This window comes from Parapedobacter defluvii (assembly GCF_014642075.1).
Lineage (GTDB): Bacteria > Bacteroidota > Bacteroidia > Sphingobacteriales > Sphingobacteriaceae > Parapedobacter > Parapedobacter defluvii.
The window spans coordinates 461371-519041 of sequence record NZ_BMIK01000002.1 but is presented as its reverse complement, the minus strand read 5'-3'; the positions used below and the strand labels follow the sequence as shown (position 1 = coordinate 519041).

48 protein-coding genes and 1 tRNA gene (1 of these 49 running past the window's edge) are annotated in these 57671 nt (G+C 49.5%); 22 read left to right on the top strand and 27 right to left on the bottom strand.

What is annotated here, in order from left to right; genetic code table 11:
- A protein-coding gene (locus IEX60_RS06040) for a PKD domain-containing protein (protein WP_188748480.1) crosses the window boundary here: on the top strand, positions 1-492 show its final stretch. Its footprint begins 537 nt before the window's first position; the window shows 492 of its 1029 coding nt (coding positions 538-1029); the start codon falls outside the window, past its left edge; its stop codon occupies positions 490-492.
- A 1-nt stretch (position 493) separates the two neighbouring features.
- Here the strand turns inward: IEX60_RS06040 and IEX60_RS06035 are convergent, their stop codons facing one another.
- On the bottom strand, positions 494-1876 hold the full coding sequence (locus tag IEX60_RS06035) for a DEAD/DEAH box helicase (protein WP_188748679.1): 1383 nt from the start codon (positions 1874-1876) through the stop codon (positions 494-496).
- 23 nt (positions 1877-1899) lie between these two features.
- Between IEX60_RS06035 and IEX60_RS06030 the strand changes: the two genes are divergently transcribed.
- From IEX60_RS06030 to IEX60_RS06010, 5 genes are all read left to right on the top strand, one after another.
- Positions 1900-2670 carry a TetR/AcrR family transcriptional regulator gene (locus IEX60_RS06030; protein ID WP_188748478.1) on the top strand — a complete coding sequence of 257 codons (771 nt, stop codon included), beginning with the start codon at positions 1900-1902 and terminating at the stop codon, positions 2668-2670.
- Positions 2643-3977, top strand: a complete 1335-nt coding sequence (locus tag IEX60_RS06025; protein WP_188748476.1) for a TolC family protein — start codon at positions 2643-2645, stop codon at positions 3975-3977. The genes IEX60_RS06030 and IEX60_RS06025 overlap by 28 nt, the downstream gene beginning before the upstream one ends.
- A gap of 7 nt (positions 3978-3984) precedes the next feature.
- Complete coding sequence (locus IEX60_RS06020) at positions 3985-5151, top strand: efflux RND transporter periplasmic adaptor subunit (RefSeq protein WP_229717443.1); 1167 nt, start codon at positions 3985-3987, stop codon at positions 5149-5151.
- Between the two features lie 40 nt (positions 5152-5191).
- Complete coding sequence (locus tag IEX60_RS06015; RefSeq protein ID WP_188748474.1) at positions 5192-8377, top strand: efflux RND transporter permease subunit; 3186 nt, start codon at positions 5192-5194, stop codon at positions 8375-8377.
- Between the two features lie 143 nt (positions 8378-8520).
- Positions 8521-8604 (top strand) — tRNA-Leu (locus tag IEX60_RS06010).
- 88 nt (positions 8605-8692) lie between these two features.
- Here IEX60_RS06010 and IEX60_RS06005 read toward each other — a convergent pair.
- Positions 8693-8989: a DUF202 domain-containing protein gene (locus IEX60_RS06005; protein ID WP_188748472.1), complete on the bottom strand. Its 297-nt coding sequence runs from the start codon at positions 8987-8989 to the stop codon at positions 8693-8695.
- Between the two features lie 95 nt (positions 8990-9084).
- Here IEX60_RS06005 and trxA point away from each other — a divergent pair, with 95 nt between their 5' ends.
- Positions 9085-9381, top strand: coding sequence for a thioredoxin (trxA, locus tag IEX60_RS06000; protein WP_188748470.1), 297 nt, complete (start codon positions 9085-9087; stop codon positions 9379-9381).
- A gap of 7 nt (positions 9382-9388) precedes the next feature.
- Here trxA and IEX60_RS05995 read toward each other — a convergent pair whose 3' ends face one another.
- The 5 genes from IEX60_RS05995 to IEX60_RS05975 form a co-directional block, all read right to left on the bottom strand.
- Positions 9389-10564, bottom strand: a complete 1176-nt coding sequence (locus tag IEX60_RS05995) for an RsmB/NOP family class I SAM-dependent RNA methyltransferase (protein WP_188748468.1) — start codon at positions 10562-10564, stop codon at positions 9389-9391.
- Positions 10565-10579: 15 nt separating this feature from the next.
- The gene (locus IEX60_RS05990) at positions 10580-11839 is read right to left on the bottom strand and encodes a type 1 periplasmic-binding domain-containing protein (RefSeq protein WP_188748466.1); all 1260 of its coding nucleotides are present in this window, start codon (positions 11837-11839) and stop codon (positions 10580-10582) included.
- Positions 11796-13346: a glutamine-hydrolyzing GMP synthase gene (gene guaA, locus IEX60_RS05985; RefSeq protein WP_188748464.1), complete on the bottom strand. Its 1551-nt coding sequence runs from the start codon at positions 13344-13346 to the stop codon at positions 11796-11798. Before guaA ends, IEX60_RS05990 begins: the two co-directional genes overlap by 44 nt.
- Positions 13347-13474: 128 nt before the next feature.
- Positions 13475-14554 (bottom strand): class II fructose-bisphosphate aldolase, encoded by a 1080-nt coding sequence (gene fbaA / locus IEX60_RS05980; RefSeq protein ID WP_188748462.1) that lies wholly within the window; start codon positions 14552-14554, stop codon positions 13475-13477.
- 42 nt (positions 14555-14596) lie between these two features.
- Positions 14597-16669 (bottom strand): TonB-dependent receptor, encoded by a 2073-nt coding sequence (locus IEX60_RS05975; RefSeq protein WP_229717442.1) that lies wholly within the window; start codon positions 16667-16669, stop codon positions 14597-14599.
- A 124-nt stretch (positions 16670-16793) separates the two neighbouring features.
- On the opposite strand from IEX60_RS05975, the gene IEX60_RS05970 reads away from it, so the two are divergent.
- Positions 16794-17438: a hypothetical protein gene (locus tag IEX60_RS05970; RefSeq protein ID WP_188748460.1), complete on the top strand. Its 645-nt coding sequence runs from the start codon at positions 16794-16796 to the stop codon at positions 17436-17438.
- Here IEX60_RS05970 and IEX60_RS05965 read toward each other — a convergent pair.
- Together IEX60_RS05965 and IEX60_RS05960 are read right to left on the bottom strand one after the other, a co-directional pair.
- Positions 17422-18357 (bottom strand): TIGR01777 family oxidoreductase, encoded by a 936-nt coding sequence (locus IEX60_RS05965; protein WP_188748458.1) that lies wholly within the window; start codon positions 18355-18357, stop codon positions 17422-17424. The two genes, IEX60_RS05970 and IEX60_RS05965, sit on opposite strands and share 17 nt — an antisense overlap.
- Before the next feature lie 11 nt (positions 18358-18368).
- On the bottom strand, positions 18369-19244 hold the full coding sequence (locus IEX60_RS05960) for a Rossmann-fold NAD(P)-binding domain-containing protein (protein ID WP_188748456.1): 876 nt from the start codon (positions 19242-19244) through the stop codon (positions 18369-18371).
- A gap of 251 nt (positions 19245-19495) precedes the next feature.
- Between IEX60_RS05960 and IEX60_RS05955 the strand changes: the two genes are divergently transcribed.
- The 6 genes from IEX60_RS05955 to IEX60_RS05930 all read left to right on the top strand — a co-directional run bounded on the left by IEX60_RS05955 (position 19496) and on the right by IEX60_RS05930 (position 28195).
- The gene (locus tag IEX60_RS05955) at positions 19496-20743 is read left to right on the top strand and encodes a DASH family cryptochrome (RefSeq protein WP_188748454.1); all 1248 of its coding nucleotides are present in this window, start codon (positions 19496-19498) and stop codon (positions 20741-20743) included.
- 90 nt (positions 20744-20833) lie between these two features.
- Complete coding sequence (locus IEX60_RS05950) at positions 20834-23635, top strand: 2-oxoglutarate dehydrogenase E1 component (RefSeq protein WP_188748452.1); 2802 nt, start codon at positions 20834-20836, stop codon at positions 23633-23635.
- Between the two features lie 24 nt (positions 23636-23659).
- Positions 23660-24907, top strand: a complete 1248-nt coding sequence (gene odhB / locus IEX60_RS05945) for a 2-oxoglutarate dehydrogenase complex dihydrolipoyllysine-residue succinyltransferase (protein ID WP_188748450.1) — start codon at positions 23660-23662, stop codon at positions 24905-24907.
- A 145-nt stretch (positions 24908-25052) separates the two neighbouring features.
- Positions 25053-25448 (top strand): GtrA family protein, encoded by a 396-nt coding sequence (locus tag IEX60_RS05940; RefSeq protein ID WP_188748448.1) that lies wholly within the window; start codon positions 25053-25055, stop codon positions 25446-25448.
- An 18-nt stretch (positions 25449-25466) separates the two neighbouring features.
- Complete coding sequence (locus IEX60_RS05935) at positions 25467-27173, top strand: ArnT family glycosyltransferase (RefSeq protein ID WP_188748446.1); 1707 nt, start codon at positions 25467-25469, stop codon at positions 27171-27173.
- 2 nt (positions 27174-27175) lie between these two features.
- On the top strand, positions 27176-28195 hold the full coding sequence (locus IEX60_RS05930) for a lipid A deacylase (protein WP_188748444.1): 1020 nt from the start codon (positions 27176-27178) through the stop codon (positions 28193-28195).
- On the opposite strand, the gene IEX60_RS05925 is transcribed toward IEX60_RS05930, so the two are convergent.
- Positions 28149-28943: a DeoR/GlpR family DNA-binding transcription regulator gene (locus IEX60_RS05925; RefSeq protein WP_188748442.1), complete on the bottom strand. Its 795-nt coding sequence runs from the start codon at positions 28941-28943 to the stop codon at positions 28149-28151. The two genes, IEX60_RS05930 and IEX60_RS05925, sit on opposite strands and share 47 nt — an antisense overlap.
- Before the next feature lie 143 nt (positions 28944-29086).
- Between IEX60_RS05925 and IEX60_RS05920 the strand changes: the two genes are divergently transcribed.
- The 4 genes from IEX60_RS05920 to IEX60_RS05905 all read left to right on the top strand — a co-directional run bounded on the left by IEX60_RS05920 (position 29087) and on the right by IEX60_RS05905 (position 35524).
- On the top strand, positions 29087-30694 hold the full coding sequence (locus IEX60_RS05920; protein WP_188748440.1) for a glycerol-3-phosphate dehydrogenase/oxidase: 1608 nt from the start codon (positions 29087-29089) through the stop codon (positions 30692-30694).
- 31 nt (positions 30695-30725) lie between these two features.
- Positions 30726-32210: a glycerol kinase GlpK gene (gene glpK, locus IEX60_RS05915; RefSeq protein ID WP_188748673.1), complete on the top strand. Its 1485-nt coding sequence runs from the start codon at positions 30726-30728 to the stop codon at positions 32208-32210.
- Positions 32211-32293: 83 nt separating this feature from the next.
- Positions 32294-33028, top strand: a complete 735-nt coding sequence (locus IEX60_RS05910; protein ID WP_188748437.1) for an MIP/aquaporin family protein — start codon at positions 32294-32296, stop codon at positions 33026-33028.
- A 6-nt stretch (positions 33029-33034) separates the two neighbouring features.
- Entirely contained in the window at positions 33035-35524 is a 2490-nt protein-coding gene (locus tag IEX60_RS05905) for a phosphocholine-specific phospholipase C (protein WP_308420736.1), read from the top strand.
- Between the two features lie 6 nt (positions 35525-35530).
- On the opposite strand, the gene IEX60_RS05900 is transcribed toward IEX60_RS05905, so the two are convergent.
- The 7 genes from IEX60_RS05900 to IEX60_RS05870 form a co-directional block, all read right to left on the bottom strand.
- Positions 35531-36484, bottom strand: a complete 954-nt coding sequence (locus IEX60_RS05900; protein ID WP_188748434.1) for an MBL fold metallo-hydrolase — start codon at positions 36482-36484, stop codon at positions 35531-35533.
- Positions 36481-37077 (bottom strand): dephospho-CoA kinase, encoded by a 597-nt coding sequence (gene coaE / locus IEX60_RS05895; protein WP_188748432.1) that lies wholly within the window; start codon positions 37075-37077, stop codon positions 36481-36483. Before coaE ends, IEX60_RS05900 begins: the two co-directional genes overlap by 4 nt.
- Positions 37078-37079: 2 nt before the next feature.
- Positions 37080-38027 (bottom strand): CdaR family protein, encoded by a 948-nt coding sequence (locus IEX60_RS05890; protein ID WP_188748430.1) that lies wholly within the window; start codon positions 38025-38027, stop codon positions 37080-37082.
- Positions 38028-38059: 32 nt separating this feature from the next.
- Positions 38060-38386 (bottom strand): preprotein translocase subunit YajC, encoded by a 327-nt coding sequence (gene yajC, locus IEX60_RS05885; RefSeq protein ID WP_229717452.1) that lies wholly within the window; start codon positions 38384-38386, stop codon positions 38060-38062.
- A gap of 91 nt (positions 38387-38477) precedes the next feature.
- Positions 38478-38942, bottom strand: a complete 465-nt coding sequence (locus IEX60_RS05880; RefSeq protein ID WP_188748425.1) for a DUF1573 domain-containing protein — start codon at positions 38940-38942, stop codon at positions 38478-38480.
- A 31-nt stretch (positions 38943-38973) separates the two neighbouring features.
- Positions 38974-39921, bottom strand: coding sequence for a transcription antitermination factor NusB (gene nusB, locus IEX60_RS05875; protein WP_188748423.1), 948 nt, complete (start codon positions 39919-39921; stop codon positions 38974-38976).
- A gap of 52 nt (positions 39922-39973) precedes the next feature.
- Positions 39974-41050 carry a Glu/Leu/Phe/Val family dehydrogenase gene (locus IEX60_RS05870; protein WP_188748421.1) on the bottom strand — a complete coding sequence of 359 codons (1077 nt, stop codon included), beginning with the start codon at positions 41048-41050 and terminating at the stop codon, positions 39974-39976.
- A gap of 113 nt (positions 41051-41163) precedes the next feature.
- On the opposite strand from IEX60_RS05870, the gene IEX60_RS05865 reads away from it, so the two are divergent.
- Positions 41164-42945, top strand: coding sequence for an ABC transporter ATP-binding protein (locus IEX60_RS05865; RefSeq protein WP_188748419.1), 1782 nt, complete (start codon positions 41164-41166; stop codon positions 42943-42945).
- A 135-nt stretch (positions 42946-43080) separates the two neighbouring features.
- On the opposite strand, the gene rpmA is transcribed toward IEX60_RS05865, so the two are convergent.
- A complete protein-coding gene (gene rpmA / locus IEX60_RS05860) occupies positions 43081-43734 on the bottom strand; it encodes a 50S ribosomal protein L27 (RefSeq protein ID WP_188748417.1) in 654 nt (217 codons plus the stop codon).
- 48 nt (positions 43735-43782) lie between these two features.
- On the bottom strand, positions 43783-44094 hold the full coding sequence (gene rplU, locus IEX60_RS05855) for a 50S ribosomal protein L21 (protein WP_188748414.1): 312 nt from the start codon (positions 44092-44094) through the stop codon (positions 43783-43785).
- 144 nt (positions 44095-44238) lie between these two features.
- Between rplU and rpsF the strand changes: the two genes are divergently transcribed.
- Genes rpsF through rplI form a run of 3 tightly spaced genes read left to right on the top strand, consistent with a single transcriptional unit; the run spans position 44239 to position 45331 of the window.
- Complete coding sequence (gene rpsF / locus IEX60_RS05850) at positions 44239-44610, top strand: 30S ribosomal protein S6 (protein WP_188748412.1); 372 nt, start codon at positions 44239-44241, stop codon at positions 44608-44610.
- Positions 44610-44873 (top strand): 30S ribosomal protein S18, encoded by a 264-nt coding sequence (gene rpsR, locus IEX60_RS05845; RefSeq protein ID WP_090623589.1) that lies wholly within the window; start codon positions 44610-44612, stop codon positions 44871-44873. The genes rpsF and rpsR overlap by 1 nt, the downstream gene beginning before the upstream one ends.
- 14 nt (positions 44874-44887) lie before the next feature.
- Complete coding sequence (gene rplI / locus IEX60_RS05840) at positions 44888-45331, top strand: 50S ribosomal protein L9 (protein WP_188748410.1); 444 nt, start codon at positions 44888-44890, stop codon at positions 45329-45331.
- Positions 45332-45414: 83 nt separating this feature from the next.
- Here the strand turns inward: rplI and IEX60_RS05835 are convergent, their stop codons facing one another.
- The 8 genes from IEX60_RS05835 to IEX60_RS05800 all read right to left on the bottom strand — a co-directional run bounded on the left by IEX60_RS05835 (position 45415) and on the right by IEX60_RS05800 (position 57560).
- The gene (locus IEX60_RS05835; RefSeq protein ID WP_188748408.1) at positions 45415-47022 is read right to left on the bottom strand and encodes a glycoside hydrolase family 31 protein; all 1608 of its coding nucleotides are present in this window, start codon (positions 47020-47022) and stop codon (positions 45415-45417) included.
- A gap of 21 nt (positions 47023-47043) precedes the next feature.
- On the bottom strand, positions 47044-48591 hold the full coding sequence (locus IEX60_RS05830) for a DUF4832 domain-containing protein (protein ID WP_229717441.1): 1548 nt from the start codon (positions 48589-48591) through the stop codon (positions 47044-47046).
- 19 nt (positions 48592-48610) lie between these two features.
- Positions 48611-49735, bottom strand: coding sequence for an acyltransferase family protein (locus IEX60_RS05825; protein WP_188748405.1), 1125 nt, complete (start codon positions 49733-49735; stop codon positions 48611-48613).
- Between the two features lie 10 nt (positions 49736-49745).
- Complete coding sequence (locus IEX60_RS05820; RefSeq protein WP_229717440.1) at positions 49746-50615, bottom strand: PKD domain-containing protein; 870 nt, start codon at positions 50613-50615, stop codon at positions 49746-49748.
- A 33-nt stretch (positions 50616-50648) separates the two neighbouring features.
- A complete protein-coding gene (locus IEX60_RS05815) occupies positions 50649-52115 on the bottom strand; it encodes a RagB/SusD family nutrient uptake outer membrane protein (protein WP_188748401.1) in 1467 nt (488 codons plus the stop codon).
- A 23-nt stretch (positions 52116-52138) separates the two neighbouring features.
- Positions 52139-55567 carry a TonB-dependent receptor gene (locus IEX60_RS05810; protein ID WP_229717439.1) on the bottom strand — a complete coding sequence of 1143 codons (3429 nt, stop codon included), beginning with the start codon at positions 55565-55567 and terminating at the stop codon, positions 52139-52141.
- A gap of 202 nt (positions 55568-55769) precedes the next feature.
- Positions 55770-56903: a FecR family protein gene (locus IEX60_RS05805; RefSeq protein WP_188748399.1), complete on the bottom strand. Its 1134-nt coding sequence runs from the start codon at positions 56901-56903 to the stop codon at positions 55770-55772.
- Between the two features lie 72 nt (positions 56904-56975).
- Positions 56976-57560 carry an RNA polymerase sigma factor gene (locus IEX60_RS05800; protein ID WP_188748398.1) on the bottom strand — a complete coding sequence of 195 codons (585 nt, stop codon included), beginning with the start codon at positions 57558-57560 and terminating at the stop codon, positions 56976-56978.
- Positions 57561-57671: the final 111 nt, after the last annotated feature.

Genomic DNA, 57671 nt, shown 5'->3' with positions numbered 1-57671 from the left:
ACCCCGAATGGCTCCATCGCGGAAATATCGCGGATGCTTACCGATCTGGGTGTAGTACGCGATGTAACCGAACGAGGGGTACTGAGCGTATCACGCGATAACGACGGCGGTAAATTTGCCGGTGAAGGTTCACTGAAGCTGACCGACAACGACATCCAGACAAAATTCCTGCAATTTAATTACGTTGGCGATCTTTGGTTCCAGCTAGACTTTTACGAGCCGGTGATTCTCGGCGCATACACGCTCACTTCCGCCAATGATGTTCCCGATCGCGATCCGAAGAATTGGAAGCTGGAAGGCTCGATGGACGAACACACGTGGACATTGCTGGATGAACGTACGGATGAGAATTTCGAAGAGCGTTTCCAAACCAAAACATACACGTTTGACAACCATGAGGCGTATCGGTTTTACCGTGTTTCGGTCACGTCTGTAAAAGCAGGTGGATTATTCCAGGTGGCTGAATGGCGGATGCTGCAATTACCGCAATAAGTCAAGAAGCCTGGCTGGCCGGTCCACCTGGCGCTTCGGAAGCATTCGATCCCTGATCTTTCGTATGTTTTTTGAAACGCCGTTTCTTCTTCTTTTTGGGTAATTTATCGGCCGCTGTATCCGATGATGTTGCTGAAGCACCTTCCTTTTGGAGCTGAGCCGTGCCGGCTGGTTTCCTACCGCCGGATTTACGGTTTTTCCTCGGGTGGCGATTACTGCGTTTCGGCCGTTCTTCGGCAGAAGCTCCTGCATCGCTTTCAATTCCTTCCGGCAAGGTGACCTCGTCTACTTTTCTATCCATCAGCCGTTCGATGGCCAGGAAGCGGCGTTGATCGCGGTGGTTGACAAAGGTAATTGCGGTACCTGTGCGCTCGGCACGGGCGGTACGGCCCACACGGTGTATATAATCTTCCGGATCGGGCGGCACATCGTAGTTAACCACGAGATCGATACCTTCCACGTCAATACCTCTTGACAGCACGTCGGTTCCGATCAATATCGGTAGCTGCTTGTTCTTAAAACGGAGAAGGATCTGTTCCCGCTCTTCCTGAGCCAGGTCGGAATGGAAGGGCTGTACGGTCAGTCCCAGCCGGGTCAATTCCCGGCTCAGGTTTTTCACCTTTTCCTTGGTGGAGGAAAAGACAATGACACTCCGGTATTCCCCGCTTTGCAGGATCTGTTTCAGCAACGGGGTTTTCTGCCCGTCTGCTACCCGGTATTGCTGCTGGAGGATACCTTCGGCAGGCTTGGAAATCGCGATATTTACCTGTTTGGGATCTTTCAGTAAGGTTTTGGCAAATGTCCGTATCTTGGGGGGCATGGTTGCCGAAAAGAGCATGGTCTGCCGTTCCGCAGGCAGTTGACGGACAATCCGGTTGATGTCATCTTTGAATCCCATGTCCAGCATGCGGTCGGCTTCATCGAGCACGAGGAATTTGACTTCGTCCAACCTGACAATGCCTGAACCAATGTGTGCAATGAGCCTGCCCGGAGTTGCAATAACGATATCCACCCCTTCGCGAAGCGCCCGGCGCTGCTGTTCATAGCCGATCCCGTCGCCCCCGCCGTAAATGGCAATGGAAGTGATACCCGTGAAATAGGCGAGCCCTTCAACCTGCTGATCGATCTGCATGGCCAGTTCGCGTGTGGGAGCCAATATCAGCGCGCTGATGGGCGGACGCGGATCGGTACGGCATATGGCATCCATAACCGGAAGCAGGTAAGAGGCCGTCTTACCGGTACCGGTCTGCGCACACGCGATCAGATCGTGTTGTTCTTGAATAATCGGAATCGTTTCAGCTTGTATGGGAGTGGGTGTTTTAAAACCCATGCTATTCAACCCTTCGAAAAGGTTGCTATCAAAATTAAAATCGGCAAATGTCAACGTAAGCAAATTAATTTGTACCAATGATGATGCAAAAGTACACAATTTCACTGACTTATGCGAAATGGGTATTTGACCGTTTGACCTCGATTGTCAAAATTCCGTTAACAAAGCAGATGGCCATCGATTTTTCGCGAATAATGCGTTCCTTTGCCGACCGAATGAACGTTCAATTGGAACATACTGCAGAAAAAAAATGTGCCATTTTCGAAAGCACACTGCGACTTGTCATGAAACAAGGTTTCCACGGAAGCCCGATGAGTCAGATTGCCCAGGACGCCGGCGTGGCAACGGGGACTATCTATCACTATTTTTCTTCAAGGGATGAGCTGATCATCGAATTGTTTAAGCATTGCAAACACCGCATCGGCAATGCGATGTTTAAACCGGCCGAGCAGCTTCTACCCTATCCGCAACGTTTCGTTGCCATCTGGATAAACTTGGTGAATTTTTACATCAAGCACCCCGAAGTACTGAGTTTCATGGAACAATTTTTTTCGTCGCCTTACGCGGAGGTGGTCCATGAACGGAACTGCGGCGTGCAAATGCAGAACGAGATGTCCAATTTCCTTCAACTGGGTATAGATGAGGGCCATATCAGGTCCATGGATATTAACATTCTCAGTGCTGCTTTTATCGGTACGGTAACTGCTACGGCCAAACGGCACACTAACGGACATTACTCGTTCAATAAATCGTCTATGAACGAAATGGTAACGATCATTTGGAATGGTATCAAAAAAGAATCTTTTCAGACTGAAACAATATGTATAGAAAATCACGAAATAAATTAGCCCTCTCGATTGCTTTTTCCCTCGTCCTTTCACTTGCTTTCGGGCAGGAAAGCCAACCGTCATTACCAGAAAATGCCAATCTGCAAGATGTCATAAATTACGCCCTGGAAAACCGTCCGTCTGTGCACCAAGCCCTCATTGATGAGGAAGTCGGTGAAGAAGAAATCGCTTCCGCCCTCTCGGGCTGGTTTCCCCAAATAAACGCAACGGGTACATACAACTGGAATGTGAAGATCCCGACCAGCGTGATTGGGGGCAATGTGATCCAACTGGGCCAGAAGCATGTGAGTGCCGCGGTACTCCAGGCCGATCAGCAGATTCTCAACCCGGGGCTTATGCAAGCCTCCAAAGCAGCCCGTTTTATCCGCCAGCAAAACGCACTCAATACGGAAAGCAGCCGGATCAACACGGTAGTCGAAGTCAGCAAGGCATACTACGATATCCTTACCAGCGAGGAACAGCTCAATATTATCAAAGAAAACATCGAACGCATCCAGCGTCAGCTCAACGATGCGAAGGCGCGGTACGAAACGGGCATTGTAGACAAGACTGATTTCAAACGTGCGCAGATTACATTGAGCAATACCCTTGCTGAGCAAAAACGCGTCAGCGAATTGCTCACTTACAAATATGCATTTCTGAAAGAACTGATCGGGCTTTCGGCGGACCAGCCGATGAACCTTTCTTTCGATAATGCGGCCATGGAAAGTGAAATCCTGTTGGATACTACGCTGACGGTCGACTATAACGAGCGGGTTGAATTCAGGCAACTGCAAACGGTGAAGCAACTCCAGCACCTCAATACGCAATATAATAAATGGACGTTTCTACCCAGTTTATCTGCATTTTATAATTATGCGTGGGATTTCCGGGGCAACCGGTTTCCGGAAATGTTTGATGCTAATTTTCCCCGTTCGGTATTCGGACTCACGCTGAACATACCTATTTTCCAGGGTGGGAAGCGCATCCATGAAATCCGGAAATCCAAACTGCAGGAAACACGCCTTGACTGGGATGTCGTGAATCTGAAAAACCAGATCAACACACAATATGAAATGGCGCTGGCCACGTATCAGGCCAATCTTAACGACTGGCGGGTTGCCCGTGAAAACGTAGCCCTTTCCGAAGATGTCTACAATACCATCAAATTGCAATACGACGAAGGTATAAAAACGTACCTCGATCTGATGACCGCGGAGACCGATCTGCGTACCACACAAATCAGTTACCTCAATTCGCTCTTTGCCGTCCTGGCTGGCAAGCTGGATGTACAGCGTGCACTGGGAACCGTAGACATTGATAATTAACCAACATATGAAAGAACTTGAAACAACTCAGAATACCGTAAAAATGACCAGCATGAACAAACATAGCTTCGCAGCGATCCTCCTGGCCGGAGCCGGATTGGTTGCCGCATGCAGCAATCAAACGCAGAAACAGGCCCCCGGGCAACAAGCTATTCCCGTATCGACAGCCCCGGTTACCGAAGAACTGGTGGTGGGTACAGACAACTATCCCGGCAATGTGGTGGCGCTGAACGAAACCGAACTACGGGCTGAAGTAAGCGGATACATTACGGGTATCTTTATTACCGATGGTGCATCGGTGTCCAAAGGTCAGAAGCTCTACGAAATAGACCGTACCCGTTATGCCGCGGCTGTGGAGCAGGCAAAATCCAGTCTTGCCATTGCCGAGGCCAATCTTGCACGCCTCCAGCGGGATGTGGAACGCTATCAGAAACTGGCCGAACAAGATGCGATTGCCAAACAGACGCTTGATTATGCGGAAACCGACTTCAACAATGCACAGGCACAGGCTGCCTCCGCGCGGGCCGCATTGACCACGGCACAGACCAATCTCGACCGGTCGGTCATCGTCGCCCCGTTCAGCGGCACCATCGGTATTTCACAGGTGCGCATGGGTGCATTGGTTTCTGCGGGGTCCACATTGCTTAACACCCTTTCATCGGTTAATCCCATTGCCGTAGACTTTCCGGTAAACGAGCGGGAGATTCCCCGCTTCAACGCTTTGCGGCAATCGGACGCCGTGGTACGCGATTCGGTGATCTCGATCAAACTGCCCGGTGGACAAGTTTATTCGCATCCGGGCAAGATCGTCGCCATTGACCGTGCCGTGGATCGCAATACCGGTACCATCACCGTGCGGGCGAGTTTCCCCAATCCGGATGAACTGCTGCGTGCGGGCATGGCCACTACCGTGCAGGTGCGCAACCAATCGGAAACGAAACAATTGGTCATCCCTTATCGTGCCGTTACCGAGCAGCTTGGCCAAACCTCGGTGTATGTAGTAACCGATAGCAGCACGGTAGAGCAACGGGGCGTACGGTTGGGACTGAAAGTAGTGGATCGCGTTGTGATCAATGAGGGGTTATCGAGCGGTGAACAGGTGGTAACCGATGGCATCATCAACCTGCGGCCAGGGGCCAAGGTACAAGTAACCCAACCCGCTGAAAAGAAATAAGGTGGAACAAAGACCATCAAGCATTTAGGACAGAAACAACATGATTTCAGAAGTATTCATAAGAAGACCCGTTACCTCCATCGTCATCTCCATCTTGATTACGTTGATAGGTATCATTTCGATCTCGACATTGCCCATCAGCCAGTATCCCAATATTTCGCCCCCCACCGTACAGGTGCAGGCGACGTATACCGGGGCAGACGCGCAGACCGTGGAACAGACCGTAACCACACTCATCGAAAGCCAGATCAATGGCACGCCCGGGATGACGTACATGCAGTCAAACAGTACATCCGATGGACGTGCTGCGATCACCGTGACGTTTGATGTAGGTACGGATATTGATATTGCCACGTTGGACGTACAGAACCGTGTAGGTATTGCCGAACCCGCCTTACCGGAAAGTGTGCGACGACTGGGAGTGATTACACGGAAAGCCAATACGGACGTGTTGATGATGATTTCCCTGATCTCACCAAATGGCACCCGGGACCAGAAATTTTTGGCAAACTACACCAACCTGTATGTACGTGACGCACTGATGCGTGTAAAGGGAGTGGGCGACGTGATGGCGTTCGGCCAGCCCTTCAGCATGCGTGTATGGCTGGATGCAACGAAACTTTCTAACTTAGGGCTCACTCCGGCAGATGTTAACGCGGCAATTCAGGAGCAAAACATCCGGATGCCAGGAGGCAGTGTGGGAGCGAGACCGCAGGTAAATACTCAGGTTTTTGAATATCCGGTCATTCTAGATGGTGATCTGGACGAGGAGGAACAGTTTGAGCAGATCATTGTCAAAACCAATGCCGACGGTTCCATTGTATACCTCAAAGACGTGGCACGCGTGGAGCTGGGCGAGTTTGCCTATTCCATTACCAATAAGCTGAACGGACTGACGGCTTCGGGTATGATGGTTAATCAGATGCCTGGTGGAAACGCCGTGGAAACCGCTGAGGGCATCTACGCCGCACTGGAGCAGTTGAAAGCAGACTTCCCGAGCGATATGGACTATGTAGTTAACTATGAAACCGTATCGGTGATCCAGGAGTCCATCACCAACGTGCTGCACACGTTGGTTGAGGCGCTGATATTGGTAACTTTGGTGGTATTTATCTTCCTCCAAAGCTGGCGGGCTACCTTGATTCCTGTATTGGCGATTCCCGTTTCAATTATTGGTACCTTTATTTTCTTCAATCTGTTCGGCTTTTCGATCAACAACCTGACGATGCTGGCCTTCGTACTCGCCATCGGGATTGTGGTGGATGATGCGATTGTGGTGGTGGAGGCGGTGCAACATTATATTGACCACGATAAATTGTCGGCACCGGAAGCGACGCGACGGGCGATGAAAGAGATTACCGCACCTGTTATCGCCATTGCATTGATCCTAGCGGCGGTGTTTGTGCCCGTGGGCTTTATCCCGGGCATGGTGGGGCAACTTTACCAACAGTTTGCCATTACGATCGCTGTATCGGTGTTGCTTTCTGCGTTTGTCGCCCTATCCCTCACCCCCGCCTTATGTTCGCTGTTGCTTAAGCCGTCGCAATTCAATGAGAAATCAACCGGCATCAACCGGTTATTCTATAAGTTCAACACCTGGTTTGAGCGGGTTACGAAGCGGTATTCCAGTGCGGTCAGGGTGGTCATCAAGCGTGCTCCCCTTGCCATCGTCCTATTGGTCTGCATCTACGTGGGTACAGTTGGGTTGTTTACCAGCAAACCCACCGGGTTTATTCCTACGGAAGATGCCGGCGTGTTCATGGTGGGCGTTACGCTCCCCGAAGGAGCTTCTTCTGAGCGTACCGCCAACTTATTGGATGCGTTATCGGACTCGTTGCGGAGAGAAAATCCTGAAATCAAAAACGTTATGCGCATTGCGGGGATTAACCTGCTGAACCGTTCGTTTAAACCCAATGGGGGTACCTTCTTTGTCCAACTGCATCCATGGGGAGAACGCAGCCGCACGGCACAGGAAATTGTAGCGGGTGTACAGCGAAAATATGCGGGCCTGCAACAGGCTTCCCTTATGCCCGTATTGCCCCCGGCTATTCCCGGGCTGGGTATCAGCGGAGGATTCAGCATGCAGCTCATCGACCAACGAAGCGGCGACATTAAAGATTTCGAAGCTCAGGTGGGTAAATTTCTGATGGCTGCTAACCAGCGTCCGGAAATCGGCATGGCTTATACACTATTCAATTCACGCACGCCCAATTACTTAGTGAAGGTAAACCGAGAGCAAGCAAAACGCATGGGTGTAGCCGTTTCAAGTGTCTACAGCACCATTTCGTCTTTCCTGGGCAGCAGTTATGTCAACGATTTTACGCGCTACGGACGGAGTTTCCGGGTGGTCAGCCAGGCAGACACGGCCTATCGGATGGACATCGCTGACATCGGAAAGCTGTATGTGAAAAACCAGCAGGGAAATCCGGTGCCACTAAGTACATTGGTATCTTATGAGATTATCGAAAGCCCGTCCATTATCAACCACTTCAATATTTTCCGTTCCATTGACCTGATGGGGGGTGCCGCTCCCGGATACAGCAGTGGGGATGCATTACGGGCGTTGGAGGAGACTGCTGCACAGACGCTGGGCGCCGGTTTCACCTATGAATTTTCGGGAATAAGTCTACAGGAAAAGGAAGCGGGAAACATGACGATCATGATCTTTGCACTCTGTATCGTATTCGTCTTCCTGCTGCTGGCGGCGTTGTATGAAAGCTGGTCGGTACCCTTTTCGATCCTGCTTTCCGTTCCGCTTGGTGTATTTGGGGCTATTTTGGTGCTCACCCTTCTGCCACGGCTTGACAACAACATCTATGCCCAGATTGGTTTGGTGGCGATCATTGGTCTGGCCGCTAAAAATGCGATCCTTATTGTCGAGTTTGCCAAAGAACGGGTAGATATCGGCATGGGACTGCTGAAAGCAACGCTAGAAGCGGTAAAATTACGGCTACGCCCGATTATCATGACGTCGTTTGCCTTTATCCTGGGTATTGTTCCGCTGATGTATTCGGCCGGAGCGGGTGCCATTGCACGGCAAACCATCGGCTGGACGGTTTTTGGAGGGATGTTGATCGCTACCCTGTTTGCAATATTCATTGTACCGGTCTTATTTGTATTGATTACCAAAATGGCCTATGGCAAAAAGAAACTGGCGGCACTTCAGGCTTCCTATAAACCCGAAGAGCATCAGGATATGTTGCATACGGATGACGAGGAAGAGTAATTTTTGGATAGTTGATAGTTGATAGTTGATAGTTGATAGTTGATAATTGATAGTTGATAGTCTTTTTCAATTATCAATTTTCAATTGTCAATTAAAATCATATATTTGCATCCCCGATCCAAACAACGGGTTTGGGGCGTGCCGCCCGGATGGCGAAATTGGTAAACGTTGCGGTCTCAGAAGCCGTTGGGAGCAGTCCCTTGAGAGTTCGAGTCTCTCTCCGGGCACAGATGAAATGCGATTCCTTATCGGAATCGCATTTTTTCATTTAAAAGTAACCCACAGCCAAATTCAAGACCTTCGGAAAAATCGGTACTACTCCCCTCCCTTTTCATAATCAAGCTGGTAATCGCCGATATGCTTTTCACTTTTATCGATTTTTCTTTTTTGGATGAAATAGTTTGCCCCACCTACCACCAGTAAAACTGCAGAAATGACCAGAAAAATATACTCAATAATATGCCCACCGGGCAGCTTCAGCAACTGATCCAGGGAGACACCGGCCACAGCAAAATACATTGAGGTGCGGAGGAACGACAAAAAAGTGGACTGATTAGCCATGATGGTGCGCTGGATGGCCAGGCGTTCGCGTAAAATCAGATCTTTATTCATCCGGTAAAGATAACTAGTGTTTGTCAAACCCCTATCTTTACAACGGAGAAAAACAATCCGCAAAAAAGCGCGTTAATTAGGGAGATACTTGAAAAATGAGCACATTCAATGAACTGATCAACGGTGAAAAACCTGTGTTAGTGGATTTTTTCGCCACCTGGTGCGGTCCCTGCAAGACACAGGCCCCCATCCTGGAGGATGTAAAGCAACGCGTAGGCGATGCCGCATCCATTATCAAAATTGACGTAGATAAAAACCCGCAGGTAGCCACCAAATATCAAATACGCGGTGTGCCTACATTAATTATTTTTAAAAACGGTCAAATCAAGTGGCGCCAATCGGGTGTTTTTCCGGCCAATGAACTGGAACGGCTGCTGAAAGAAAACGTGTAATTAAAAATCAGCGCCGGATCAGTCTTGCCACAAACATGCTGTCTGCGCGGTGGCGGTAACCCTGTAAAAGTTCCGCCCGTTCCAATTTGACCAGGCCTGTATTCTGAAGGAATGCGATCGCCTGTTCGTTCTCTTCGGAAAAAACAGAACAGGTAATGTAAATCAAGGGCTTACCGGGTTTTAGGTGTTTGATGACTGCTTCTGCGGCTTGCTGCTGGACAGCCGCAAATTGCCGGATTGAATCCCCGTCGAAAGAAGTAATCATCTCCGGTGTCCGGCCCCAGGTACCAGACCCGCTACAGGGTGCATCGAGGATGATACCGTCAAACTGTTCATTGCCGAGAATAACCGCCGTATCTTTGGTAAGGTCGATAATTTTCTGTCGGTATTTTGTGATACCGGCCGCTTCAAAACGTTCGTCGAGGTTGCGCAGGATACTGGTCCTTACGTCAGATACCAATAGGTTTATGGCCGGATGGCTGTCGAGCAGCAGGAGCGACTTCCCTCCGGCTCCCGCACACGCATCCCACCAGCTTTCCCCATCAGCGGCATTGAAAAATGTACCGGTCTGCTGTGAGGAATCGTCTTGCACCTCATACTTACCCACGAGATCGCGGATCCGGTCAAGCGCCACACCATTCGGAAGTGCTAATCGGGATGTACCCAACACGCGATAGGAAATACCTTCTTCCGTAAGCCGTTTCTGCACCTCCGCCTCATGCCCCGGGCGCAAACGGATAAACAGATCGGGTTGTACAAAAAGGCTCTTAACGAAATCAGACCCGTCGACTCCCTCCGAGAGCTGTCCTTGATAAGGAAATACATCTTCCAAACGGAAATCCGTTTGCTGTTCCAGCAACACCAGCTTTTCTTTCATCGGCTTATCGACGGAAGGGTACAGCGCAGGAAGTACCAACTGAACCAGGGCACTGTCTTCGCTGCATAAAAATTCAGCGATGGCCAGCCGTGTGGATAAATCAGCTTGTCTGGCTGCGTTGCCAATGCGGAAATAGTGGTATGTGAGGCGGGAAACTGTCCGGCGGTCATTTCCACCCATCTGGCGGTTACGCTTGTAAAATCCCGTAAGAAAACGGGCCAGGGGGATTTTCCGTTGTTGCTGGTATTCGTGCAACACACGCTCAACCATCCGTATCTGCTGACTTATCCGCCGTTCGGTCGCCATGCGCAATCGGATCCGTTATAAGGGCTGGAAATCGCCACTCCGGTACTGCAACATAAATACCGCGTTGTTTACATATCCCCAATTGGGATTGTGCTCAAACTTGAAGGCATTATGCAACCCCCTGTATTCTTCCTGCGTAATATGTTCTTTATAGGCTGCTCCGTATTTCGCCAGCAGCCCCCCGAAGTAATAGGCTGCATCGTACCCTTTATAGGCGAATTCGGTGGCGGGTATACCAAATTCACGGCGGTACTGCTCGTCAAACCGCCGCACTTCCACACGTCCTTTATCTACATAATACGAGGTAGTGATGCAGGTGCGGAAGATTGCGAGCCCATCTGTTTCGTCAAATTCCAATTTTGCCCAGTTCGGGTGTCCGAATAGTTGGATCTGGTAAGAAAGCTCGTCGTGCAATTTGCGCAGATGAGCCAGAATCGGTGAAATCTGATACTTGTTGGTTGTTGCCAATACCACCAAATTTTTTCCGGATATGTGTACACTGCTTTCCAGTGATTCTTCATCCGTCACTTCGACCACCTTAATATCTTTTTTTAGTCGGCCAACTTCCGCCTTCAACGGGGAAAGAAACTGCCTGCTTGCCGCATCCTGGGTCTGATATAAGATCACTACGTCTGCGGATTGGTATTGTTGGGCGATCCGTGCGGCCAGCGCCTGCACATGCGCGGTGATCGGCGCGGTAATTGTGACCAGATTGGGTAGATTAAACTCAGAAGGCATGCTGGCGGCCAAGGGAGAAATTTGGAGTGCATCCTCCAGCGAAGCATTAAACCCAAACACCTGGATTTCCTTTGGATATACCGGCCCGACCACCAATGCGGCGTCCTGTACCTGTTCCAGTTTTGCTATACGGGTATTTTCAGCCGGATCATCACGCGTATCCAGCACATTCACCTTGAAGTTGGTCCCCTTCTCGGCCAGCGCGTCCAAACCCAGTTTAAATCCCTGATAAAAATCAAGAGCGAGCGCCGAACGCTTGATATCCTCGGTGCTGGGTGCATGCGGATTGGCTTTGTCCAATTCAAACGGCAGCAATAACGCAATGTTGTTCACATCCACCTCCTTGGTGTCCGTGTCAACTTCCTCTTTTTTATCTTTATCTTCCGAGGGCACTTCCTTTTTCGGTGGAGGAGTGGTGCCCGATCCGCGCAATACCCTTACTTTGGGAGTACAGGCAGCCATCAAAAGCACAAGTGCAATCCCGACTAATCCTTTACTCCCATTCAATCGTAGCCGGCGGTTTTGAACTGATATCATATACAACCCTATTTATCCCCTTTACGTGATTGATTATTTCGTTCGATATTTTTGCCAATAACTCATAGGGCAGGTGCGTCCAATCTGCCGTCATCCCATCCAACGAGCCGACCGCGCGCAAAGCGACGACATGTTCGTAGGTACGCTCATCTCCCATCACCCCTACCGACTGTACCGGCAGGAAAATGGTACCTGCCTGCCACACCTTGTCGTACCAACCCGATTCACGCAGGTTGCGGATGTAAATATCATCAGCTTCCTGCAAAATCCGTACCTTCTCGGCGGTGATTTCGCCTAATATCCGGATCGCCAATCCCGGACCGGGAAATGGATGCCGACCCAAAATGCTGGGGGCTACCCCCAATGCCTTCCCTACTCTGCGCACTTCGTCTTTGAACAGGGTGTTGAGCGGCTCAACAACTTTCAGTTTCATAAAATCGGGCAACCCTCCCACATTGTGGTGGGATTTAATAGTAGCCGAAGGCCCCTTTACGGAAATGGATTCGATGACATCCGGATAAATGGTGCCCTGACCGAGCCATTTAACCGCTACACCCTCGGGAAGTTCGGCCTGAACGGCGTGTGCGGCCTCGTCAAATTCATCAATAAATGCCGCACCGATAATTTTACGTTTCCGCTCAGGTTCGCTCACACCCGCTAGCTTTTGGTAAAACCGATCTTTGGCATTTACTCCCTTGATGTTCAACCCCATATGCTGGTACGACTCCAGCACCTGTTCGTATTCATTCTTACGCAGCAAGCCATGGTCTACAAAGATACAGTGCAAGTTTTTACCGATTGCCTGATGGAGCAAGACAGCCGCAACCGTGGAATCTACACCTCCCGATAATGCCATGATCACGTGATCATCTCCCAATTTTTCTTTCAGTGAAGCCACCGTTGTATCCACAAACGCGTCGGCGGTCCAGGACGGTGTGCAGCCACAGATGTCGATGACAAAATTCTTCAGCAGGGTTGTGCCGTCGGTACTATGGGTGACTTCGGGGTGAAACTGGATACCATAGGTTTGGGTACCCTTTACGTGGTATGCCGCCACCTTCACCTTGTCTGTACTTGCAATGATCTCAAAGCCGGCCGGAATATCCGCAATGGTGTCGCCGTGCGACATCCACACCTGGGAATCTACCGGAACATCTGCTAACAACGGATTGGCATGATCCACGAAATGGAGATTGGCCCGACCGTATTCGCGGATTTCCGACGCCACCACCTCTCCGCCTGAATGCTGTGCGATGTACTGTGCACCGTAGCATACACCCAATACAGGAAATTTGGACTGGAGTGCCCGGAAGTCGACCTGAGGTGCATCGGACTGACGTACCGAATACGGACTTCCTGAAAGGATAACCCCTTTTATCGTTTCGTTGAACTCAGGAAGGTGATTATAGGGATGGATTTCGCAATAAACATTCAGTTCCCTCACCCGGCGTGCAATCAATTGGGTATATTGGGAGCCGAAATCAAGAATCATGATCTTTTCTGGCATGGGCCAAAGGTACGGATTTGATTTTAGATTTTAGATTGACGATTTTAGATTGCCCCGTACATTTACAGTACGAAGCCCTTGCTCTCCGGTTGGCCGGGCAAGGGCTTCATCATCAAACGTAGTCGTATTTACAGTTTGCTGTTCACATCCAGCGCGTTCAGTTCTTCGAACGCCTGGGTAAGCCGCTTAACGAAAGCATCCTCGCCCTTGCGCAGCCAAACACGTGGATCGTAGTATTTCTTATTGGGTGAGTCAGCCCCTTCCGGATTGCCGATCTGACTTTGCAGGTATCCTTCTTTTGACTGGTAATAACCGCGTACGCCATCCCAGAAGGCCCACTGCATGTCGGTGTCGATATTCATCTTAATGGCACCATAAGAAATGGCCTCGGCAATTTCTTCCGGAGCGGAACCTGAGCCACCGTGAAAAACGAAGTTGACCGGCTTTTCGGCAGACAGTCCGAACTTTTGGCGGATGTATTCCTGGGAATTGTGAAGGATGACCGGCTGCAATTTTACGTTGCCGGGTTTATATACCCCATGCACATTACCGAAGGCAGCTGCAACGGTAAACTTATCACTGACGCTTTTGAGTTCTTCATATGCGTAGGCAACTTCCTCAGGCTGGGTATAGAGCTTAGCGCTATCCACATCCGAATTGTCCACCCCATCTTCCTCACCGCCGGTTACACCCAGTTCAATCTCCACCGTCATGCCCAGGGGTTTCATGCGCGCCAGGTATTTTTTCGAAATTTCGATATTTTCTTCGATGGGCTCTTCGGATAAATCAAGCATATGGGAGGAAAACAAAGGCTTTCCATTTGCTTTAAAAAATTGCTCACCGTAATCAAGCAATCCATCAATCCAGGGCAGTAGCTTTTTGGCTGCGTGGTCGGTATGGAGGATAACAGCTACGCCGTAGTGTTCGGCCAGCAAATGGACGTGCTGAGCGGCGGACACCCCACCGAGAATACAGGCTTTCAGGCCGTCGTTATTTAGCGATTTACCTGCGTAAAACTGCGCCCCGCCATTTGACAGTTGGATAATTACGGGCGAATTGACCGCCTTGGCAGTTTCCATTACAGCATTAATGGAATTGGTACCGATGACATTAACCGCCGGAAGGGCGAATTTATGCGTTTTTGCTATTTCAAATAATTCTTGAACGGCATCACCGGTGACAACTCCTTTAAAATCTTTCAAACTCATGATATCTTTTGTTTTGAGGTCTCGAAAGTAGGGATAATTTTTTTAAATACGTAATGCCATTCCTGCATAAAAATTGCGCGGTGCGGCGGCATTGAAAAAGCGGCCACCGAAGGCGTTGATGTCATTGCCGAGGCTATACCGCTGGTTCAGCAGGTTGTCGCCTCCGGCGAACACCTGAAAGATGAACCGGCTTCCCAAGGGCTTGTTCCATGTCAGTTTGGTCTGCAGCAGGTGATAAGCACCCGCAAACACGGTATTTGCATCATTCAGCGGAATGGCCGACGTATAGTTATGCATAGCGTACGCTTCTATCCCTCCGGGGAACCTGGCCAACAAGCTGCTGACCAGGGTGGTTCCGGGTACACCCGTGAGTTTATTTCCCGTAAAATCATCGTCGCCCACCCGGTAATTTCCAAAACGGAATTTGCTCAAGGTCAGGTTTGTTCCCAGTTGAAGACCACGTAACCACCCGGTTTGATCGGGTTCGATCGCCCAAGCCGATGCGGAAAGCTCTATTCCCCGTTGGTTGACTCCCCCTGCATTGCCGAAAAATTCGGCATCGGTTTCGAGTACCTGGCGGATGATGGCATCTTCCATCCGGTAGTAAAACACCGAACCATCAACGGCAATCCGTCTGTTGCCGGGCTGCCAGCGGAACCCCGTTTCGTAATTCCATCCAGTTTCCGCTTCAAGCGCTGTATTGATAACCTGATCCGAGGCACGGACCTCCTCAAGGGTGGGTGGCGAATATCCCCTTGAAACCGAAGCCCGCCATACCCATTGCGGTGCCAGCATATAAGACAACGCAGCCCGTGGCATCCATTCCGCATCAAAACTACGCCGGGTATAATGGGGTTCACTGTCTGGGAAAAGTGGCCGGAACCGGTAACCATAATAGTTAAGGCTCAACGACGTTTCCAGCAACAGGCGGTTATATACATCTGCGCTAAAGCGCACAAAGTAAAAATGTTGACTGCTTCTTAACGCATCGATTGCCATGGCATCGCCACGCACACCGCCATGATTTTCGTAGTTTGCAAAATCATTTTTCCCAAACTGTCCTTCCATTCCTACATTGGCATGCCAGGAAAACACACCTGAACCACCTCCACGATAATCCAGGTAGGTACGGAAACCCATATTGGCTTCATTACGTAGCTCATAGTTGGTGATGAAGGGATTGCTGAAATCGGTGTGTGAACCGAAGACAGCCGCAACATGCCTGAGCCGGGACCCGATGTGGATGTCATGTACCAAACCGCCGATCAGCGTTTTATTGACAATGCCCGCCTGTTGTTCCAACGCCCCCGGAGTGGCCGGTGTAGCCGGGCGTGCGAGTTTGGGATCTTCGGCATATTGCGCTTCTGTAAGCCCGCCGGGCGTAAGGTAACGCAGGTCTGAGTACAGGGCAATCAGCCGTAATTCACCCCTCGGATTATAGTTCCACCGTTGCACGGTCTGAAAAGCTGCCCGCTTCATGGCCGAATTCTGCCGATAACCGTCGGCACGCTGGTATGCCTGACTGAAACCAAACCGGTAACCAGCTGTGGGATTCAGTGTGGCGGATAGCTGCTCATGGAATAAGCCAAAAGATCCGCCATTTAGGCGCAGCGACGCTTTCGGATCCGTTTCATCGCCCATTCCCTGCGGCCGGATCAATACCACGCCACCCGAATTGGCTCCGAAGAGACTTCCGTCCGGCCCTTTCAGCACTTCAATCCCTTCGATACTTCCTGCATCCAATACGTTGAGATACGTATTCCCCCCCGCGTCGGTAAGCGGTATCTCATCCAGGTATACCTTTACGTTACGTACACCAAAAGGTGAGCGTAAAAGACTGCCCCTGAGAGAAAGCCGATAGCTGCCGGGAGAACGTTCTTCCATCCGGACACCCGGTACGGTATTGATGGCAGGCAGTAAGGTCGTGCCGCTTTGATTTCCCAATGCGGTGGGGCTAACCACGCCCGCTGATGCCGTGAGCCGCAAAAGCGGCTGCTCGGTAAAATATGCCCGTACGGTCACCTCCTCCAGGTGCGTAGTTGTATCCTGAAACGTGGACGCCACAGATGGGAATAGGGGAATAAGGAATATACAGAAAAGGATTATACGCATCATGGTTAATGAACTTGGGGACGAAATTAACGATTATGACGCTATACTTCATGCGTGGGGGATAATTGTAACACAAATTAAACTTTATCAGCTGAAAAATGTCTTAACAAGAAGGAGGATTTAGCTCATGAAGAACTTCATTGTGTGCATGTTAGCACTGTATTCGGTCAGTGCCTTTGCCCAGGACACCAACACATTGCATATCGGGAAACTCATCGTCGGCAAGAAGAAAAAGGAAGTATATAGCGGAGGAAAGGATTCATCGTTGGTGCTGCGGATTGACACCTTGATTATGGGCGACCGGGGTCAATTGGTATTTTATGGTAAAAAAGACGTAAAACTGGAGGTTGGCCACGCCGAGATTGACAAGCGGGGTTATCTATTCGGTACGGATGGAAAAAACAACGGTACCAATTTTGACATCGACATACGATTTGAAAAACTGGGTGCACTGTATGTGCTGGCCGGTGGGCACGATGCCCGCAATAATGGATCGCGCACTTTTCCCAACGGCAATGGCGGTAATGTGAACTTTACCTACGCCAGCGATGGTATTGAACCGCAAACCGAAGACAAAAAGTCTGAACATTACCTACAGATCGATACGAGAGCAGGTGGATACCGCGTGAATCCAAGCAGCGAGCTTTCCAATATCTATAGTTTGATCGGCATGGGTGCACCGGGCAGGCCATTGAGCAACCTTTCCCAGGGACAGGTATATTCCGGATCGCCGGGTAAAGACGGAAAAAGTACGGTCAAGGCGAGGGAATGAGTGCTTCCATGGCCCCTTCTATTTCCGGATACCGGAATGTAAAGCCCGTATTTTGAATCTTTTCGGCTGACATACGGGTGCTACAGAGGAGCATTTCGCTTAGTTGACCCATCACGGCTTTTAATACGAATGGCGGTATATGAGGTAGCCACAAAGGTTTTTTCATTTTTTTTGCCAGGGTGTGCACAAATGTAGAAAACGTGACCGGCTGCGGCGCCAGCATGTTGTAAACCCCATGTATCCCATTGTGTTCCAATGCGAAGGAATACATAGCCACCGCATCTGCTACATGAATCCAGGGCATCCATTGCTTGCCTGTACCGGGCACCGTACCCAACCCTTTTTTTATAAAACCGGCAAATCGGGTGAAGATTCCTCCCTGATCCGAGAGGATGACTCCGCTTCTCAGCGAAACGGTACGCAAGCCCAGTGCCCGTCCTGTTTCTACCGCACGTTCCCAGTCGCGGCAGGTATGCCCCAGAAAGTCTGCGGCGGGCGACTTATCTTCCGTCATCCACTCGTTGCCTCTGTTTCCATAATATCCCGATGCAGAGGCAGATACAACGGTTGTGACTCCGTGGTTTTTACGTTGGCGAAGCAGATCATAAAGCAGCAAAATGGACTGGATACGGCTGTTGCGGATCAACTGCTTCCGATGATTGCTCCATGGAAGGGCAGCGATATTTTCACCCGCTAAGTGGACGATGGCACTCACTCCATCCAAGCATGCAGCGTCTAGTTGATTTGCCGAAACATCCCATTGAAAAAAACGGACATGCGGCAATTGCATACTGTGTTTGTTCCGGCTCAGCGCATTGACCGCGTAGCCCTTGCTCACCAACACGGGTATCAATGCCTGACCAACCAAACCCGTTGCGCCGGTTATCAATATCCGTCCTTTCGTAGCCGTGCTATCCATCAGCCCTCAATTTAAGGCAGCCCCAATGCGTACCGCAAGGAAACGTGGAAGGGGGCCAATTTAATTCCCGGATAATAGGCATTTAATCCATCGTTTACAGCTACCAAATCTTTACGCATATATGCCGTGAATGCGGCGGCAACATCCTGCTCAAATTTATAAAGATATCTTCCCATGAAAACAGAAATAGGTTTGCCGAGCCCGGGCAACGCCAATACACGCTTCTTCAATTTAGCGATGTCCAGGTAACGTTCAAAAGCTTCTTTATAGGTCATCACTTCCGGCCCTCCGACGTCGAATACTTTTCCGTAGGTATCTGTATTCAGAATGATTTTACTCAGGTACGCGCATACGTCCAATAGGAGGATCGGCTGGCAACGGCTGGTTACAAATTCCTTGGGCAAGACAATCCAACGTTGCTTGGCCAGATTTGAAAAGATGTTCATCAGCGCAGAACCTTTGCCGACGATGTTACTGATCCGCATGATCGTATAAGCCATTCCGCTCTTGTTCAGAAGGGATTTAACCCGGTCTATATTGTCATCAGACAGTTTGGTCACATAAATCAAATGCTCACAGGCCGTTGACTTCAGTAACCGCACGTATTTCTGCAAGGCGATGAGATCCATCTCCAGGCGGATATCGATTTCGTTAATGGGCGACTGGTTAAAATAGAAAGCAGCGCGTACTTCCTTGCTCAGGCCGGGGGGAAATGTACCACGGAACAGGTCGCCTTCTACGATATTGATGCCATACTTCTTTGGCACATGCTTATAGAAAAACTTACGATTCCTTAACAGGCAGGTTACTTGATAATCTTCTTCAGCAAGACACACAGCAATGTTTCTTGCTAAATAATTATTAAGGCCGGTTATCAGGACTTCCATACTCCAATAATACCACTTTAAGAAGGCGGCTTGGTTACTACTAATTTAATAGTTATACAATCGAAAATGAATTATGTTTCCGATGAATGTTATTTTGCAAACTTAAAAAAAATGGTTAGCTTACCAACATTGCCCGCTGATAAATTGCAGACAATTGTGGTTTTATTGTCAATATTCCAGTTTATCGGCAATAAACAAGGGTTGCTACGACAAATAAGCTTATATTTGTAGAATTTAATCCCTTAGTAAGTATGGACGATAGGACGATCTTGGTTTGGTTCAGGAATGATTTGCGTATTCACGACAATGAAATTCTGCTTCGTGCCGTCGAGCGCAGCCAACGGATTGTCCCGGTATACTGTTTCGACCCCCGGCATTTTACCCACACAAAGTATGGCACCCGGAAGACCGGGGTATTGCGTGCCGCCTTCCTACGGGAAAATGTGCTGGCATTACAGCAAACCCTCCGGCAACTGGGTGGCGACCTGATTATTGACTATGGCCACCCGGAGGAACTGCTTCCTCAAATTGCGGAAAAATACCAGGTAGATGAAGTCTACCATCACCGGGAAGTGGCTTATGAGGAGACCTATATTTCCGGGCTTGTTGAAGAAGCGCTTTGGAAGATGCAGATTAACCTCAGGCATTTTATCGGCCATACATTATACCACAAAGAAGATCTTCCCTTTCCGATCCGCGACATTCCCGATGCCTTTGCCGTTTTCAAGAAAAAAACAGAACGGGAAAGCTCCATACGCCCTCAGTTGGGCACGCCCGATACCATTCGTGTACCGGAAGGAATGGATAGCGGTAAGGCTCCTGAATTAATGGAACTCGGTTTTGATAAAAGCGAAATCGCCCAGGTTTCCAACCTGAAATTCCCGGGAGGAGAAGCGATAGCGTTAGACCAGATGCATGCGTTTCTATACGATCACACTCCGGAAGAATATACCGAGCTTTCTCCCTATATCGCCGTGGGTGCGTTATCCCCAAACACCTTCTACCATGCCACCAAGGAAGCAGAAAACACGGTTTTGGACAAGAAGCGCGGTGAACAGATCATATTGAAATTGCTGTGGCGGGATTATTATCGATTCATGTTCAAAAAGCACGGCAACCGTTTTTTCCAGTTGGGAGGTTTAACGGGTACCCCCCCGGAGATTGCCCCCGATGAGGATAGGCTCTTTGACCTGTGGAAACGCGCAAATACGGGTAACCCGATTGTGGATCGGGCCGTCCAGCAACTCAATGAAACGGGATACATCCCGCATTACCAACGGGTCATCGTTGCCTCGTACCTGATCCATGAGCTGAAAGTCAATTGGCTGAAAGGTGCAGCCTGGTTCGAAGAAAAGCTCATTGACTACGGTCCCGCCAATAATTACGGCAGTTGGGCGCATCTGGCTGGCGTGGGTAGCAGCATCAAAGACAACAAGCCGGCGGACCTAAAAAAATTGACCGCACAGTTCTACCCGAAAGAAGCGGTGGAACTGGGATAAGGATGAAAATTGGCCATAAATTTGTGGGTTATTGCTATGGTAAACGATTTAATAATTATAACTTTGGCGCATTATTGCATAAACAACTAAATGGACAAGCTTTCTTATCTGAGTAACGCAGATTCGACCTACATCGACTCGTTATACAAAGCATATAAAGAAGACCCCAATTCTATTGATTTCGGCTGGCAAAAATTTTTCGAGGGTTTTGATTTCGGTCAGAATGGTTCGGCTGCAGCACCCGAGGCTCGGGCTACGCCTGACCACGTGCTGAAGGAAATCAATGTCTTGAATATGATCAACGGCTACCGCGATCGCGGGCATCTGTTCACGGAGACCAATCCGGTACGCCAGCGCAGGAAATATTACCCCGGCAAAGAATTGGAGACTTTCGGCCTGAGTGAGGCTGATATGGACACCGTGTTCAATGCCGGTGTTGAAGTCGGACTGGGACCTGCCACCTTGCGCGATATACGTCAGCTGATTGAAGATACATACTGTCGCTCCATCGGTGCCGAATTCAAATATATCCGCAGCCCCGAAAAAATCAAGTGGTTGCAGGACCGCATGGAAGGCGAACGCAATACACCGAACTTTCCGCTGGAGACAAAAAAGCGGATCCTGCGGAAGCTGAATGAGGCGGTGGTATTTGAAAACTTCCTGGGCACCAAATTTCTGGGTCAAAAGCGCTTCTCGCTCGAAGGAGCGGAGAGCCTCATCCCGGCGCTGGATTCGGTCATCGAAAAAGGAACCGAATTAGGCATCCAGGAATTTGTACTGGGTATGGCCCACCGGGGCCGCCTGAATGTACTGACCAATATACTAGGTAAATCCTACGAAAGTGTTTTCTCCGAGTTTGAGGGAAAAACCTATGCCGAAGATGCCGAACAGGACTTCGGGGGCGACGTTAAGTATCACCTGGGCTATTCCACGGATATCACGACCAACAATGGGGAAAGCGTACATTTGAGCCTCGTGCCCAACCCCTCCCACCTGGAGACGGTTGATCCGGTGGTCGAAGGGATCGTCCGGTCGAAAATTGACATGAAATACGGTGGTGATGCCACCAAAATTGCTCCCATACTCATACATGGCGATGCAGCAGTTGCTGCGCAGGGTATTGTTTACGAAGTTATTCAGATGTCTAAACTGGAAGGGTTCCGTACCGGCGGTACCATCCATATTGTCGTAAATAATCAGGTGGGCTTTACGACCAACTTCAAAGACGGACGGTCGTCTACCTACTGCACCGATATCGCTAAAGTAACCTTATCGCCTGTATTCCACGTGAATGGAGACGATGTGGAAGCACTGGTTTATGCAATCAATCTGGCGGTGGAATACCGGCAGAAATACCATACGGACGTATTCATCGACCTGCTGTGCTATCGCAGATATGGCCATAACGAAGCAGATGAACCGAAGTTTACGCAACCGTTGCTGTATAAAGCCATCGAGAAGCATCCCAATCCGCGTGAAATCTACAATCAGAAACTGCTGGAGCAAGGCAGTGTAGATGCAAACCTGGCGAAGGAGATGGAAAAGGACTTCCGGAAGCTCCTGCAGGAGCGGCTGGACGATTCGAAAGAAGAAGAAAACCTGACACAGGACAATCCCATGTATTCCGGCGCATGGAAAGGCCTTCGCAAGGCGAAATACGAAGACATTTTCGTGCCTGCCAAAACAGGTGTTGCAGAGAAAACATTTTTAACGCTCGCCAAGGAAATCACAACACTACCCAAAGACAAGAAATTCTTCCGTAAAATTTCACGCCTGTTTGACGAGCGCGCCAAAATGGTCGAAACCAAAACGTTCGACTGGGCTATGGGCGAGCTGATGGCCTACGCGACGCTGTTGAATGAGGGCATGCGGGTGCGGATCAGCGGACAGGATGTGGAACGGGGTACCTTCTCCCACCGGCACGCGGTTCTCACGCTGGAAGATTCCGAAGAGGAGTACATCCCCCTGCAGCAAATCAGCGGAGGTGAGCGGTTCAATATCTACAATTCCCACCTTTCCGAATACGGGGTACTGGGATTCGAATATGGCTATGCGCTGGCAAACCCGCAGTCGCTAACCATTTGGGAAGCCCAATTTGGTGATTTTTATAACGGTGCGCAGATTATTGTGGACCAATATATTTCCAGTGCGGAGACCAAATGGAGACGCTCCAATGCCTTGGTCATGCTGCTGCCACATGGGCTGGAAGGACAGGGCCCCGAGCACTCATCGGCGCGTATTGAGCGCTTTTTAGAATTGTGTGCGGAAAACAACATGCAGATTGTCAATTGCACGACCCCTGCCAACTTCTTCCACGTGTTACGCCGGCAACTCAAACGCGATTTCCGTAAACCGTTGATCGTGTTCACACCGAAAAGCCTGCTCCGGCACCCGAAGGTGGTCAGTCCGCTTTCAGAATTTGGTACCCGGTCACAATTCCAGGAAGTCATTGACGACAGCTATGTGAAGTCGGCCGACGTGAAGCGTGTGCTGTTCTGTTCCGGCAAGATTTACTACGATCTGCTGGAAAAACAGCAGGCGGATAACCGCAAAGATGTGGCTATTGTGCGGGTGGAACAGCTATACCCCACCCCGATGGACAAACTGCGTGCGGTTCGGTATAAATACAAAAATGCTACGGAGTTCCTGTGGGTACAGGAAGAACCGGAGAACATGGGTGCCTGGCCCTACATCTGCCGTAAGTTCAGAAACCGGAATATTGTGCTGGATGTCGTATCCCGGAAGGAAAGCAGCAGCACCGCTACAGGATATGCGAAACAACATATTTCTCAGCAGCTGGCCGTAGTGGGCAGGGCGTTCGAAGACAAAGCCGGCGCAGAGGTTAGGGAAAATGTAAAATCCAATGTAAAAGTTGCCGCTAAAGCGGATTGACAGCGTAGCTAAATACAATCATATATGAGCGTTGAAATAAAAGTACCGACCGTAGGTGAGTCCATTTCAGAAGTGACCTTATCCCAGTGGCTGAAACAGGATGGTGACTACGTGGAAATGGACGAAAACATTGCCGAACTTGAATCGGACAAAGCAACCTTCGAATTGCCAGCCGAAAAAGCCGGTATCCTGCGGATCATTGCCCAGGAAGGTGATACCCTCGAAATCGGTGCACTGGTAGCCACCATTGAGGAAGGAAGTGCCCCGGCAGGAAACGGAGAGCAGGGAAGCAAGAAAGAAGCACCGCAGGAAACTACGGAAACCCCGAAATCTGACGCCAAACCCGACGTAAAAGAAACTTCCGGAAACGGTACAACCTATGCAACGGGAACGGCTTCTCCCGCTGCCGCTAAGATTCTCCGGGAAAAAGATATTGACCCCGCTACCCTAAAAGGTACGGGCAAGGACGGACGCATTACCAAGGAAGATGCGGAGAAAGCCGAGGTACCTGCAGCAAAACCCGCTGAAGCCGCGAAACCGGCTGCCGAAACGCCCAAGGCCGCCAGCGGAGCGCGCAACGAACGCCGGGAAAAAATGTCATCGCTGCGCAAGACCATTTCCAAACGGTTGGTTTCCGTCAAAAATGAAACCGCAATGCTTACCACCTTCAACGAGGTGAACATGAAGCCCATCATGGATCTGCGGGCAAAATATAAGGAAATATTCAAGGAGAAACACGGTGTGGGTCTTGGCTTTATGTCGTTCTTCACCAAAGCGGTATGTACAGCCCTGAAAGAATGGCCAGCCGTTAATGCACGCATCGAGGGCGATGAAATCGTATACAGTGATTTTGCCGATGTATCCATAGCGGTATCTGCACCCAAAGGATTGGTCGTTCCGGTTATCCGGAATGCCGATTCAATGCCGCTCCATGCCATTGAAAAAGCGGTGGTTGAACTGGCTACCAAAGCCCGCGACAATAAGCTGACCATCGAGGAAATGACGGGCGGGACGTTTACCATCACCAACGGCGGTGTTTTCGGTTCCATGATGTCTACGCCAATCATCAACGCACCCCAATCGGCCATCCTGGGTATGCACAACATTATTGAGCGTCCGGTTGCCGAAAACGGGCAGGTTGTGATCCGCCCCATGATGTACATTGCGCTGTCTTACGACCACCGCGTCATTGATGGGCGCGAGTCGGTAAGCTTTCTCGTACGGGTGAAGCAGCTGCTGGAAGACCCCGCACGGTTGCTATTGGAAGTTTAGAACCCATCAGGGCCCGGAATACAAGCGATGCTGGAATGTATACTTCAGCATCGTTTTTTTATGCATCGATGAAGACTGCGTGCCGCGAATAAACTTGCTTTTATATGCAAGTTTATCTAAGTTTGAACCCAGCTAAAATTCACCTATGGTAATTGATCCGGAATTCTTCACCAAATTTCTACGGTTTGGCCTTGTTGGTCTTTCCGGCGTGGTGGTCGATTTCGGAGTCACCTGGCTGTCCAAGGAAAAGTTCCGTTTTCATAAGTACCTGGCCAATTCGTTGGGTTTCTGTACAGCAACGGTAAGCAATTACTTATTGAATAAATATTGGACGTTCCATACAGACGGACAACAGGGTATGCTTTTTGAATTTTCCAAATTTCTTGGGTTCGCCCTGGTCGGACTGCTGATCAATAACCTGGTCTTATTTCTCCTGCATGGAAAAATGAAGTTTAATTTCTATCTGTCTAAGCTGATTGCGATTGCCATTGTTTCCATATGGAATTTTTTAGGGAATTATTTATACACGTTTACCGCTTAATGTAGCATACACGTTTTTATGCCGATTAGATCTACACGCACCCTTTCCTACTTCTTATTGATTTGGCTGATTGTCAACCTCATCCAGTCTGCTTTTTCAGAACTTCATTACGATGAAACCTATTATTGGGTATTCAGCCGGTTTTTGGATTGGGGGTATTACGACCATCCGCCGATGGTCGCCTTATTCATCAAGATGGGTTCGCTGCTGATGCCCGGTACCCTGGGAGTCAGGTTATTCAGCGTGTTGTCCAATGTCGCGGCCATCTTCATTTTATGGAAAATCGCGAAAGCATATGCCAACAATCTATCCCTGTTTATCCTGCTATACAGCAGCATGCTGATCCTGCACGTATACAGTTTCATCACCACACCGGATACACCCCTTTTCTTTTTTACCGTACTCTTTTTCTTTTACCTGCGTAAATACCTGGATAACGACCGGATGGACTACGCCGTGATTCTGGGTTTGATTGCAGCGGGTATGCTGTACAGTAAATATCACGCCATCCTCGTATTTGCGTTTACGGTATTGGCTTATTGGAAACTGCTGAAGCGCCCCAGCTTCTGGCTTATAGCCGGTTTAGCCGTTCTTCTTTTTTTGCCCCACATCATTTGGCAGGTCAGCAACGGCTACCCATCCATCGAATACCATCTGTTTGACCGTACAACACTGGCATACCGGTTTTCGTTCACCACCGATTTCCTGCTCAGCCAGCTGCTTATTGTCGGCCCGCTGACCGGTATTTTCTTATATTATTACGTATACCGGCAAAAAACACCGGATGTTTTTTTACGGGTATTGAAGTTCAACTGTTTCGGATTTCTGCTGTTTTTCTTCCTGAGTTCTTTCAAAAGCCGTATCGAAGCACACTGGACGTTGCTGGCCTTTATCCCGTTCTTTATACTGGCCTATTTATACCTTGCGCAGCTGCCCAGGCTACCTCTTTGGCTCAAACGATTATTTTATGCTAACATCGCCCTCATTGTCCTGACCCGGGTGATCCTGATTTTTCCGGTACCGGGACTGTCCAAGATAAAAGGGTTGAAACAGTTCTGGGGAAAAGAAACCTTTGCAAAACAGATCCACGGGGCGATCGGTGACGAAAGGCTGATTATGGATAACGGATTTCAGGATATTTCGAATTATAATTTCGTCAACCAAACGCTAAAGGGTTTTTCCTATAATGCACGCACCTATCGGAAAACCCAGTACGACTACTGGCCCATCGAAGACAGCCTGCGCAACCAACCGGCTTATTTTGCGTCGTTCAAGCGGCACAACGAGACCCTTCAACAGGATTCGATCGAAACCAACCGGGGGCGGCTATACCTAACCCCTATTGATTCGGTACGGACGTATCAGAAAGTAGCCATCAGCGTAAAGGGAATGGAAAAGCGTGTCGGCGCAGGCACCCTGCAACGCGTAGACCTGGAACTTCACAACCCTTATCAAGACACCATCTCGTTTTCGAACGCAGGAAAGTGGAAATGTTTCATCGAATATGGTTTTACCCAGCAGATTTACGATTTGGGAGATTTCAGGGAAATTCCCGGGGACTACCGCCACCTGCGTATTCCTCCCGGCGGAACGGCGGCTATCTCGACCACCCTGCGCATGCCGGAAATCCCGGATGATTACCGGTTGGTTTTTTCCATCCGGACGACTCCATTCACCGGATCAAGGAACAGCAAAAAAATACCCTTAACCATTTTAGCCAATTAATTATGTGTACCCTCCGCCGTTTTATTCTAGTTTTTTTCATCTTGCTGACCGCTGCCCGGGGGTACGCACAGGATTTCGGTTGGAATGTCTATTTTCACGGATTTGCCGACAACCGTGAATACGCCAAATCCGGCAGGTATTCGCAATCCATTCTTGGAATCCGTATTGCTCCTGAAGTCAGCTTATCCTTAGATAGCATCCACTTTCTGCATGCGGGAGCCAATTTCCTGCATGAATTCGGATCTAAGGGTACCACGGCCGAACAGCTAACGCCGACAATCTACTATAATTACAAGCAAGCGGGGCACGATTTTTACATCGGTATGTTTCCCCGTAAGGATTTGCTTAACGATTATCCACGGGCACTGTTAAACGACACATTAAGCTACTACCGGCCAAATGTGGAGGGGATGTTATGGCGATATGCGGGCAATCGTTTCCATCAACAGGTGTGGATTGACTGGACGAGCCGGCAAACCGAGATTGAGCGGGAGCAGTTTATGGTCGGCATTTCAGGCCGGGTGAACTTCGGTATCGGTTATTTTGCCCATCACATTACGTTGTGGCACGACGCAGGCCGTAAAAACAATACAGATGTAAATGAAATGCCGGTACGCGACAATGGGGCTACGGCGCTGAAGCTTGGTGTGGACCTCTCTCCTTTCGTCTTCCTTGATTCATTGGATATAAGCGGCGGTGGAGTCGTAGCCTACGACCGGCTACGCGGCCTATACAATTGGCGGCTGCCCAAAGGATTTATAGGAGACCTATATGCGGAATACCGTAAAATATTTATTTCGAATACGTTATATGCAGGGGAAGGACTGGATATTGCCTATGGCGACCGGTTTTATACCGCGAATTTTTATAACCGCCTGGAGCTGGGATGGAAACCCCTGCAATATAAAGGACTGGAAAGCAAGTTTACGCTGAGTTTCCATTTCACGCCGGGTGCCCTAGACAATCAGCAACAATTTACGTTGCAGTATAACCTTGGCCGGCTGTATACGAAACGACCGTAACTTTTACCCCCCGTTTTTCCAATGCGGCGACCGTGTGCGGTGACACACCATTATCCGTGATGATGTGATCTACCTCGTCAATCCCGCATATCCGGCCAAACCCGCGCTTGCCGAATTTTGTGGAGTCTGCCAGCACAATCACCTTTTGCGACACCTCCATCATTTTCCGGTTGAGGTGCGCTTCCTGTGCATTCGTAGTCGTGAGCCCAAATTCCAGGTCGATACCGTCTACGCCCAGAAAAAGCTTGCTGCAAAAGAAATCGCTTAATATCCCTTCGGCATACAACCCTGCCACAGAAGTGGAACTTTTGCGCAGAATTCCCCCCAACTGTAGAATCTCCACATTGGGATGCTTAATCAACTGAACCGACACGTTTAACGCCGACGTCACTACCGTAAGGTTGCCCACGGGCTGGATTTCTCTGGCCATCGCCTGTACGGTTGTGCCCGAGGCAATAATGATGGAATCATTGGCCATAATCAGCGAAGCCGCTTCCCGCGCAATCGCGGTTTTCTCAGCGGCCTGTATTTTCTCCTTCTCGAAAACCGTCCGGTCTATCGTATACGGATTATTCAGCGTAGCTCCTCCGTGTGTACGAAAGAGCAATTGCCGACCTTCCAATAACTTTAGATCCTTTCGTATGGTGACAGACGATACTTCCAGCAGTTTACAAAGCTCCCATACATTAACGGATCCTTTCTGCTGTAAATGATTGATTATGAACTGATGTCGCTCTACATTATTCATGATTCAGCCGCTTGTGCACGAAGATACACATGTTTCGTTTAGTTTCGTTATTATTTTTTTAAATTTCGGTTTATTTTATATTTATTATTTTTAGGTTTGTAATCGCAATTATTACATTTCACACACGATTATTTTATTGCCTCATGCAAACTCCTCTATTAGATCGAAACGCATCGCTTCAGCACGCCAGTACTAAGGTCCAATGGGATCTCGTGGTTATCGGCGGCGGTGCAACGGGCCTCGGTGTTGCCGTGGATGCCGCGACAAGAGGGTATAAAACCATTTTATTGGAGCAGCATGATTTTGCCAAAGGCACATCGAGCCGAAGTACCAAGCTGGTACACGGTGGGGTACGTTACCTGGCGATGGGTGATATCAAACTGGTATACGATGCATTGCGTGAACGGGGGATTATTTTCCGGAATGCATCGCACCTGGCCCATGCCCAACCGTTCATCATCCCCTGCTACTCGGTCTTTTCCAAATGGAAATACCTGATTGGCCTGAAAATTTACGACTGGCTGGCTGGGCGGTATCGCATTGGTAAATCCACATTTGTATCCCAAAAGGAAACCCATGCCAGTCTCCCGGGTATCCGGACGGAACATCTAAAAGGCGGCATACGTTATTTTGACGGTCAGTTTGACGATGCACGGCTTGCCATCAACCTGGCTCAAACGGCAACCCAGCACGGGGCTTCGGTACTAAATTACTGTAAAGTCACGGCCCTATGCAAGGACGGCAGCGGGAAAGTGAATGGTGTACGGTTCACCGATCAAGAAACAGGCAAGGAGTTCCAATTGCAGGCTAAAACCGTTATCAATGCCACCGGAGTTTTCGTAGACGAGATACTGCAACTGGATATCGATCAACACCGGCCGCTGGTCAGGCCCAGCCAGGGAACCCACGTGGTGGTAGACCGCGCTTTTCTGGGCGGCCGTGATGCCCTGATGATTCCGGAAACGAGTGATGGCCGGGTACTCTTTGGCGTTCCCTGGCACAACCACCTGCTGCTCGGCACCACGGACACCCCCATCGAATCACACAGCCTGGAGCCACGCCCCCTGGAGACCGAGATTGATTTCATTCTGAAAACAGCCGCCGCTTACCTGACAAATCCACCCCGGAAAAAAGACATCCTCAGCATCTTTGCGGGGCTGCGGCCGCTTGCTGCACCCAACAAAGAAAACGGATCGACCAAGGAAATATCCCGCGATCATAAATTGATTATCAGCTCTTCAGGATTGATTACCATCACCGGCGGGAAATGGACCACCTACCGTAAAATGGCAGAAGATACCGTTGATAAGGCAGCTGAAACCGCAGCATTGGAAACAAAGCAGTGCCGCACCCGAGACATCAAAATACATGGGCACAGCGCCCATGGCACCCCAGGGCACTGGGCCGTTTACGGCAGCGATGCGGAAGCCATCCAGGCATTGGCGTACGAAGATCCGGCGCTGAGCGAAAAACTACATATCCGTTTCGATCACACCGCTGCGGAAGTTGTCTGGGCCGTTAGGCACGAAATGGCCCGTACCGTAGAGGATGTGCTGGCGAGAAGGTTCCGCATCTTATTTCTGGATGCAGCTGCCTCGACGGAAATGGCGCCGCAGGTAGCCACCCTCATGGCCCGGGAATTACAAAAGGACGAAAGCTGGGTAAGGCAGCAAATTGAACATTTCCGTTCCCTTGCCAGCAGATACCTTCCGAACGGTGAAACAGCGATAGTTAACGAAAGAACAAATTAAACGAATCAGCAATTTTGCAAAAACCAATATGATGAACCCCTACATCTTATCGTTAGACCAGGGAACCACCAGTTCCCGCGCCATCATTTTCGACAAGCAAGGCCACATCGTGGCAATTGCCCAAAAAGAATTCACGCAGTATTACCCACAATCGGGCTGGGTGGAACATGACGCCCGGGAAATATGGTCCAGCCAGCTTTCCGTAGCCACAGAGGTCGTTGCCAAGGCGGGATTGAAAGCTTCATCCATTGCTGCCATCGGCATCACCAATCAACGGGAAACAGCCATTGTGTGGGAAAAAGCCAGCGGCCGGCCCATTTGTCCTGCCATCGTCTGGCAAGATCGGCGTACCGCCCCCTACTGCGACCGCCTCAAAGAGGAAGGTCATAGCGATACCATCCGGGAAAAGACCGGTCTGTTGATCGATGCCTATTTTTCAGCAAGCAAAATCAATTGGATTCTTAATAACGTAACAGGTGCCCGCGAAAAGGCAGAAAAAGGCGAACTCGCGTTTGGAACGGTTGACAGCTGGCTGGTCTGGAATCTTACCGGAGGTCAAAAACACATCACCGACGTATCCAACGCGTCGCGGACCATGCTTTATAACATCCATACGCTGGAATGGGATGATGAATTATTGCAGCTGTTTGGCGTACCGAAAAGCATGCTGCCCGAAGTCTGCAGCTCATCCGAAATTTATGGCGAGACCGCTGCAAATATTCTGGCTGCCCGCATCCCGATTGCCGGCATTGCCGGCGACCAGCAGGCAGCGCTCTTTGGCCAGTTGTGCACAAAAACGGGCATGGTAAAGAATACCTACGGTACCGGTTGCTTCATGCTGATGAACATCGGGGATAAACCTGTTCTTTCACGCAACAATCTGGTGACCACCCTAGCCTGGAAACTGGGCGACAAAGTCAGTTACGCACTGGAAGGCAGCATATTCATCGGTGGCGCCATTGTACAGTGGCTGCGGGATGGCCTGGGCATTATACGCAACTCGGCCGATGTTGAAGCGCTAGCCGCAACCGTGCCGGATACGGATGGCGTTTACCTCGTTCCGGCATTTGCCGGGCTAGGCGCCCCCCACTGGGACCCGTATGCCCGCGGGACCATCGTGGGATTGACCCGGGGCAGCAAAGCTGCGCATATTGCGCGGGCAGCACTTGAAGGCATTGCGTTCCAAACGGTAGACATCCTGCGTGCCATGGAGGCCGATGCGGCTACGGAAATCAAGGAACTCCGTGTAGATGGCGGTGCTACCGCCAATAACCTGCTGCTCCAGTTTCAGGCCGACATTCTGCAAGCCGCTGTTGTCAGGCCTCAAATTACAGAGACCACGGCCATCGGGGCGGCTTACCTGGCAGGACTCGCCGTGGGACTATGGAACAGCACCGACGACATTCAAAGCCAGTGGCAAATTGATAAAACATTTGAACCGGACGGAGGGTTCGATGCAGATGCCACCCTGGAACGCTGGCACCGCGCAGTGGAAACAGCGAAACACTTTAAATAATTGATAATTGATAGTTGATAATTGATAATTGATAACTATCAACTGTTAACTGTTAACTGTCAATTAATAATTAACCATTAATTATGACACCATTTATTGCAGAAATTATCGGAACTGGATTTCTCATTTTGCTGGGTGGCGGCGTAGTGGCCAATGTGGTACTCAATGGTACCAAAGGGCACAACGGCGGTTGGATCGTCATCACCACGGCGTGGGCCCTGGGTGTATTTGTCGGTGTGGTTATTGCCGGCCCCTACAGCGGTGCCCACCTCAACCCGGCAGTCACGCTGGCCATGTGGATTGCGGGTAACGTAGGGCCGGGCGAAGCAGCATCCTATGTCCTGGCCCAGTTTATCGGTGCCATGGGCGGTGCTTTCCTGGTATGGCTGGTCTACAAAGACCATTTTAAGGCAACGGCGGATGCCGGTGCCAAACAAGCGGTCTTCTGCACCGCTCCCGCCATCCGGAATCTGCCGATGAATCTGATCAGCGAAGTGGTAGGCACATTTGTCCTGCTGTTTACGATCTTTTATTTCACGGATGCGGAACTGAGTACCGAGCAAGTTACCCCCATTGGCTTGGGTTCCGTGGGCGCCATTCCCGTGGCTTTTTTAGTATGGGTGATCGGATTGGCACTGGGCGGTACGACCGGTTATGCAATCAATCCGGCACGTGACCTGGGGCCGCGGACTGTCCATGCACTGCTACCGATCAAAGATAAGGCCCCGTTTGATGTGGCCTATGCGTGGGTTCCTGTCGTTGGACCCTTACTGGGTGCCACCCTCGCAGCATTCGCATTTCTGTGGTTGGGTTTATAGCAATTGATGATGGAAAACCGGAGAGCATTTTTAAAGAAACTGACCCTCCTCGCAGGTGCTACCGGCATGGCGAACAGCATTCCGCCGGCCATCCAACGGGCGTTGGCCATCCGGCCAACCCCGGGCAGTACATTTTTGGATGCCGAACACATCGTCATCCTGATGCAGGAGAACCGGTCGTTTGATCACAGCTTAGGTACCCTGAAAGGCGTACGCGGATTTAACGACCCCCGTTATGTTTCGTTGCCCAATGGCGACCCTGTGTGGTTTCAATCGGACCGCCAGGGTCATACGTATGCGCCTTTCCGTTTGAACCTGAAAGAAACAAAGGCCACCTGGATGGGTGCGGTGCCACATTCCAGACCCAGCCAGGTAGATGCGTATAACCAGGGATGGCACGACAACTGGATTGAGGCCAAAAAAAGGGGACGGGCCGACGACAACATCCCGCTCACGATGGGCTTCTACAACCGACAGGATATTCCATTTAATTATGCGCTGGCAGATGCATTCACGGTATGCGATCAAAACTTCTGCTCGGGCATGACCAGCACCTGGCCCAACCGCCTATTCTTTTGGACCGGCACCGTAAGGGAGGCGCCTACGCACACCAGCAAGGTCTGGATACGGAATGACCTTCCTTTGGGGGAAGGCCGCTGGAAGACATTCCCAGAACGCCTTGAAGAGGCGGGCATTAGCTGGAAAGTATACCAAAACGACGTGACCTGCGGCGGAGGGTTTGTGGGTGAAGAGCGGTCGTGGCTAGCCAATTTCGGCTGCAATCCACTGGAGCTCTTCGAGCGGTACCACGTGCGTTTTACAGCCCGGTATGTACCTGCCCTGCAGCGCCAGTTGCAGGAACTTCCCGGCGAGATTAATGCGCTTCGGGACGAGATGAGCAAGCTGGAACGCGGCAGTGCTTCCTATACCAAGGCTAAAAAGGCGCTGGAGAAAAAAGAAGAAGTCCTGGCTACCGCACAGCAGGAAGTGAAACGATGGGCCACTGAAAATTTCGATAAACTGGACGACACTGAAAAAAGTCTATTCCGCAGGGCCTTTTCGACCAACCGGGCAGATCCGGATTTCCACCACCTAGCCATACTGAAATATACCGATGAGGCGGGCCATCCCCAGGAGCTGACCGTACCCAAAGGCGATATACTGCACGCCTTCCGGAACGATGTAGAAGCAGGCACCCTGCCCACGGTATCGTGGATGGTACCCGCAGAAAAATATTCGGATCACCCCTCCGCACCGTGGTATGGGTCGTGGTACATCTCGGAAATCATGGATATACTCACCCAAAATCCGGACGTTTGGCGAAAAACCATTTTTATCATGACCTATGACGAGAACGACGGTTACTTTGACCACATCCCACCGTTTGTTCCGCCGGATCCGGATAAAAGAAACAGTGGAAAATGTTCAGCAGGCATTGACCCACGCATTGAATATACCTCACTTGAACAGGAACTTGCTGAAGGAAAAAGTAAAAAAGATGCCCGGGGAGCAGCCATTGGCTTAGGCTACCGGGTACCGCTGATTATCGCATCGCCGTGGACCACCGGAGGGAATGTCTGCTCCCAGGTATTCGACCATACCTCCACGTTGCAATTTCTGGAAACGTTCGTTAATCAAAAGTTCAAAACAGCTATCCGGGAAGACAACATCAGCGCCTGGCGGCGTGCAATCTGCGGGGATTTGACAGCGGCATTCCTTCCGGCCGATAAGCTTAACCGACACGCGAACTTACCCTTTATTCAACGGGACCCTTACCTAGAGGCTATCCATCAGGCACAATTCAGGGACACGCCGAATGGATTCCGCAACCTCGGGCCGGACGACAGGGCAAAGGCCAGCACACATCCCTGGAATTTGCCCGATATGCCCAGGCAGGAACCCGGTATAAAAACGGCGTCCCCCCTGCCCTATGAACTGTATGCTGACCTGATATCCGGCGAAGATGGTTTGACATTGAAACTGACCGCGGGAGATACCTTTTTCGGCAAAAAAAGTGCAGGGGCTCCTTTCACGGTATACGAACGCAGTCACATCCGATCCTACGCCCTGATTGCCGGCGACCAGCTTTCGGACGATTTTGAAATCGGAAGCGACGGCTACGACATCCGGGTAAATGGCCCGAATGGTTTTTACCGACGCTTCAAAGGCCGTTTCGCTCCGGATTTATCCGTTCAATTACGCTACGAAACCGACAGGGGCCAGCCTACGGGAAATCTCTCCCTGATGCTAAAAAACAACGGTAGCGATCCGTTAACCATACATATCAAAGACAATGCCTACGGACGCCCTACCTATACCCAGAAATTGAGGGCCGGTGATGCAGAGACGATTGTACAGCGACTTGCGAACAGCCACTCCTGGTACGATCTGACCGTGTCTGTAGACAACAAACCCGATGTCTCATGGGGCTACGCAGGCAAGGTTGAGTGTGGAAAAATTGGCTTTACCGATCCGCAAATGGGAAATTTACCGTAAAAGGAATTAAATGCTGCAGAGTGCGCTGACGGATATGTGACCGGCAAAATGCGCTGCTAAATGCTTACCGTTACCATGCACGGTCCAGATCTCCCGGGGATTCACCTGTACGACATAATCCAGGATATCGTTCCAGTCCACGTGATCCGAAATATAAAGGTCCATGTCGTTTAAACGCTGGAGATGCTTCCATCCGGAAGCAAACACCCGGATCACATTGGTGGCCCGGTAGTAACTGTTAAACGTCATCGGAGGAACAAGGTATATCGGATCTGTTGTGGCATTTTTCATCTCCCGACGGTTGTAGGGCTCGTATTTCAGGTGCGTGATTCCCATGGAAGCATATAGCTTGTGTAATGGCAGAATTCCATGGTGCACCAACACCCGCCTATCGGGACAATGCCGGTTGAGCAGGGAAGTGATCCGTTGTGCTTTCCCCAGGGCATAAACTCCTAAGAGGATGTTATGGGGCTGATCATTTATTTTACGGATCTCTGCGATGGGGTCGGGATGTGTAACCTGCGGATCTGCAAACGTACTTTCGGTAATCAGCACGTCCGCTTGCACAACTTCCAATGATTCGCAGGTATCGTCATCCTGCAGCTTATAATCTCCTGTAAACAGGTAGCGTATCCCCTCATACTCCATCACAACCTGCGCCGAGCCCAGCATATGCCCCGCAGCAATAAAGTACAGGGTAACCCCTCCGATCGTAAACACCTGCCGGTAAGCGCACTCGAGAAAGCTATCCGTGGGCTGCCGGCTGTACCGGTACCGCATGAAAGCGGCGGTAGGCGGCGTACAATATATCTCTCTGTGCCCCGGACTCGCATGGTCAGCATGCGCATGGGATACCACCGCCCGATGTACCGGCAGGGACGGATCGACAAAAAAATCACCATACCTGCAATAGTATCCCTCGGGGCGTTGAACCAGGAAATCTGCTCGTATGCTTTTCATTGTAGTTGGCCTGAGCGGAATTGTTTGTCGAGCGCCAGCACCTGCGGAATCAACGCCTGTATACCGTCGTTCACGATGACAAAATCTGCTAATTGCCGTTTCCGTTCGTCCGGCCATTGCCGTTCCATCCGGGCTTTTACCTGCTCAGCTGTGACGCCGTCACGCTGCATCACCCGCTCAATACGGATGCCGACGGGGGCTGACACCAAAATCGTATAATGGTTCAGTTTGAACGACCCGCTTTCGAACAAAAGAGCAGCCTCTTTAATCGTATAGGGTGCTTTTTGTTGCTGTGCCCACTGCTCCCCTTTCCGGATCACTACGGGATGCACCAACCCATTCAATATCTTCAACCGCTGTTCGTCATTGAATACCTGATCAGCCAGGTACGGCCGGTTTAAGGTTCCATCCTCGTGATAAGCCTCCGTTCCAAACTCGGCCCGGATGGCATTCCTTAACGATGCATCGATAGTCATCAGCCTTTTTGCTTCGGCATCTGCATCAAAAACCGGTATCCCCAAAACATTGAATATCCTGCATACGACAGACTTACCACTGCCGATTCCGCCCGTTACACCTATTTTTAATTGCATCTTCACTTCCTCACGAAAAAATCAACATTCTGCGGCTCTATCTTTACCAATTTACAGAAGTCGGGCTTTTGGGTGATGATGACGGGTAAGTTCCGAACATCGTTCTCCACCCAATCTTCCATATTCACCACCGCTTCAAACGCACCGGGTGTAACCTTCACAAAATCGCGCAGCGATACGATGACGGTAAGCCTGACCTTGGCCGGCAGTAATTTCACGGAGCTGAACTGCTTTGCATTTTCGGCTTTCAGCGGAATTTCAAGGATCTTCTCCGTGACTTCTCCGACGGGAATATCAACCTCCACAGCGGTGGGATACACATTGATATTGGCACGCTGATTCTGTTTCAGATTAATGACGGTGTGAACATCACTGTTGACGTCCGCATACCGGATGGTATCCGTTTCCCAGTGTTCGATCTGGACAACGTCTTCCAGTGGTCCGGTAATGGTCACGTATTCGGGCGAGACATTCACCTTGTCGATTACATCATATTGCTTGCTAAACTGCAGGTTATATACTGCCTTTACCGGTACCTTGCGTTCGGTCTGTTTTGAAAAATCAAAATACAAGGTATCCGGAGATACAGACATGACGCGCTGGGTTTCCGGAAACTGGCGGTTGATAAATCCCAATTGATTGGTGAGCACGACCCAATTCCGGCTTTGCAATCCGCTCAGATCAACCTGAATGGTAGGCTGTACTGAGCGCAGTGTTGAAAACAGCAACTGCCAGCCGGTAGCTTCCAGTTGAACGTTTACGGTATCTGATTGCAAGGGATGGAACGCCCGGTTATCCGGGATATTGACGTACTGCACCGCGGATTTTACGGTGTAAATGTATTTGTTGGATACCGCAAAAAGTGCCCACGCCAAGAAAGAGAAAACGATGCACTTTACAAAAATGCTAAGCTTACGGCGTTGGGTCTTATTTAAATTCAGTACCGGCATACTCCGCAAACTTAGCAAAAAAGAGGTTTACATTACGCCTTCGGCGCTGCATTCAATGCTTTGGAAGCATCCAATGCGATGGCAGATTTATCGAAACGGATTTTCACGCCGCCTCCGACATCTACCAAAAAGGTTGTTTCGGATATCTCCACGATGCGGCCGTGTATACCCGCCGTTGTCACAACCCGATCGTTCACTTTAAGTTCCTCGATATACTTCTTGTGGTCCTTGGCCTTTTTCATCTGGGGTCTGATCATGAAGAAATAAAAGACCACGATGATCAGAATCATGGGCAGAAAACCCATAATACCACCCGCTGCGCCGGATCCGCCGGCCTGCAAAAAAATTGTTGATGTAATCATTATTATTAATTGTTAATTTTTAATTGTTAATCTCTCACTATAATTATCAACTGTCAATTATCAACTGTCAATTATCAACTGTCAATTATTATTTAACCACTTCACCCCGGAGGTGTAAAACGGTGTTCGGAGTGGTAGCGTTAGAAGTGACGGTAATAACCTTGTGTTGTTTTCCTAGTTGTCCGGCACTGTTAAACACCACTTTCACCTTTCCCTCTGCACCGGGCGCAATCGGATTCTTTGAATACTCGGGTGTGGTACACCCACAGGAAGCCTGCACTTTGGAGATGATCAACGGCTCGCTGCCTGTATTGGTAAACGTAAATTCGTGTTCAACTTTTTCCCCTTCTTTGACTTCCCCGAAGTCATACGAATCATTTTCCACCTCCAGCGCGGCGCCGATAGAATCCACCCCGGGTATAATGGTTTGCCCCACAGGCTGTTTACCCTGCTGTTCCAATGGAATTTCGGCTGCCTTTTGTTCCTGCTTGTTTCCATTATTGCAGGATACTGTGACCACCAGTCCCGCAAAAATTAAAAATATCCACTTCATAACGCTTCTTATTGATGTTAATAAATGTGTTCTATTGTAGGAGACCCCTTCCATGCTTACGTATCCGGCCCACTGCCTGCAACTCACCCAGAATTTTGTCCAAAATCCCATTGATAAACGTATTGCTTTTAGCAGTACTGAATACCTTTGAGATCTCGATGTACTCATTAATCGTTACCTTCACCGGTATCGTCGGAAAGTTGAGCAGCTCGCAGATGGCCATCCGCATCAGCAAATTATCCAGCAGTGCGATCCGGTCCGATTCCCAGTTCTTTGTCTTCGTGCTGATCAGTTGCTGATAATCATCTGCATACCGGATGGAGTTCACCAACAGGTCGATAATAAACTGCCGGTCTTCTGTCCAGTTGGGTGTCAGGTCTGCCAGTTGATTCTGGTTGGGGTTCTCGCTCGCAAAATTTTTGAAGGTTTTGGCGATCATAGCCTGCAGCACTTCTTTATCTACCGGCCAATTGATGAACCGCTCTTCAAAAACCTGCTCAATGCCCGGCGTTTTGAGGATGATCTTTTTGAAAATAAACTTTATGATCTCCTTTTCGCTCGTCAGCGAACGATCGTCCTGGTTTAAATACGCCAGGTACTCTTCCTTATCTTTCAATTGCAGGAAAACCGTACGTACGATTTCCGGATCAAAGCCCCAGGACACCTTATATTTCTTTACATCGGATTGATACTGTTCATTATGCCGTAGCAATTCAATGAATGTATTATTGAGCAACCGGGTATTGGGGGCAAGATCGGCCGCCGACGGCAGGTATTTATTTGCGCGCTCGTCTGCGTCGATACGTACGTAATCAGACACTTCGTCCAAGAGGTTTAACGCCCAGATATACATTTCGTACACCTGGTCGACGCTTTTAAGCAGTGCTTTTTCAAATTTTCCGACCTGCTTGTCTTCGGATAATTGATACGCGTAAAGCGTCTGTAATACTTTGACCCGTAAGTGTCTTCTGTTTAACATAGTTATTTAAAAGAACGATTGGATGTTATACCAATTAAATATTGTGTGTTCACTACTTAATTTTCCGCATATCGGCTATCCGCGTTTCCGCGATCTGATTGGCCGCCTGGAAAGATGCCACATTTTCGGTAATGGATTTGCGCAATACCGAACGTGTAACCTCGTATATATTCTCGGTCAATGCGGCCGTGCGTGCAACGCTGTAGCCGGCAATTTCCGAATAACAACTGATCAACCCACCCGCATTAATCAGGTAATCGGGTGCATATAAAATTTTCTTATCGACCAGCAACTGCCCGTCTTCCTGCTCATCACGCAACTGGTTATTTGCAGAACCCGCAATGATGCGGCACCTCATCTTGGCAATCGTATCCTTATTGACCGTTCCACCCAGTGCACAGGGTGCATAAACATCAACATCCAACTCATAGATATTGTTGTTGGAAACTGCCACCGCCTTGTATTTATTGGCAACCTCGATCATACGTTCTTCCACAATATCGCTCACATACACCTTGGCGTTCTCTTCGCGCAGCAAAGCAATCAGCTGTTCGCCGACATTGCCAGCCCCCTGCACGGCCACCGTACGGCCTGCCAGGCTATCGTTGCCATAAAGTTCTTTTAACGAAGCCTTTATGCCGTAATAAACTCCTTTGGCTGTAAAAGGAGCCGAATCTCCACTACCGCCCAGTGATTTCGGCAAGCCTGCGACATGGCGTGTTTCCATGTGGAGATATTCCATATCTTTCGGTGTTGTACCGATATCAAGCGAGGCGACAAATGTGCCGCCCAGTTCATCAACAAACTGCCCGAACCTGCGTAGCAGCACTTCTGTCTTTTGCGTGCGATGGTCGCCGATGATGGCGGCATTTCCACCCCCCAAGTTCACACCTGCCACAGCTGCTTTATACGTCATGCCCCTCGAAAGCCGCAACACATCGTCTATGGCTTCATCCGTATGCTGATAAGGCAACATACGTACGCCTCCGATTGCCGGGCCCAATGTGGTATCGTGGATGGCGATAATCGCCTGTAAACCCACGGTACTGTCATTACAGAAAATGAGCTTCTGATGACCGAATTGTGCCATCAGTTTAAAGGATGAATTGTCTTTGATTGGTGCGGACATACGAAACGATAAACTCTAGCTATGTGTTCTGCAATACGGGGCAAACTTAGCAAAAATATCAATGCATGTAACCAACGGGGACAAACATTTCGTATTTTTGCGTGCAATAACGCATGTCACATCTCGCACATCTCAATAAATATTTCTATAAATACCGCTGGCGGATGATACCCGGTGTGGTATTCGTCGTCCTGTCCAACTACTTCGGTGTGTTGCCGGCGCAAGTTATCCGGATTGCCTTTGATCTGGTCAAGGAAAACATCAGCATGTACCGGCTGTTTCAGGGATTTGAACGGCAGCAAATGGTATATGAAGTCTTCGGATACAGCCTGCTGCTGTTTGGCGCGCTGGTGCTGTTGCTATCCCTTATCCGGGGCTTGTTTCTTTTTTTAATGCGCCAAACCATCATCCTCACGTCCCGGCACATTGAATACGACCTTAAAAACGAAATTTATAGCCATTACCAGCAGTTGGATATGGCATTCTACCGGCGGAATAACACGGGTGACCTGATGAACCGCGTGACGGAAGATGTAAACCGCGTGCGATCCTACCTGGGCCCGGCCGTCATGTATTCCATCAACACGGTTGTCCTTTCGGTGATGGTGATTGCAGCCATGATCAGTGTTAATCCCACCCTGGCACTTTATGCATTGATGCCCATTCCCATATTATCGGCAATTCTGTTGTTTGTCAACAAGATCATCAACCGCCGCAGTGAACGGATACAGCGGCAGCTTTCCACGCTGTCGTCTTTTGTCCAGGAGACTTTTTCGGGGATACGGGTGGTCAAAACCTATAACCGTGAAGCAGACAAAAGGGATCGTTTCGCGGATGAAAGCAACCATTACCGGGACGCCTCGTTGGCACTGGTTAAGACCGAAGCCATTTTCTTCCCGCTCATTTTACTGTTGATCGGGCTGAGCACTGTCATCACCGTGTATGTCGGAGGACTGGAAGTAGCCAAGGGAACCATCACCTCGGGTAACATTGCCGAATTCATCATCTACGTCAATCAACTGACTTTCCCGGCCATGGCACTGGCATGGGTAACTTCGCTGATTCAGCGGGCGGCAGCGTCGCAAAAGCGTATCAACGAATTCCTGCGCACACAACCTGAAATCCAGACCGGTGCACAAGGGCATTTCCAGGCAACGGGGCACATTCAGTTCGAAAACGTGAGCTTCACCTATCCTGACACGGGAATCCAAGCCGTACGGAATGTTTCGTTTGAAGTAAAGCCCGGCGAGGTGCTTGCCATTGTGGGCAAAACCGGTTCAGGGAAATCCACCCTGGCCAATTTGCTGATGCGCATGTACGATGTGCATTCGGGCACCATCCGCATCGATGGGCAGGACATCCGGCGGCTTCCCCTGCAGGCTTTCCGAAGCCAGATTGGCTTCGTGCCGCAGGATGTGTTTCTTTTCTCCGACACAATTGCCAACAACATCGCCTTCGGGTTGGACGAAACCCATCAAACGGAAGTTGAAGAAGCCGCCAAACGGGCAGCCGTTTATGACAACATTATCGGGTTTGAACACGGATTCGAAACGACCATAGGCGAGCGGGGCATCACGCTTTCCGGCGGACAAAAGCAGCGTGTATCCATCGCCCGTGCACTCATCAAGAAACCACCCATTCTCATTTTCGATGATTGCCTTTCGGCGGTGGACACCAAGACCGAGGAAGAAATTCTTCGCAACCTTAGCGTTGTTATGCAGGGAAAAAGCACCATATTCATTGCCCACCGCGTTTCCACGATCAAAAATGCCGATCACATCCTGGTGCTGGACGATGGCGCAATCATCGAGCAGGGTAGCCACGAAGCGCTTCTTGCTTTACGGGGGAGTTATTTCGAACTCCACGAGAAACAATTGCTGGAAGAGGAGGTGTAGGGGTCGGTGATGGGTGGTCGGTGATGGGTGATGGGTGGTCGGTGATGGGTGTCTATTTGTGCATTCAAAAAGAGAAAAGCCATTGGCAGTGATACCAATGGCTTTCCAATTTAATTATGAATTAAGCGGGTTGGGTTACTCAGCAGCTTTGCCGCCATCGAGTTCATCCTGCCATTTCTTCAACTCGTCAAATTTGCCTTCGGCAGCCAGTTTCGCCTGTGCAGGCCATGTGTCGGTTACGGCGGTATTGAATTGGTCACCAGCATCTACCAACAGTGCTTTAATGTCTTCAGCGGATTTAGCCGCTAAATCTGCGTAGCTGCTGATTCCTGCATTTGCCAATACTTCAGCAATCTTCGGACCGATGCCTTCTACGATGGTTAAGTCGTCGGCCTTCGCTGTCTGAGGCGCTTGCGCCTTTTCCTTCTTTTCAGCTTTCGGTTCTTCCGCTACGGCTGCAGCTGCTTTGGTTTCTGCCGGTTTTGATTTCTTCTCAGCAACCTTTGCCTTGGGTTGTTCTGCAACGGGAGCATCTTCAACTGGTATTACCGATACAAAAGATCTGTTGTTTGCTTTTTTGCGGAACACCACTTTCCCATCGATCAATGCAAATAATGTATGGTCTTTACCGATGCCCACATTCACGTCGGGATGATGTTTGGTACCCCTTTGGCGAACAATGATATTTCCGGCAACCGCATGTTGACCACCGAATATTTTCACTCCCAAACGCTTGCTATGCGACTCACGGCCGTTCTTTGAACTACCCGCACCCTTTTTATGTGCCATGTTCTATATCTATTTATGTAAGGCAAAAAGCCTAATTAAACAATCAAATTATAACGTGATTCCGGTAATTTCAATTTTGGTGAATTGCTGACGGTGTCCGTTTTTCTTTTTGTAGCCTTTGCGGCGTTTTTTCTTAAAAACGATCACTTTATCGCCCTTCAAATGTGACAAAATCTTAGCCGAAACCTTCGCTCCCTTTACCGTGGGTGCGCCTATGGTGAATTTACCACCATCTTCTGCTAACAGTACATTGTCAAATTCAATACTAGCGCCTTCATCCCCTTGTAAACGGTGTACAAAGAGCTGCTGGTCTTTTGCAACTTTGAATTGCTGTCCGGCTATATTTACTATTGCGTACATTAGTTAATGAGTTAATTAAATAATCCTTTAAAATTCGAAGCGCAAAGGTAACGCTTTATTTTGATTATCCAAAGTTTATGTATAAATTTGCAGCCCGTTTGAAACGGAGTGATTTATCAAAATTTTAATTTTTTAAACGAAAGTATGCAACAGTACGAAACCGTTATTATTCTTACCCCGTTGCTTTCTGAGGAAGTTTCGAAAGAGGCGATTGCCAAATTCCGGAGCATCCTTACCGAAGGCGGAGCCGAAATTGTCCATGAAGACAATTGGGGTTTGAAAAAACTTGCGTATCCGATTGACAAAAAGACAACCGGATTCTATCACCTCATCGAATTCAAGGCTCCCGGTGAACTGATCAGTAAACTGGAAGTCGAATACAAGCGTGATGAGCGGGTAATGCGTTTCCTGACGATCAAATTGGATAAACACGCCCTAGCTTACAACGAAAAGAAGCGCAGTGGTGCTTTCAACAAGAAAACTGAAACACCCAAATCAGAGGAGGTAGCAAACTAATGGCAAACGATCAAATCCAATACGTAACTGCTCCCAAGGTGGAGGACAATCGTAAGAAATACTGCCGTTTCAAGAAAAATGGCATCAAATACATTGATTACAAAGACGCCAACTTCCTGTTGAAGTTCGTCAATGACCAGGGCAAGGTATTGCCACGCCGCCTTACAGGTACGTCGTTGAAATTCCAGCGCAAAGTAGCCCAAGCGGTGAAGCGTGCCCGTCACATCGGCTTATTGCCTTATGTAGCTGATTCACTTAAATAAGGAGGGGAAACGACATGGAAGTAATTTTAAAGCAAGATATCAAGAAGCTGGGTGAAAAGGACGACGTTGTCAGTGTAAAACCCGGTTACGGCCGTAACTACCTCATCCCGCAAGGTTTTGCCATACTCGCTACCGAATCGGCAAAGAAGGTATTGGCTGAAAACATCCGTCAGGCTCAATTCAAGCAAGACAAAATCAAGAAGGACGCGACTGAACTGGCGGCCAAGCTGGAAGGTCTTAAACTGACCATCGGTGCAAAGGCCGGCGAAACCGGCAAGATTTTCGGATCTGTAAACAGCATACAAATCGCGGAAGCACTGCGGAAGCAAGGTTTTGAAGTGGATCGTCGCCGCATTACGTTCGAAACCGAGCCAAAAGTGCTGGGCGAATACGTAGCCAATCTGAACCTGCACAAAGAGGTGAAGGTACAGGTACCTTTTGTGGTAGTGGCTGAGTAAACTAGCAGCGATCAAATAGCATAAAACAGGTAGGTGTCCCCTACCTGTTTTTTTTGTTCCGTCCCGACGTGCCGGAGTTGTCCTCACTCCATCAACTCAAATACAGGCAGCCTGTCTAATGGAACATCGTGTGCGACGATCACTTTTGGACCTTCGAAAATTTCACCTTCGTCACTTTTCCAAACACCGCTTGGAAGCTTAATTTTCCTCGTGTTGTCAACCGTCACCACCGGTGCAACCATGTATTTTTTTCCCAGCATAAACTGATCCTGTACTTCTTCAAAGTTCTGATCCGGAAATTCGTACACCATGCTCCTGACAATCGGTTCACCGGTTATTGCAGATAGCCTCGCAAACTCCATGATATACGGAACATACCTGGCCCGCAGTGCCGTCAATTTTTTGACCGCCGCAAGATTAGATTCACTCAATACCCGCCACGGAGCAGCGGAAAATTGCATCATAGGCATCAACGCAGAACACGCTGCCGATCGTACAACCAAGCGTTCGTCAAGCTTATCCCTTCCTATAAAGGATCCATATTCTCCGCCACCGATCATATCGGGGCATGTAAACTGATAGCCCAACAGCCCTGCCGTAGTGATATGCGGAATGAGCTTTCGAAGATCGTCCCAACTATGCTGTTTGTCACGCAGCCGCTGCACAAGCGGCTCTCCGCCCATTTTCCACATCGCCCGGTACTCATTCAACGGGTAGTATTTACCCAATTCGCCCCAGAGCCGACTGTGTTCATTTGGCGAGGCTTCGCGAAAGGAAATGGCATCCGTAGCATAAAACTCAGCATCTCCCGCGTCAAACTTGAACCCATCCAAATGGTAAGTTTTTCGCATGTATTCCAATTGGTTGTGAAACCAATTCCGAGCTTCGGGATTGGTGAAATCCATCACCGCACTGTAACCGTTCCACCAACTTACGATAGCGGGTCTATCGGCTTCTACCCATGGCTTTTTGCTCGACCCATCATATAAAAGAAACTTTTTCTCTTTCAACTCCCTAAAAACCTCGGTATCGGGAGAAATGAAAGGGCTCACCCACAGCATCACCTTGAACCCCATGCGATGCAAGGTATCTACCATACCGGCAGCATCGCCGAACCTGTCTTTCCGGAAATCAAATCGCCCATAATAATCCGCCCAATTATCATCTATCATGAGTACTCCCGGAGAAAAACCATGGGAAACAATCGCCTTTGCGTAGGCAATGATGTCCTTTTGGTTTTGGTTATAAACCAATTCTATCCAGGTGTTGTATTGCGGGCTGGTGAACAGCAGGGTATCTGGCAATTCGCCTTTCGGAGCGAAGAATCGTTTGCTTGCATTTAAGTAGGCTTCCCGAAGATTCGTTCCGGACGAATCGATCACGACGGATGCACCGCCGGTTGAAATAATCAATTGATCATTGCCCACCGTGAACCGGAAGGGCTCTTCGCTCCAGACAAACTTTCCCCTGGTAGAGACAAGCAAGGGTGAGGCTTGGTTGGTTCCCGTATTTGCGTACAAATCGAAATCATACCCTTCCTTGAAAGGCATCAGGTGTGCTTCGTTAACCACCCCTCCAAACCATTTTTCACCCTTACTCACCGGAATGGTTACCTGCTGTGCGGCCAAATCGAGCGAGATTCCCAGCAACAGCAGGGTAGCCAACGTCGATTTGATGACTAGTGTGCTCATCCTATTCATTAATTCCATTCATTAATTCACGCGAATCTGATGATTCAACCGGTTGTAGCCAGTTGTTTCTTCCCAAACCTCATTATTGGCCAGCCGGATGCTGTATTCCGGCCGTGTGGCAATACGTTCGTACGCATCGGGCAGATTGAGCAGCAATTCATATTCGCCCTTTGCCAGCCCCGTGGGAATGGCAACCGAAGACGTTATCTTGATATCACCTGTGTACCATTTTCGTACATCCGTTTCAATGGGTAAAACGGTGACTTCCTGCGTTCCGGCCCTGCGCAGCAGGAGCTGTACAGGACGGGCATTGAATGGCGAGGCATAGCCTTTATTGGTCAGGTTCAGGGTGAACGCAAGGTTACTGCCCGCCGTCACTTCGTCAGGAAATGTCGCATCCTGCAAAACAAACCGGTAACCCAGGTTTTTCTTGATGTTGTCCATGCATCCGCCCGTCTGCCAAACGTTATTGACCTGATTATTATAGTGCGCGTTGATATAACTGTAGTGCATTTCGGCAAAAGCAGCCTGTGCCCTGCCCGCGGGCTCACAATTGTTATCGGGCGTAAAAGGTCTGCAGGTCTCCCCGCCTACCACCACGTATTTGCTGTCATTTCTATTGTATTCCTTCAGTATATCTACCACATCGGCGCTGGCGCTTCTGTTGGTTGAACTGTTTCCGTAATCTTCATACGTACCCACGTCATTTGGTCCGGATAGGAAACAATCGTTGTGGAAGCCTATCCGCGCCTTTTCATCTTCCGTATACGCCTCCGCTTCTGTCATGGGTGCAGCGGTCACCGGGGCATCCACGCCATAAACGTAACGCTGTTTCTGTTGCGGATACCTTACCTGTATCATCCGGGTCTTTGGAACCGCATCCAACAAGGCCTCAATCACCTCTGCCCTGTCCAACCAGTTTTCATCGGTCAGTTTCCCCTGTCCGCCGTTGGATGATGCATCCCCAAAGAAATCGGTATAATACTGCTCTCCCCATATCCCTATGAACCCCAGCTGCACACACGCAATCACATCCGCATGATCATACAGTACAGGTTTCAGGCTGGCAATGTGCTGCAATACAATCGCTTTTGACGCATCACCATACGGCGGACATATGGCACCTTCGGGGCAGTCCCCTGCGTTTTGCGTAATCGTATAGACAAACCTCGGGATCAGCTTGACCCCTGCTGCTCTCGCAGCCTCCATATCTTCGTTTATTTTGGCCAGCGTAGTTTGGGATATTGCGGTGTTTTTGACATCGTCTAGCACATAATACCTGAATACCAACGTGCTATAAACACGGTAATTGGCATTGGAAATGCTCTGCAATTGCCGGTACCCCTTCAGGGTATTTGCGTCCAGCGCCGTGAAGTTGCTCGTTGTCGTTTCTGTATACCGATAAAACCCCCTTTCGGGATTCGGGAAATCCTCAGTGCTTTCGGTATACGTGACCGTAGCTTTCGGTTCCTGCTCGGGTGGTGGTGCGGGTTCGCCTTTGTTCTTGCAACTCAACAACACGGGAACCAGCATCAATATACCGCACGGAATTTTTTTTAATAATCTCATAAATGATAGATTAAAATAGTCATAGTTTAAAAAACAGTTTCTTTTGATAAAGCCAATAGCATAAATACCATTCGGCAGCCAACGTTACCGAAGCCGACATGAGGGTCATCACCTCATCAGATAGATTCGTAAACCTTAAAAAACCCACCACAAAAATCGCCACCGCACCGTTGACCCATTGCATGCCCACTGTTTCGAAAAACAGGTAGATAAAAATGGCGTTCATACCGACCACGGTGAATATCCACGCATACCTGAAATACTTCTTCACATCGTTTATCCAAAACAGCAAAGCCATCAGGAGCAATACCCATCCGCCAGACACCAAAACAAACGAACTGGTACTTATCCGCTTTATAATTGGCGTAATACCACCTATGTCCAATGCGTATCCGGCTACCAGCGCGATTGCCCCGCCCACAAGGAGACGTTGTATTTTCTCGCCGTTGGTAGCCGGAGAAATCAGCAGCTTACCTGCTACCACTCCCCAGATCGTATGTGCCGCAGTTGGTATAAAGTTGATGGCTACCCAACCATCGGAATTGGTCTTACCCATCAAAATCCTATCCATAAAGGCTCCGAAATTATGGTGTTCCGTAAACGGCTGGTCGAAATTGGGCACCTGTACCAAGCGATAGGCCATTTCTGTAAGCAGCAGCAGGCCCACAGAAAAAACCAATTGCCATAAGCCGGATCTGCGGATGATCAGGTAAGCGATCAGCGTAGTTACCGAAAGTTGGGTGAGCACGTTCCATAATTCCCAAACGAGCTTACCTGCATAAACGCAATGCAAGCCTACACCGAATAAGAACAACCTGAAACAACGTACCAGGATATGTTTGAAGTTGCTTTCCCAACTTATCCCCTTTTTGGATTTTCCATGCCAGGAGATGTACAGTGCCGAACCTGCCATCAACATAAATGACGGCTGTACCAGGTCCCAGAAACGCAGCCCATGCCAGGGGTGGTGAAAAAATTGCTTAACGATAGCGCCAACAAAAGAATCACCAGCGGTAACATCGTCCAATGCCGCATACAGCATACAGCTTTCTGCAGCAAGCAGGATCATAATAAGGCCCCGCATTACGTCCAGTGATAGGAGCCGTTGCTTTAATGGCGTATCACTTGATGGAATACTGTTCATTCGGTGTGTACTAAAATGAAAAAACAGCGTATTTGGCTTCCGGATATTGATTGGCGGGGAGCGCACCTATTTGCGAGTACGTAATCGAATTCTCGACAATAGCATAATTCACGTGGTTGGCTAGCGTCCCCAGAAGCGACCTTTTGACTGAAAATTCAATCCGGTTCTTATCCTGTTCGGTCTTCATTTCTGAATACACAATTACCTCCGGAAAAGACGCGATGTCCCCCGAAAAGCCACCCCAGTCATCCGCGGGATTTCCCGAATGTTGCTGCAAGCCTCCCCATCCATCGGTAATGCTGCCTTCTATCTTAAAATCAGCCCCTGCACCGGCAGGATACTGCCAGCTCGCATACCCTGTTTCCGGATTATTATCTGTATCAATGTAAATCTGTAGCCTGGCCAAGGTCATATCATGGGTACCTTCGACCAGGAAATTCAGGTCTGTTGCCGTAGAAAATGTCTTCACGGCCAATATAGTCCCTCCTGAGGTTCCTTCATTGACATGCGAATACCCTACATATTCCCAATCGGTGAAGTCCCCGTCTATTTTAATATTCGGACCAACGATGGTTACCGTATCGGTAAACGTACTGACAAGGTCTCCATTTTTGGCCGTCAATGTGACCAAAAAATCGCCTTTTGCAGTGTAAACGTGCTGGGGCGCCCGTGCCGTGGAAGCCGTCCCGCTCTCGTCTCCGAAATCCCATTCATATTCCGTGGCACCGGTGGAGAAATTCGTGAAATTCACGATAAAACCGTCAGCTACATAACTGAACACCGCTTTGGTGCCTCCTTCGCCATCTTCCTTTTTACAGGAAATAATCAGTAACGTGGCGAGGGCCATGCCCGCAAGCAGTATGATATTCTTCCTTTTCATACCTAATTTCTTTATGCTGTACATTGCTTTCTATTAATTGTACCCCGGATTTTGGATGAATTGCCCCTTGCCTTCGCTGATTGCCGTCCTTGAAAACGGGAAGAGCTGCTTATAAGGTGCCGTATAGGTCGATTTCCTGACTTCCAGACAACGGGAAACGAATTTATCATGCCTGATTAAGTCCGCCCTGTACTGCCCGTTTTCGCACCAGAATTCATGGCTTCTTTCGGTCAGCAGCATATCATTAAACGCACTGAGGCTTGGATAATTTACCAATTGCACATCTCCGATGCCTGCCCGCTCCCTTACCTGGTTGATCAGATTGATCGCCTCCTGCGAAGGCGAGCCCGATCCGTTGGCCAATGCCTCCGCTTTGGAAAGCAGTACGTCGGCATACCGGTACATGATGATGTCTACCGTGGTAAAACTTGTCGTTCTTGCGGCATCTTCCTGAATTTTCAATGGCAAAGGCCCATAATTGAGAAAAGAACCCGGATTTGCCCGGTTATAGGTGCGGCCTTCCACATCCGTAAATTCGGAAATCAGCATGGTTCTCCGTTTGTCCGTAGGTTGAAAGGTATCGTAAAACCACCAAGTGCTTTGTATCGTTCCCCAGCCACCTTTGGGTGCATATACACCCGGCAACACCATCAGCTGCCATTGATTTTCGCTGGTGCCCTCATAGTCGCAAGGGATCGCCCAAATCACCTCGCCGCTGTTGCTTGCGCCGTCCAGATCCCACATTCCCACGTAATCGTCATCCAACCGATAGTAATTGTAGTTAATGATATCATCTGCCAGTTCAACGACCTTGTCCCATCTTTTCTCATGCAGATTTAACCGGATCAACAGCATCTTGGCCAATGCCTTGTTAAACCGGCCATACCTAGCATCTGCCGGATGGGGTAAATCTTCGGCGGCTGCAACGAGGTCTGCCTCGATGAAATTAACCATCTCCTCGTACGGCATCCTGGCCAGCGGCGCCTCTGTCAACGGATTTTTCAAGACCTCCAGCGGAGCGATAACCAATGGGCCATAAAGGTCGAACAGCGTATAGGCCAGCAACCCCCTTGCACAGCGGACTTCCGCGATAGCCGCCCTTTTTAGCTCGTCATTTACCGTCGACTCTTCGATCAGGCTTATCGTCATGGTCATCCGGCTTATCTTGTTGTAGAACCAATCATAAAAGTAGGTGATACCTGCATCATCGGGCGTATAGCTATGCTGCGTTGCCCGTTCCTTTTCGTCGTACCAGCCGGTCAATATTTCCGTGGTACAATCACTGATCATCATTACCCCACGTTCCGAAGTGGAAAATATCCCGTCCCACCACGAACCTCTCAACGGATAGTAAACCGAATTTACCATCGCTTCAATATCGGCTTCGGTTTTGGGAAATATAGCCGGGTTGATCTCCCCGTAATCGATAGAAACCAAGTCCTTGGTACAACTGCCCAGTGACAACACAACGGACACGATCAATAACTTAACTTTTTTCATGTCTAATATCTTTAAAAAAGCACTTAAAATACCAAATTCAATCCCGCGGTAAATGTCCGGATGTTCGGATAGGCCGCCGTATAACTATCCGTTTCGGGATCAATTCCGGTGTACGGACTGATCACGAAAATATTATTCGCGGCTACGTTTATCTGAACCGAAGAGAATACCCCGTTTATCCACTCCTTGGGTAGCTTATATCCCAATGACACATTCTGCAGCCGGATGAACCAGGCATCCTGCAAAAAGAAATCGCCATAACCGTAGGTAGAGTAGTTGGCAAACGTACTCGGGTTGGTGGTCGACGGATTCGTGGGCGTCCACCTGTCTTTGACGGTTCTCAATGAATTATAGCCCTGTACGGCGGTTCCCCACGCACTATAGCCATAATTCACATAATTGGGATCTGCCATCCTTCTGCCCAACAGCCCGTTGAAATCAAAATTCAAGCTAAAATTCTTGTAGGAGATGATGTTGGTCAGGCCAATCATGTACCCGGGATCGGAGGTTCCCAGCAGTACATTGTCCGCCTCGTCTATCATGCCATCCGGTTGCCCTGTTCTCAAAAACACGCCGTTCTCATCCACGACGGGGTTACCTGACTCGTCTCTCGCAAATCCGTCAATGTCCTTAATTTTTATCTGTCCGGGCCGCAGCAAAGGCTGGGAAACCGGAATGTCCTCGCCGATCTGTAATATTCCATCGGCAATCCGGTAGTGCATGGGCCTCAATGGGTCGTTAGCATTTTCAAATACACTTGGCTTCCAATCCGGCGCCCTTTCCAACCAGGTATCTCTATACATCGAAAAATTGGCAATGGTGCGCCACTGGAAATCCTTTCGTTGGATATTCCGCGTCGTTACGCTGACCTCTACGCCCCTGCTCCTTGTTTTCCCTACGTTTGCCCAAACTTCATTTACCTCTTGGTAAGAATTGAGCGGTTTTATTTGCAGCAGATCAGAAATCTGGTTATTGAACAGTTCGACCGAACCCTCTATTTTGCCGTTGAACAATGCGTAGTCCAACCCCAGGTTAAGTCCCGTTGTTGTTTCCCATTTCAGGTCCGGATTTTCCAGCCTGGACAAAGACACTGCCATCATCCGTGTATCGTCGCTTGACAACCAACCGGGATAAGCCGAATAAGCTGCAAATGCATTGCCCCCAATGGCGGCATTCCCGGTTTGCCCATAACTCAGCCTGACCTTCAATTGCGTAAACGTACCTTTTATATGCTCAAAGAACGGTTCTTCCGCTACATTCCAGGCCACTGCCGCAGACGGAAATGTCGCCCACTTGTTGTTCCTTGCAAATACGCTGGCTCCATCTGTACGCAACGTGAGGGTAACCAGGTATTTGCTCTTGTAGTTATAGTTTAACCGGCCAAAATAAGAAGCGATCATATTCTCCGAACTGTAAGAGGTTGAGGGAAGCTGGGTGCTGCCGGCATTCAGGTTGTTCCATAGAAATGCATCCGTAATAAATCCCGAAGCTGCGCTGCTCTCACTTCGCTCGTAGAATTTTTGCCTGGACACACCCCCCAAAACATCAAATTTGTGACCATCTTCCAGTGTTTTCGTATAATTGATCGTCCCTTCCAACAGGTAATCGTCGCGATCAAAATTACTGATCGATGCCCTTCCATTTTCCAATGCACCGTGTATGGTCGTCTTTGGCAAATACGTGTTCCTTTTCGTAACGCCCCTATCCAATCCCGCTTTCAACCGTATCGTCAAATCTTTGATCGGTGTAATGTCTGCAAATGTGTTCAGCAGCATCCGCTCTACCCTTCCTTCGTCGGAAATTGTCAGCATTGAAGCGGGGTTGGGCTGTAATGGGGCCTTGGGGTTCAGCAGATAGTTGCCATTTTCATCTTTCTCCTGAATCTGGGGGCCCATCTGGAGCGCCATTCGTATGATTCCGGAGTTTTCATATTCTTCGCCCCCCAACTGGGTATTGTCATTGCCTATCCTGCTGCCCGTGAAATTGAGTCCCACTTTAACATATTTGCTTATATCCTGATCGATGTTTGCCCGTACAGAATACCGCTTGAAGCCGACATTTTTTACGACACCGTTCTGATCGTAGTAATTTCCTGATATCAGGTATTTCGTATTGCTGTTCCCGCCGGACATGGACAGGTTGTGTTGCTGTGTGGAACCGTTTCTCATGACCAGATCAAACCAGTCGGTTCCCCTGCCCACGTTGTCAATGGCATGTTGCGTGAAAGGCCTGCGATAAGGGATGTCATTTACGGGCTGCGCCTGCGCCTCCTCCAGCGTCCGCTCGCCATAGGGATAAACCTGGTTATCCCACATCCATTGATCAAAGGACGACTCGTTACTCACCGCCATCCATTCGTTCAGGGGCAGCACATCGAAAGAGTTGTCATACGTCTGAAAGGAAAAATTACCGGAATAATCCACCCTTGCTTTTCCTTCCTTGCCCCGTTTGGTCGTTATCAATACAACGCCATTGGCCGCCCGGGCACCATAGATAGAGGTAGCACTCGCGTCTTTCAGCACTTCTATCGATTCGATATCGTTGGGATTGAACGAATTGAGGATACTTTGCGTGCCTCCATCGTACCGATTTCCGGCTGCGGGTTGCTGCAGATCAGAGATGGGAAATCCATCCACGACAAACAGGGGCGCATTGCTTGCATTTACCGAGCCCGCTCCGCGGATCAAAATATCAATACCGCCTCCGGGTTGGGCGCTATTCTGCTGTATGGTCAGCCCCGCCACCTTGCCTTTCAGCATGTTGCCTATTTCAGGCCCCTGGGACATCACGATGTCATCGGCTTTCACGGACGACACGGCCCCTGTTAAGTCAATTTTCCGTTGGGTGCCATAACCGATCACCACCACTTCGTTGAGCGAGCTTGCCACGTTCTGCAGAACCACATGCATTTCACTTCTGGAAACCGGGATTTCCTGCGGGGAGCTGCCGATAAACGAGATCGTCAAGACGGCCCCGTCTGCTACGTTCTGCAAAACAAAATTACCGTCATTGTCCGTGGTAGTACCTTTATCGGTTCCTTTGACGCGCACGGACACTCCCGCAAGCGGTATGCCCAATGAATCCGTCACCTTGCCTTTCACGTCTGTATCTTGCACCGGGTGGGGCAACGCAGGCTGGTCATTTCCGGTCTCGCCCGCCGGTTTGGGACGAATGGTGATCACCTGGTCTACTACCTGGTAAACAAAGGGTTGCTGGGCAAACGCCTGTTTAACCACTTCCAGCACAGGCTTGTCCTGCATATTAAGGCTCACCGGATTGGCCTGCCCTAAATACCGCTGGTCATAGAGAAAGGTATAACCACTCTCTTCGCTGATATAAGATATCACTGTTTTCAACGATGCCCCCTCAAACCGCACCGTGATGCGTTGTGAATAGGCGGCCATTGCCAGCTGGCAGAACAGGGCCATCAAAAGCACTCCTGTCCATTTCATAACTACAACAAATTTTATCTGACAAGGAATAATGGGTACGGTTACCTTGGTACGTAATCCGCCCATCATTCTTGTTTTGGGTTTAATCTTCATACCTTTGTTTGTTAGGTTAAAATAAATTTGATTAAATAGCGATCGTTATTTGGGCCTATCAATCAAATCGGTCATGTTGGCGCATGGCCGATTTCACGCCCTTCACGTATTACTTCACCATCCGTATCCTCCTTCCTTCTTGTATTTCAAATTTCAGTTCGCTGGTTAGTTCCAGCACCCGCAAGACACTGGATAATTTGACGTTTCTTGGCAGCTTACCGTTGTATCGGTTATCCGGAAGGCGGTCTATATCAGCAACCTGTACATCGTACCATCGCGCCAATTGGCGCATCACGCTTTTCAGGTCGGTATCATTGAATAGGAAATATCCTTCCTTCCAGGCGATGAACTCGTCTGTCTCTACCGCATGTACATGCGTATTCCCTTCCACCACCACGGATTGCTCGCCGGGACGCAGCTGATTGACGGTATTGGATGTCCGGTTTTCGATTTGAACCATACCCTCCACCAGTGTAGTCTTCACCGCCTGTTCGTCGGCATAGGCATTTACATTAAAATGCGTCCCCAATACCCTCACCGACTGCTTGTCGGAATGCACAATAAAAGGCGCTCCGACATGCGCTGCCACCTCAAAATAGGCCTCTCCTTCCAAATACACGTTACGTTCCTTACCGGTAAAACGCGCTGGGTAGCGCAAGGAAGAAGCTGCGTTGAGCCATACCTTGCTCCCATCCGGCAGTACCACTTTGTACTGCCCTCCTCTCGGAGTGGTTAGCACATAGTCTCTTGGCTCACCCGGTTGTTGCAGGTTGTCTTCCAGCAAGGGGCTTCCATCGGCATAATTGACCGCGCCACCGCCTGCCATTACGATGCCGTTTTCGTCTTCCCGCAGTTCGATGGCGTTTCCATCGGCCAAGGCCAGCAAGGCCTTGTTTTGCCCCGGTTCCACATCGTGGGCAAGCAACTCGTGGACATCCGGTGATTCGGTGCGGTACAAATACTGGTAAATCGAAAAGGATAGAGCGATCGTGACCAAGGCGGCTACGGCGATTTTCATGGCAGGTTTCAGCCAGTGAAATCCGACTTTGCGGGGTTGTGTTACGTGCGTCAAATGTGTCCACATTTCCTGTTCTACGCGGGATAATTCTTCCGCAGGCAGATTGGCTTCCTGCCCCGGTTCGTTCCATTGCCTATACCAATCGATCAGGAGTAATTTTTCCTCATCGGAACATAACCCCTGCCGATATTTTTCCAATAATCGTTCTGCTTCTTTTTTTCTCACGATCGCGTCCTTTCGTTTCTATAGAGTATGACGGACGAGAAAGAGAGAAGGGGGATGGAAAAAAGAAAAAAATCAAAAAATATTCAAGAGGATAACTATCAGCAAATAGTAGCTCAGCCTTTCCTTCAGGATCTTCAGTGCTTTCTTCACTTGGTCGGTTACCGTTTGGTCGGTTATATTCATCTGTTGGGCTATTTCTTTATGGGAGAGGTGGCCGTGCCTGCTCAGTACGAAAGCCTCGCGCATACGTGGAGGCAACACGGCAATCTCTTTTTCGATGATCTCCTTCATCTGCCGCTCGCGCACAAGGCAGTCGGTGTGCTCTTCGCTTCTTTCCAGATAGTCCTGCAGGTTTTCCAGGTAGTTGCCTGCCAATTTTTTCTTGGACAGCATGTCAAGTATCCGATGCCGTACCGCTGAGTGAAGGTATGACGACAGGTCGGCGTTTCGCAGGGAGATACCCGATGCTTTCGACCATAGCTTGGCAAATACATCCTGCACCGCATCCTTGGCCTCTTCCCGATCACGCAGTTTATTATAGGCGGCGGCATACAGTTGCCTGTTGTATTTCAGGAAGACAACCCGGAAAGCGCCTGCATCACCCTGACCCAACAGGTGCAGCAGCTCTATATCCGTCATTTGATGTAAGTCGCTCATACTAAAATAAAAAGCTCCTAAACTATACGTATGTACCCGCCCTGAGAATGTAAAAAGGTTTTATATTGCTTAATCCGTCAATATTAGCAAAGATAGTAGAAAGTAGCAAAT

What these genes read in the sequence shown, in the direction of transcription:
- IEX60_RS05820 (WP_229717440.1), bottom strand. Translation starts at nt 50,615, where the DNA reads ATGAAAAGGAAGAATATCATACTGCTTGCGGGCATGGCCCTCGCCACG.
- IEX60_RS05835 (WP_188748408.1), bottom strand. Translation starts at nt 47,022, where the DNA reads ATGAGCACACTAGTCATCAAATCGACGTTGGCTACCCTGCTGTTGCTG.
- IEX60_RS05905 (WP_308420736.1), top strand. Translation starts at nt 33,035, where the DNA reads ATGATGGAAAACCGGAGAGCATTTTTAAAGAAACTGACCCTCCTCGCA.
- IEX60_RS05965 (WP_188748458.1), bottom strand. Translation starts at nt 18,357, where the DNA reads ATGGATAGCACGGCTACGAAAGGACGGATATTGATAACCGGCGCAACG.
- IEX60_RS05920 (WP_188748440.1), top strand. Translation starts at nt 29,087, where the DNA reads ATGCAAACTCCTCTATTAGATCGAAACGCATCGCTTCAGCACGCCAGT.
- IEX60_RS05870 (WP_188748421.1), bottom strand. Translation starts at nt 41,050, where the DNA reads ATGTCCGCACCAATCAAAGACAATTCATCCTTTAAACTGATGGCACAA.
- fbaA (WP_188748462.1), bottom strand. Translation starts at nt 14,554, where the DNA reads ATGAGTTTGAAAGATTTTAAAGGAGTTGTCACCGGTGATGCCGTTCAA.
- guaA (WP_188748464.1), bottom strand. Translation starts at nt 13,346, where the DNA reads ATGCCAGAAAAGATCATGATTCTTGATTTCGGCTCCCAATATACCCAA.
- rpmA (WP_188748417.1), bottom strand. Translation starts at nt 43,734, where the DNA reads ATGGCACATAAAAAGGGTGCGGGTAGTTCAAAGAACGGCCGTGAGTCG.
- IEX60_RS05930 (WP_188748444.1), top strand. Translation starts at nt 27,176, where the DNA reads ATGTGTACCCTCCGCCGTTTTATTCTAGTTTTTTTCATCTTGCTGACC.
- rpsF (WP_188748412.1), top strand. Translation starts at nt 44,239, where the DNA reads ATGCAACAGTACGAAACCGTTATTATTCTTACCCCGTTGCTTTCTGAG.
- IEX60_RS05825 (WP_188748405.1), bottom strand. Translation starts at nt 49,735, where the DNA reads ATGAACAGTATTCCATCAAGTGATACGCCATTAAAGCAACGGCTCCTA.
- IEX60_RS05925 (WP_188748442.1), bottom strand. Translation starts at nt 28,943, where the DNA reads ATGAATAATGTAGAGCGACATCAGTTCATAATCAATCATTTACAGCAG.
- IEX60_RS05815 (WP_188748401.1), bottom strand. Translation starts at nt 52,115, where the DNA reads ATGAAAAAAGTTAAGTTATTGATCGTGTCCGTTGTGTTGTCACTGGGC.
- IEX60_RS05890 (WP_188748430.1), bottom strand. Translation starts at nt 38,027, where the DNA reads ATGCCGGTACTGAATTTAAATAAGACCCAACGCCGTAAGCTTAGCATT.
- IEX60_RS05970 (WP_188748460.1), top strand. Translation starts at nt 16,794, where the DNA reads ATGAAGAACTTCATTGTGTGCATGTTAGCACTGTATTCGGTCAGTGCC.
- IEX60_RS05810 (WP_229717439.1), bottom strand. Translation starts at nt 55,567, where the DNA reads ATGAAATGGACAGGAGTGCTTTTGATGGCCCTGTTCTGCCAGCTGGCA.
- IEX60_RS06020 (WP_229717443.1), top strand. Translation starts at nt 3,985, where the DNA reads ATGAAAGAACTTGAAACAACTCAGAATACCGTAAAAATGACCAGCATG.
- odhB (WP_188748450.1), top strand. Translation starts at nt 23,660, where the DNA reads ATGAGCGTTGAAATAAAAGTACCGACCGTAGGTGAGTCCATTTCAGAA.
- IEX60_RS05995 (WP_188748468.1), bottom strand. Translation starts at nt 10,564, where the DNA reads ATGGCGACCGAACGGCGGATAAGTCAGCAGATACGGATGGTTGAGCGT.
- trxA (WP_188748470.1), top strand. Translation starts at nt 9,085, where the DNA reads ATGAGCACATTCAATGAACTGATCAACGGTGAAAAACCTGTGTTAGTG.
- coaE (WP_188748432.1), bottom strand. Translation starts at nt 37,077, where the DNA reads ATGCAATTAAAAATAGGTGTAACGGGCGGAATCGGCAGTGGTAAGTCT.
- IEX60_RS05975 (WP_229717442.1), bottom strand. Translation starts at nt 16,669, where the DNA reads ATGATGCGTATAATCCTTTTCTGTATATTCCTTATTCCCCTATTCCCA.
- IEX60_RS05880 (WP_188748425.1), bottom strand. Translation starts at nt 38,942, where the DNA reads ATGAAGTGGATATTTTTAATTTTTGCGGGACTGGTGGTCACAGTATCC.
- IEX60_RS06025 (WP_188748476.1), top strand. Translation starts at nt 2,643, where the DNA reads ATGTATAGAAAATCACGAAATAAATTAGCCCTCTCGATTGCTTTTTCC.
- IEX60_RS05865 (WP_188748419.1), top strand. Translation starts at nt 41,164, where the DNA reads ATGTCACATCTCGCACATCTCAATAAATATTTCTATAAATACCGCTGG.
- glpK (WP_188748673.1), top strand. Translation starts at nt 30,726, where the DNA reads ATGAACCCCTACATCTTATCGTTAGACCAGGGAACCACCAGTTCCCGC.
- IEX60_RS05940 (WP_188748448.1), top strand. Translation starts at nt 25,053, where the DNA reads ATGGTAATTGATCCGGAATTCTTCACCAAATTTCTACGGTTTGGCCTT.
- nusB (WP_188748423.1), bottom strand. Translation starts at nt 39,921, where the DNA reads ATGTTAAACAGAAGACACTTACGGGTCAAAGTATTACAGACGCTTTAC.
- IEX60_RS05960 (WP_188748456.1), bottom strand. Translation starts at nt 19,244, where the DNA reads ATGGAAGTCCTGATAACCGGCCTTAATAATTATTTAGCAAGAAACATT.
- IEX60_RS06030 (WP_188748478.1), top strand. Translation starts at nt 1,900, where the DNA reads ATGATGATGCAAAAGTACACAATTTCACTGACTTATGCGAAATGGGTA.
- rplU (WP_188748414.1), bottom strand. Translation starts at nt 44,094, where the DNA reads ATGTACGCAATAGTAAATATAGCCGGACAGCAATTCAAAGTTGCAAAA.
- IEX60_RS05800 (WP_188748398.1), bottom strand. Translation starts at nt 57,560, where the DNA reads ATGAGCGACTTACATCAAATGACGGATATAGAGCTGCTGCACCTGTTG.
- rpsR (WP_090623589.1), top strand. Translation starts at nt 44,610, where the DNA reads ATGGCAAACGATCAAATCCAATACGTAACTGCTCCCAAGGTGGAGGAC.
- IEX60_RS05900 (WP_188748434.1), bottom strand. Translation starts at nt 36,484, where the DNA reads ATGAAAAGCATACGAGCAGATTTCCTGGTTCAACGCCCCGAGGGATAC.
- IEX60_RS06005 (WP_188748472.1), bottom strand. Translation starts at nt 8,989, where the DNA reads ATGAATAAAGATCTGATTTTACGCGAACGCCTGGCCATCCAGCGCACC.
- IEX60_RS05955 (WP_188748454.1), top strand. Translation starts at nt 19,496, where the DNA reads ATGGACGATAGGACGATCTTGGTTTGGTTCAGGAATGATTTGCGTATT.
- IEX60_RS05950 (WP_188748452.1), top strand. Translation starts at nt 20,834, where the DNA reads ATGGACAAGCTTTCTTATCTGAGTAACGCAGATTCGACCTACATCGAC.
- IEX60_RS05830 (WP_229717441.1), bottom strand. Translation starts at nt 48,591, where the DNA reads ATGAGATTATTAAAAAAAATTCCGTGCGGTATATTGATGCTGGTTCCC.
- IEX60_RS05910 (WP_188748437.1), top strand. Translation starts at nt 32,294, where the DNA reads ATGACACCATTTATTGCAGAAATTATCGGAACTGGATTTCTCATTTTG.
- IEX60_RS05990 (WP_188748466.1), bottom strand. Translation starts at nt 11,839, where the DNA reads ATGATATCAGTTCAAAACCGCCGGCTACGATTGAATGGGAGTAAAGGA.
- rplI (WP_188748410.1), top strand. Translation starts at nt 44,888, where the DNA reads ATGGAAGTAATTTTAAAGCAAGATATCAAGAAGCTGGGTGAAAAGGAC.
- IEX60_RS05935 (WP_188748446.1), top strand. Translation starts at nt 25,467, where the DNA reads ATGCCGATTAGATCTACACGCACCCTTTCCTACTTCTTATTGATTTGG.
- IEX60_RS06015 (WP_188748474.1), top strand. Translation starts at nt 5,192, where the DNA reads ATGATTTCAGAAGTATTCATAAGAAGACCCGTTACCTCCATCGTCATC.